Source organism: Marinobacter koreensis (assembly GCF_023156285.1).
Classification (GTDB): domain Bacteria; phylum Pseudomonadota; class Gammaproteobacteria; order Pseudomonadales; family Oleiphilaceae; genus Marinobacter; species Marinobacter koreensis.
Genome location: NZ_JAKZAJ010000002.1, coordinates 631,651 through 689,321 on the forward strand (window position 1 = coordinate 631,651; position 57,671 = coordinate 689,321).

General features: G+C 60.6%; 42 protein-coding genes and 1 tRNA gene (2 of these 43 only partly in view). 13 read left to right on the forward strand and 30 right to left on the reverse strand.

The window, feature by feature from the left end; genetic code table 11:
* From MLD04_RS07955 to MLD04_RS07970, 4 genes are all read right to left on the reverse strand, one after another.
* The gene (locus MLD04_RS07955) for an IS3 family transposase (protein WP_248156653.1) occupies positions 1 to 129 on the reverse strand; it reaches 1,085 nt to the left of the window's first position. Within the gene, positions 1 to 129 belong to an annotated coding region that runs on past the window's edge; the region does not span the whole gene.
* A gap of 112 nt (positions 130 to 241) precedes the next feature.
* On the reverse strand, positions 242 to 1,015 hold the full coding sequence (locus MLD04_RS07960; RefSeq protein WP_248156655.1) for a VC0807 family protein: 774 nt from the start codon (positions 1,013 to 1,015) through the stop codon (positions 242 to 244).
* A 157-nt stretch (positions 1,016 to 1,172) separates the two neighbouring features.
* Positions 1,173 to 2,450: a 4-aminobutyrate--2-oxoglutarate transaminase gene (gabT, locus tag MLD04_RS07965; RefSeq protein WP_248156657.1), complete on the reverse strand. Its 1,278-nt coding sequence runs from the start codon at positions 2,448 to 2,450 to the stop codon at positions 1,173 to 1,175.
* Positions 2,451 to 2,534: 84 nt separating this feature from the next.
* On the reverse strand, positions 2,535 to 4,271 hold the full coding sequence (locus MLD04_RS07970) for an ABC transporter transmembrane domain-containing protein (RefSeq protein ID WP_248156870.1): 1,737 nt from the start codon (positions 4,269 to 4,271) through the stop codon (positions 2,535 to 2,537).
* Between the two features lie 151 nt (positions 4,272 to 4,422).
* Between MLD04_RS07970 and MLD04_RS07975 the strand changes: the two genes are divergently transcribed.
* Entirely contained in the window at positions 4,423 to 6,219 is a 1,797-nt protein-coding gene (locus MLD04_RS07975) for an ABCB family ABC transporter ATP-binding protein/permease (RefSeq protein WP_248156659.1), read from the forward strand.
* Here the strand turns inward: MLD04_RS07975 and MLD04_RS07980 are convergent, their stop codons facing one another.
* The 4 genes from MLD04_RS07980 to recC are packed head-to-tail and all read right to left on the reverse strand — an operon-like array spanning position 6,220 to position 17,207.
* The gene (locus MLD04_RS07980; protein ID WP_248156668.1) at positions 6,220 to 7,584 is read right to left on the reverse strand and encodes a sensor domain-containing diguanylate cyclase; all 1,365 of its coding nucleotides are present in this window, start codon (positions 7,582 to 7,584) and stop codon (positions 6,220 to 6,222) included.
* 58 nt (positions 7,585 to 7,642) lie between these two features.
* Complete coding sequence (gene recD / locus MLD04_RS07985) at positions 7,643 to 9,895, reverse strand: exodeoxyribonuclease V subunit alpha (RefSeq protein WP_248156670.1); 2,253 nt, start codon at positions 9,893 to 9,895, stop codon at positions 7,643 to 7,645.
* Entirely contained in the window at positions 9,892 to 13,623 is a 3,732-nt protein-coding gene (gene recB / locus MLD04_RS07990; protein WP_248156672.1) for an exodeoxyribonuclease V subunit beta, read from the reverse strand. Before recB ends, recD begins: the two co-directional genes overlap by 4 nt.
* Positions 13,620 to 17,207: an exodeoxyribonuclease V subunit gamma gene (gene recC, locus MLD04_RS07995; protein ID WP_248156674.1), complete on the reverse strand. Its 3,588-nt coding sequence runs from the start codon at positions 17,205 to 17,207 to the stop codon at positions 13,620 to 13,622. The genes recB and recC overlap by 4 nt, the downstream gene beginning before the upstream one ends.
* A 208-nt stretch (positions 17,208 to 17,415) precedes the next feature.
* Between recC and MLD04_RS08000 the strand changes: the two genes are divergently transcribed.
* Both MLD04_RS08000 and MLD04_RS08005 read left to right on the forward strand, forming a co-directional pair.
* Complete coding sequence (locus tag MLD04_RS08000) at positions 17,416 to 19,131, forward strand: VRR-NUC domain-containing protein (RefSeq protein WP_248156676.1); 1,716 nt, start codon at positions 17,416 to 17,418, stop codon at positions 19,129 to 19,131.
* A complete protein-coding gene (locus MLD04_RS08005; protein WP_248156677.1) occupies positions 19,128 to 21,389 on the forward strand; it encodes an ATP-dependent DNA helicase in 2,262 nt (753 codons plus the stop codon). The genes MLD04_RS08000 and MLD04_RS08005 overlap by 4 nt, the downstream gene beginning before the upstream one ends.
* A gap of 11 nt (positions 21,390 to 21,400) precedes the next feature.
* Here MLD04_RS08005 and MLD04_RS08010 read toward each other — a convergent pair whose 3' ends face one another.
* From MLD04_RS08010 to MLD04_RS08075, 14 genes are all read right to left on the reverse strand, one after another.
* Positions 21,401 to 22,660, reverse strand: coding sequence for an NAD(P)/FAD-dependent oxidoreductase (locus tag MLD04_RS08010; protein WP_248156679.1), 1,260 nt, complete (start codon positions 22,658 to 22,660; stop codon positions 21,401 to 21,403).
* 185 nt (positions 22,661 to 22,845) lie between these two features.
* Complete coding sequence (gene arcC / locus MLD04_RS08015) at positions 22,846 to 23,763, reverse strand: carbamate kinase (protein WP_248156681.1); 918 nt, start codon at positions 23,761 to 23,763, stop codon at positions 22,846 to 22,848.
* A gap of 1 nt (position 23,764) precedes the next feature.
* The gene (gene argF / locus MLD04_RS08020) at positions 23,765 to 24,766 is read right to left on the reverse strand and encodes an ornithine carbamoyltransferase (protein ID WP_248156683.1); all 1,002 of its coding nucleotides are present in this window, start codon (positions 24,764 to 24,766) and stop codon (positions 23,765 to 23,767) included.
* Positions 24,767 to 24,784: 18 nt separating this feature from the next.
* Positions 24,785 to 26,014 (reverse strand): arginine deiminase, encoded by a 1,230-nt coding sequence (locus tag MLD04_RS08025; protein ID WP_248156685.1) that lies wholly within the window; start codon positions 26,012 to 26,014, stop codon positions 24,785 to 24,787.
* 24 nt (positions 26,015 to 26,038) lie between these two features.
* Positions 26,039 to 27,493: a YfcC family protein gene (locus MLD04_RS08030; RefSeq protein WP_248156687.1), complete on the reverse strand. Its 1,455-nt coding sequence runs from the start codon at positions 27,491 to 27,493 to the stop codon at positions 26,039 to 26,041.
* A gap of 300 nt (positions 27,494 to 27,793) precedes the next feature.
* On the reverse strand, positions 27,794 to 28,639 hold the full coding sequence (locus MLD04_RS08035) for a DUF3800 domain-containing protein (protein WP_248156688.1): 846 nt from the start codon (positions 28,637 to 28,639) through the stop codon (positions 27,794 to 27,796).
* Positions 28,632 to 30,026 carry a restriction endonuclease subunit S gene (locus MLD04_RS08040; RefSeq protein ID WP_248156690.1) on the reverse strand — a complete coding sequence of 465 codons (1,395 nt, stop codon included), beginning with the start codon at positions 30,024 to 30,026 and terminating at the stop codon, positions 28,632 to 28,634. Before MLD04_RS08040 ends, MLD04_RS08035 begins: the two co-directional genes overlap by 8 nt.
* A complete protein-coding gene (locus tag MLD04_RS08045; protein ID WP_248156692.1) occupies positions 30,026 to 31,642 on the reverse strand; it encodes a class I SAM-dependent DNA methyltransferase in 1,617 nt (538 codons plus the stop codon). The genes MLD04_RS08040 and MLD04_RS08045 overlap by 1 nt, the downstream gene beginning before the upstream one ends.
* A 104-nt stretch (positions 31,643 to 31,746) precedes the next feature.
* Positions 31,747 to 32,286, reverse strand: a complete 540-nt coding sequence (locus tag MLD04_RS08050) for a hypothetical protein (protein WP_248156694.1) — start codon at positions 32,284 to 32,286, stop codon at positions 31,747 to 31,749.
* Positions 32,287 to 32,293: 7 nt separating this feature from the next.
* Positions 32,294 to 33,478, reverse strand: coding sequence for an AAA family ATPase (locus MLD04_RS08055; RefSeq protein WP_248156696.1), 1,185 nt, complete (start codon positions 33,476 to 33,478; stop codon positions 32,294 to 32,296).
* Positions 33,479 to 33,561: 83 nt separating this feature from the next.
* Complete coding sequence (gene hsdR, locus MLD04_RS08060; RefSeq protein WP_248156698.1) at positions 33,562 to 37,089, reverse strand: type I restriction-modification system endonuclease; 3,528 nt, start codon at positions 37,087 to 37,089, stop codon at positions 33,562 to 33,564.
* Between the two features lie 121 nt (positions 37,090 to 37,210).
* A tRNA-Pro gene (locus tag MLD04_RS08065) sits at positions 37,211 to 37,287 on the reverse strand.
* An 88-nt stretch (positions 37,288 to 37,375) separates the two neighbouring features.
* Positions 37,376 to 38,743, reverse strand: a complete 1,368-nt coding sequence (locus MLD04_RS08070) for a TrkH family potassium uptake protein (protein WP_248156700.1) — start codon at positions 38,741 to 38,743, stop codon at positions 37,376 to 37,378.
* 6 nt (positions 38,744 to 38,749) lie between these two features.
* On the reverse strand, positions 38,750 to 39,409 hold the full coding sequence (locus tag MLD04_RS08075) for a potassium channel family protein (RefSeq protein WP_248156702.1): 660 nt from the start codon (positions 39,407 to 39,409) through the stop codon (positions 38,750 to 38,752).
* A gap of 182 nt (positions 39,410 to 39,591) precedes the next feature.
* On the opposite strand from MLD04_RS08075, the gene MLD04_RS08080 reads away from it, so the two are divergent.
* Positions 39,592 to 41,037, forward strand: coding sequence for a TrkH family potassium uptake protein (locus tag MLD04_RS08080; protein WP_345799613.1), 1,446 nt, complete (start codon positions 39,592 to 39,594; stop codon positions 41,035 to 41,037).
* Between the two features lie 56 nt (positions 41,038 to 41,093).
* On the opposite strand, the gene glyS is transcribed toward MLD04_RS08080, so the two are convergent.
* From glyS to def, 6 genes are all read right to left on the reverse strand, one after another.
* Entirely contained in the window at positions 41,094 to 43,175 is a 2,082-nt protein-coding gene (glyS, locus tag MLD04_RS08085) for a glycine--tRNA ligase subunit beta (protein WP_248156704.1), read from the reverse strand.
* Between the two features lie 2 nt (positions 43,176 to 43,177).
* Positions 43,178 to 44,170: a glycine--tRNA ligase subunit alpha gene (gene glyQ / locus MLD04_RS08090; protein ID WP_248156874.1), complete on the reverse strand. Its 993-nt coding sequence runs from the start codon at positions 44,168 to 44,170 to the stop codon at positions 43,178 to 43,180.
* A gap of 163 nt (positions 44,171 to 44,333) precedes the next feature.
* Positions 44,334 to 45,737, reverse strand: coding sequence for a Trk system potassium transporter TrkA (gene trkA, locus MLD04_RS08095; protein WP_008940090.1), 1,404 nt, complete (start codon positions 45,735 to 45,737; stop codon positions 44,334 to 44,336).
* The gene (rsmB, locus tag MLD04_RS08100) at positions 45,734 to 47,038 is read right to left on the reverse strand and encodes a 16S rRNA (cytosine(967)-C(5))-methyltransferase RsmB (protein WP_248156706.1); all 1,305 of its coding nucleotides are present in this window, start codon (positions 47,036 to 47,038) and stop codon (positions 45,734 to 45,736) included. Before rsmB ends, trkA begins: the two co-directional genes overlap by 4 nt.
* 1 nt (position 47,039) lies before the next feature.
* On the reverse strand, positions 47,040 to 47,975 hold the full coding sequence (fmt, locus tag MLD04_RS08105; RefSeq protein WP_248156714.1) for a methionyl-tRNA formyltransferase: 936 nt from the start codon (positions 47,973 to 47,975) through the stop codon (positions 47,040 to 47,042).
* A gap of 87 nt (positions 47,976 to 48,062) precedes the next feature.
* Positions 48,063 to 48,566 (reverse strand): peptide deformylase, encoded by a 504-nt coding sequence (def, locus tag MLD04_RS08110; protein WP_248156717.1) that lies wholly within the window; start codon positions 48,564 to 48,566, stop codon positions 48,063 to 48,065.
* A 411-nt stretch (positions 48,567 to 48,977) separates the two neighbouring features.
* Between def and MLD04_RS08115 the strand changes: the two genes are divergently transcribed.
* The 8 genes from MLD04_RS08115 to MLD04_RS08150 all read left to right on the forward strand — a co-directional run bounded on the left by MLD04_RS08115 (position 48,978) and on the right by MLD04_RS08150 (position 55,717).
* Entirely contained in the window at positions 48,978 to 49,994 is a 1,017-nt protein-coding gene (locus MLD04_RS08115) for a LysM peptidoglycan-binding domain-containing protein (RefSeq protein WP_248156723.1), read from the forward strand.
* A 77-nt stretch (positions 49,995 to 50,071) separates the two neighbouring features.
* A complete protein-coding gene (gene dprA, locus MLD04_RS08120; protein WP_248156725.1) occupies positions 50,072 to 51,250 on the forward strand; it encodes a DNA-processing protein DprA in 1,179 nt (392 codons plus the stop codon).
* 39 nt (positions 51,251 to 51,289) lie between these two features.
* Positions 51,290 to 51,862, forward strand: coding sequence for an L-threonylcarbamoyladenylate synthase type 1 TsaC (gene tsaC, locus MLD04_RS08125; protein ID WP_248156727.1), 573 nt, complete (start codon positions 51,290 to 51,292; stop codon positions 51,860 to 51,862).
* Between the two features lie 8 nt (positions 51,863 to 51,870).
* Positions 51,871 to 52,800 carry an oxygen-dependent coproporphyrinogen oxidase gene (gene hemF / locus MLD04_RS08130; protein WP_248156729.1) on the forward strand — a complete coding sequence of 310 codons (930 nt, stop codon included), beginning with the start codon at positions 51,871 to 51,873 and terminating at the stop codon, positions 52,798 to 52,800.
* A complete protein-coding gene (aroE, locus tag MLD04_RS08135) occupies positions 52,790 to 53,617 on the forward strand; it encodes a shikimate dehydrogenase (RefSeq protein WP_248156737.1) in 828 nt (275 codons plus the stop codon). The genes hemF and aroE overlap by 11 nt, the downstream gene beginning before the upstream one ends.
* A gap of 46 nt (positions 53,618 to 53,663) precedes the next feature.
* A complete protein-coding gene (locus tag MLD04_RS08140; protein WP_248156745.1) occupies positions 53,664 to 54,437 on the forward strand; it encodes a motility protein A in 774 nt (257 codons plus the stop codon).
* A 3-nt stretch (positions 54,438 to 54,440) separates the two neighbouring features.
* A complete protein-coding gene (gene tssL, locus MLD04_RS08145; RefSeq protein ID WP_248156747.1) occupies positions 54,441 to 55,274 on the forward strand; it encodes a type VI secretion system protein TssL, long form in 834 nt (277 codons plus the stop codon).
* A 128-nt stretch (positions 55,275 to 55,402) separates the two neighbouring features.
* Positions 55,403 to 55,717, forward strand: a complete 315-nt coding sequence (locus tag MLD04_RS08150; protein WP_248156749.1) for a PA4642 family protein — start codon at positions 55,403 to 55,405, stop codon at positions 55,715 to 55,717.
* A gap of 44 nt (positions 55,718 to 55,761) precedes the next feature.
* Here MLD04_RS08150 and MLD04_RS08155 read toward each other — a convergent pair whose 3' ends face one another.
* A complete protein-coding gene (locus MLD04_RS08155) occupies positions 55,762 to 56,214 on the reverse strand; it encodes an Hsp20/alpha crystallin family protein (protein WP_248156751.1) in 453 nt (150 codons plus the stop codon).
* A 176-nt stretch (positions 56,215 to 56,390) separates the two neighbouring features.
* The gene (locus tag MLD04_RS08160; protein WP_248156753.1) at positions 56,391 to 56,933 is read right to left on the reverse strand and encodes a gamma carbonic anhydrase family protein; all 543 of its coding nucleotides are present in this window, start codon (positions 56,931 to 56,933) and stop codon (positions 56,391 to 56,393) included.
* 211 nt (positions 56,934 to 57,144) lie between these two features.
* On the opposite strand from MLD04_RS08160, the gene prlC reads away from it, so the two are divergent.
* Positions 57,145 to 57,671 carry the start of an oligopeptidase A gene (gene prlC, locus MLD04_RS08165; RefSeq protein ID WP_248156755.1) on the forward strand. Its footprint extends 1,519 nt past the window's final position, so 527 of the gene's 2,046 nt are visible here — the first part of the coding sequence; the start codon lies at positions 57,145 to 57,147; the stop codon falls past the right edge of the window.

The following is a 57,671-nucleotide window of genomic DNA, read 5'->3' on the forward strand; positions in this document are numbered from 1 at the left end:
GCTGCCCTGAATACCATATCGTTCCTGGGCTTGACTGTAAGTCATCTCGCCCTTTTCAACCTGGTCCACCACCGCCAATTTAAAGGCCAGGGAATAATCCCTCTGACTCCTCCGCCTCTTCGTATTCATCACACCCTCCGTAATCTCAAGTAGGAAGGTGTAAACCTTATTCAGGACGGGTCAGGGGCACAAAAAAGGGCGGTGGAACTAGGTTCCACCGCCCTTTTTTTCTGCGCCGTTGTTATGACCGGTCGGATTCCTGTTTCCGTTGTTTCGCGGCTTCCTTTTCTCTTTCTTTTTCAAGAAGATGCGGGGCCATCACCTCTTCCAGCGTATAGTCGGTCAGCCGTCGGATCGTCCGCCACAGGTAGTAGAAGATCAGCATCATCATGATCATCGACGGAATGGCGATCATCGGATAGCTGACCAGCGTCATCCGCCCCAGCTCTTCATTGAAGGCCTGGGTCCCGGACGGACTGGTCACGATCCAGCGTGCCAGAACGTAGTTCATGATCGAGGAGAACAGGAAGGTTCCGGAGAACATATAGCTGGCTTTCAGGAGCCGGGCCTCGAATTCGTCCTCACTGCCCCGTTCGCGCAGGGTATGCTGGATCTTGTCCACGTCCAGAACACTGGGGTTATAGAGCAGCGAGCGGACCAGCGGATATTTCGTCCTGGTGGAAAACAGGACGGCCAGGCCGATGACGGCGGGCACGGCCGCTTCCTTGACGGCCAGCCACTGGGCATTGAGTTCGAGCAATCCTATGCCTCCGGTCAGGCCGACACTGATCAGGCCCAGCAAGGCGATGAAGTTCTTCTTGTGATACCGGACCAGTTCAAACAGACCCCAGCCCAGCGGGAAGGCCAGACCAATGATCAGCGCATTGACACTCCCCAGATAGTCATCGCCACTGAGTTTCATCAGGATGACGGACGGAATGACGATACTGACGAGCAGGTCCACCCAGGGGCGGGGTTTGTGGTCGGGGACCGAAGAGGTGGGTTCCGGAGTCATGCAGCTACCTGGTTGGTGAGTAAACGGAAGGGCATTTCCAATACCAAGGTCTGGCAGTATACGACGAATCCGGGATCAATCGAAGACAATGCACCGGGGCGGCAGGTCGCCGGCCCCGGTGTCATTCCCTGTTGAGATCAGGGTCGGGCTGAAACGATCAGGCCCCTGCCTCCTTGAGGCTTTCCTCGACAATGGCCAGCCCCTCTTCGAGGATCTCGTCCTCAATGGTAACCGGCATCAGGAAGCGAAGGGTGTTCCCGTACATGCCGCAACTGAGCAGGATCAAGCCCTTTTCCTTCGCCTTTTTGGTGATCGCTGCCGCAAGTTCGGGTTTGGGTGTGTGGCTGTCTTTGCTTTCCACCAGTTCAAAGGCCGCCATGGGACCCAGGTTCCGAACGTTATCCACATGCTCGAACTGTTCCTGCCACTGGTCAAAGCGCGCCCTCAGTTTCTCTCCCAGACGCTGACTCTTGCCCAGGATATCTTCTTCCTTGAATACATCGAACACGGCCAGGGCTGCTGCACAGGCAGTCGGGCTGCCAGTATAGGTGCCGCCCAGGGAGTTCGGCCCGGACGCATCCATATGCTTGTCAGTGCCGACAATGGCAGAGATGGGCATGCCATCGGCCATGCTCTTGGCCATGGTCATCAGGTCCGGCTCCACACCACTGTGTTCAATGGCGAACATTTTGCCGGTCCGGCCAAACCCGCTCTGGACCTCATCGACGACCATCAGGATGTCGTTTTCGTCGCAGATCTTGCGGATCTCCTTGAGGAAACTGGTGGGAGCTGCGTAGAAACCGCCCTCACCCAGTACCGGTTCGATGACGATGGCGGCGGTGTTCCGGGCAGGAGAGTCCGCCTTCATGGCCATTTTCAGGCCGCGCAGGGCCTCGTCTTCACTGACCCCGTGATAGGGCACCGGATAGGGGGCACGGTAGACTGTGCCGGGCATAGGGCCGAAGTCGGTCTGATACGGTGCGGCCTTACCATTCATGGCCATGGTGTAGAACGTACGGCCGTGGTAACCGCCGTCAAAACAGATAACGTTGGTTTTGCCGGTGGCGGCCCGGGCGATCTTCATGGCGTTTTCCAGGGCCTCGGCACCGGAATTGGCGAGCATGACCTTGGCGTGGCCCCGAACAGGCGCCACGTCGCTCAGCTTTTGCGCCAACTTGACGTAGCCTTCATACGGCATGACGGTCTGGCAGGTATGCATCACCTTGTCCAGCTGCGCCTTTACCGCTTCCACCACTTTCGGATGCCGGTGACCGATGTTCAGAACGCCGATGCCTCCGGCAAAATCGATCATGCGCTTGCCATCCGCGTCCCACAGCTCCGCATTGAGGGCGTGATCGGCAAATTGTTCATTGGGACTTGCCACGCCGGCTGCAACGTAACGTTCTTTCAGTGTCTGCAATTCCTGATTGCTCACTTCGCGATCCTCCTGGTTGGAGTCAGTAGGTTTAGCTACCAGTGTAGGCAGTACGGGCGCAGGCCACAAACCGACCACCCGGAATCAGGTAGCGGAATCCCGAAACTGTAGCCGTGCAAGGCGTTGATACAGGGCGTTGCACGCCATCAGTTCTTCGTGGCTGCCGACCGCAAGCAACCTGCCCTGATCCATCACGGCGATGCGGTCGGCGTCCCGGACTGTGGCCAGGCGATGGGCGATCACCAGGGTAGTCCGATTTTCGGTGAGTGCCGGCATGGCCTCCTGGATCAGGTGTTCGCTTTCGGCATCCAGGGCGCTGGTGGCCTCGTCCAACAGGAGGATTGGCGCGTCAGCGAGCAGCGCGCGTGCAATCGCCAGGCGCTGTTTCTGTCCTCCGGACAGGCCGGTGCCATTGTCGCCCAGAGGGGTCTCATAGCCTTGTGGTAGCCCCCGGATAAACTCGTGGGCATGGGCAATCCGGGCGACCTCTTCGACGGCTTCAGGCGTCGCATCCGGCCTGGCATATCGGATGTTATCGGCAACGGTGCCATGGAACAGGGCCGGATTCTGGGGAACCAGTGCGAAACACCGCCGCAGGGAGGTTAAATCCAGCGTTGCAATATCCACACCGTCAATCCGGATGTGTCCGCCCAGGGGCGAGTGGAAATGCAGGAGCAGATCGAACAGGGTGGATTTCCCCGCACCGGACGGCCCCACCAGTGCCAGGGTTTCGCCCGGCTCCACGGTGAGGGACAGACCATCGATGGCCGCCTTCTCCGGCCGGGTCGGATAGGCGAAATGCAGGTTTTCGAGATCGAGCCGGCCCAGGACGCGAGCCGGAAGGTGCCCTGTTGCTGTACCGGAGGGCCTCTCGAACTCGGAGCGGGTTTCAAGCAGCTCGAACAACCGTGCAGCAGAACCGGCCGCTCTCTGCAGTTCACCGATGACCTCGGTAATGGCGCCGGCGGCAACGCCGACCAGCAGGCTGTAGAACACGAACGCGGCCAGTTCACCGGCGCTGATACGACCGTGGATAACGTCCAGGCCTCCGATCCAGATAACAATCCCGACCGCACCCATCACCAGGGAAATGGCCAACGTTGTCAGCCAGGCCCGCTGTCGAATGCGTTGCCGGGCCACGTCGAAGGCCTGCTCGGAAACCGTCGCAAAGAAGGACCGGTCGTGGGGCTGATGGTTGAACGCCTGCACGGTTTTTATCTGGGTCAGGCTTTCCCCGACATAGCTGCCCACATCGGCCACACGGTCCTGGCTCAGACGCGACAGGGCGCGCACCCGTCGACCGAAGAACAGGATCGGCGCAATCACCAGCGGGAAACCAAGCATGATCACGCTGGCCAGCTTGGCGTTGGTGACAAACAGCAGAACCAGCCCGCCAACCAGCATCAGGGCATTGCGCAGGGCGATGGAGACCGTGGAGCCGATGACCGATTGCAGAACCGTGGTGTCCGCGGTGAACCGGGACTGGATTTCCAGCGCCCGGTTCTGCTCGAAGAAGCCCGGGTGAAGATCGATCAAATGGTTGAACACCTTTTTCCGGATATCCGCGACCACCCGCTCACCGATCCAGGACACCAGGTAGAAGCGCGCAAACGATCCGAACGCCAGGCCCAGAACCAGCACGAAGAACAGGCCGATGGCCTTTGCCAGGTTGGCCGGAGACTCGGTGGCGAGCCCCTGATCCACCAGGATGCGCAGGCCCTGCCCCAGGCTCAGGGTAATGCCGGCGGTGATGACCAGCGCGACCAGCGCACCCACCACGGCCCGTCGATAGGGCCGGATGAATTCGACAACGAGTTTCAGGGCCTTGCGGTGACGGGGTTGGATGGTGTGCCTCCTGGGTACGCGGTACGGTAGACTCTGGCAGCTATACGTCGTGTTTTGCCAGCAAGACCTATCATAACCGCTTGCCGGTATCCGTGCCCCGTCATCTCCGATCGCCAAGGAAACCCCATTGAGAGCCTACGCCGACAACGACTACCCCGCTGACCACAAACCGGACTGGAAGGTGATTGCCGGGCTTTGGCCCTACCTGACCGAATTCCGCGGGCGGGTCATCTTCGCCCTTTCCCTGCTGGTCCTGGCAAAGCTGGCGACTGTGGCGACGCCCATTGCCCTGAAATACATCGTGGACTACCTCGATCAGAACCGCGGCGCGGACATGGTGTTGTGGATCCCGGTCTGGCTGGTGGTGGCCTACGGGACGCTCCGGTTTGGCAGCACGCTGTTCAATGAGTTGCGCGACGCCGTGTTCGCCCGGGTGGCGGAACGGGCCATGCGTCGGGTTTCCCTGCGGGTATTCCGTCACCTGCATCAGCGGGAACTGGCATTCCATCTCGATCGCAAAACCGGTGGCCTGGCCCGGGATATTGAGCGCGGGACCAACGGCATCAGTTTCCTGCTGCGGTTCACCCTGTTCAACATCGTGCCGACGGCCCTGGAAATCCTGATGGTCTCGGGCATTCTTCTGGTGGTTTTCAACATCACCTATGTGCTGGCTATCGCGGTGGCGGTCGTGGTGTACGTGGTGTTTTCGATCCGGGTGACCGAATGGCGGACCCGGTTCGTGCGCGAGGCCAACGCCCGCGACAATCAGTCGAATTCACGGGCTGTGGACAGTCTGCTGAATTACGAGACGGTCAAATACTTCAACAATGAACGCTACGAGGCCGAGTGCTATGACCGGGACCTCGAGGACTGGGAACAGGCGCGGCTGAAGAATCGCCTGTCCCTGGCCACCCTCAATGCCGGTCAGGCCCTGATCATCGGCCTGGCCCTGATTGTGATCATGGCCATGGCGGTGCGGGAGGTGGCGAATGGCGAGATTACCCTGGGTGATTTCACCATGATCAATGCCTATCTGATCCAGCTGTTCATTCCCCTCAATGCCCTGGGCTTCGTGTACCGGGAGATCCGACAATCGCTGGTCAATGTCGAGCGGCTGTTCAAGCTGCTCGGCGACGAACCGGTGATTGTGGACAAGTCGAATGCGCCGGCCCTGTCCGTACAGCAAGGCGAAATCCGGTTCGAGCAGGTGCGCTTCGCCTATCGTCCGGACCGGCCGATCCTGCGGGGCGTCAGCTTTACCATACCGGCCGGGCACACGGTGGCTGTGGTCGGTGCAAGTGGCGCCGGAAAATCCACCCTGGCCCGGTTGCTGTTCCGTTTCTTCGATGTGAACGAAGGGCGGATCTGTATCGACGGGCAGGACATTCGCGAGGTCACCCAGGACAGTCTGCGATCGGCCATCGGCGTTGTGCCCCAGGACACGGTGCTGTTCAACGACACCCTGTACCGGAATCTGGCCTATGGCCGGCCGGGCGCTACCGAGGAGGAGGTGCATCGGGCGGCCCGGATGGCCCATCTCGAGCATTTCATCCGCAGCCTCCCGGACGGCTATGACACCCGGGTCGGTGAACGTGGGCTCAAGCTGTCCGGCGGGGAAAAGCAGCGGGTCGCCATTGCCCGGGTTCTCCTCAAGAACCCGCCACTACTGATCCTCGATGAAGCCACCTCGTCCCTGGATTCGCTGTCGGAACAATCGATCCTGAGTGCGTTGAAGGAGATCAGCCGCCAACGAACCACCCTGGTGATTGCCCACCGACTGTCCACCATTCGGGACGCTGACACCATTCTGGTGATGGATGGCGGCGAGATTGTGGAAAGCGGGAACCACGATGCCCTGCTCGCCCGCGATGGGCACTACGCGCAGCTCTGGCAGCAACAGCACCAGACCCGATCCGCGGATTGATTACCGGGCGTTACCGCTGGAACGGAAGGTTTCGACCCGGTTCCGTCCCGCGGACTTGCCGTGATACAGCGCCTTGTCCGCCCGGAGCATGATGGTGTTGGACTGGTCGTCGTCCGGATCGGCGACGGCCACCCCGCAGGTAATGGTGCCCTGCAGTGTCGCGTCCGTGCCCTCGAACCTGTGCCGGGCGATGGTCTGGCGTAGCCGCTCGGCCAGCTGTCGGGCACTGTCCATATCGCTGTCCGGCAGGAGGATGGCAAATTCCTCGCCCCCGACACGTCCCAGCGTATCGCTGGCCCGCAGTTCGTCCTGGAGAACCCGGGTGGTTTCCTTCAGAACCAGGTCTCCGACATTGTGTCCGAACCGGTCGTTGACCTGCTTGAACCAGTCAAAATCGAACAGGATCACGGCGTAGCCGGGCCCGTTGCGTTTGTAGCGGAAAAATTCCCGTGACAGGAGTTCCATGAACTGTCGCCGGTTGGCACTGCCGGTCAGCTCGTCAGTCACGGCAATCTGTCTCAGCCTTTCCTCCAGCTCCTTCTGCGCGGTGATATCGAGAATACTGCCGTACCAGACGATGCGTCCGTCATCGCGAAAATCCGGCCGGGCCCGGCCGAAAACCCAACGGATCTCGTCATCGACAATCACTCGGTATTCGCAGATCCAGTCCTCGCCGCTGAGGCGGGACGCCTCGGCCGCTTCCCGGACGTGGGCATGATCGTCCGGATGAATGGCGTCGAAGATCCGGGTGGCGTCCTCCCGAACCTGATCCGGCGTCACATTGTAGATTCGCGCGATACCCGCACTGGCATAGGGAAACCGGATGGAGCCATCCGGTCTCATTTCGAATTGATACACCAGGCCGGGAATGCGTGAGGCCATTTTCTCCAGACGCTCGATGGTCCGTTGCTGTTCTGCCTGGAGTGTCTCCAGCTTTTCCTGGTAGGCCCTGCTGGCGGAGATGTCGATGTGGGTGCCGCTCATCCACTCCGGTTCGCCCTCCGGGGTTCGGCTCACCAGGCGACCATAGTCCCGGACCCAGACCCAGTGACCATCCTTGTGGCGCATGCGGGCCTCGCACTCGTAATAGTCGGTGTCGCCCCGGAAGTGGGCCTGGAGTCGCTGATCCGAGACCACCAGATCGTCGGGGTGGGTATGGGTCAGCCAGGTCTTGATCGAGATGAGTTTCAACTCGTCGAGGGTATATCCGATGATCTCCGCCCAGCGTTCATTGAACACGGTTTCACCGGTCTGGACATTCCACTCCCAGGTGCCTGCCCGGGTGCCCTCCAGAATGGTTCTCAGTCGGGCGGCTTCGCCCTGACCGAGATAGGCGCTGTCTGCTGGCCCGGATGCGTCGTTCATTCAGTCGCGTGCTCTGAGTGACGGGGTCTTTTCTGAATATAGTTGAACTGCTGTTCATTTACGATTCGTTGACCGGGACGGATGACCTAAGTGCCTCAGCCAGTCCCGAGGCACGTCGGATCCGCAGTCGACTGCTCGCCGTCAGTACATCCGGATCTCCGGTCACCAGGCTGAACCAGCTACGGGCACGTGTGATCCCGGTATAAATCAGCTCACGGGTGAGCACCGGGCTCATCCGGTCCGGCAGCACCAGACAGGTATGGTTGAATTCGGATCCCTGGGACTTGTGGACGGTCATGGCATACACGGTTTCCAGCTGCTGCAGCCGGCTCGGAGAAATCCAGCGGATGCCGTCGGTACCATCCCCGCTGGGGAAGGCAACCCGCAGCGTGGTGTCAGGCTCGCCGTTCTCGTTTCCTTGTCCGGGCAGGCTGAAGGTGATGCCGATATCGCCATTCATCAGGCCCAGGTTGTAATCGTTACCGGTGATCAGAATCGGTCGACCGGCATACCAGCCCTCGGCACGGGGAATCAGCCGGGCTTCCAGCAGACGTCGGGCAATACGGTCATTCAGGCCCTCCACGCCCCAGGGGCCCTTGCGCAGGGCACACAGGACCTGGAAATCCCCGAAGGCCTCCAGCACCTGTCGAGCCAGATCGTCCCAGGCCTCGGGCGGACTGTCCGCTTCGAGGCCACGATGGTTCATGAGCGTGAGATAGTGTTGATAGCCCACCGGCGGCGCCAGCTCACCGTGGTCCGTGGATCGGCCCACGCCACGGTTCCGGAACGCCTTCGGAGAGCCGGTGATGGCATGGCGGCAGATACCTTCCAGTGTGGCTTCGAGGTCCGGGGCGCGGTCGCTGCCGTTCAGCCAGATGACATCGTCGAACGCTGCGTCACGGCAACGCTTCAGCGTCAGCTGGTCCAGCCGGTTGGTATTGACCGCTTCGGCGAGCTGGCGGATGCCGCTGTCTTCGGTAAAGCGGTAACTCTTGCGAAGCATGGCCACGGCCTGATCCAGCGGTTCGCCGTGTTCGTCCACCAGCGTCTGCGGGACCTGTTCACCGGAGACCGCCTTCAGCCAGGTCGCGGTTGCAGGCTGATAGTGGCTCTCGCTGGCCCGCTGGCAGAGTTCACCGAGCACCGCGCCGGCATCCACAGACGCTAGCTGGTCCTTGTCGCCCAGCAGGATCAGCTGCGCATGGTCCGGGAGGGCATCGAACACCGAGGCCATCAGATCGACGTCCACCATGGAGGCCTCATCAATCACCAGGATATCCACCAGCAGGGGATTGTCCCGGTGATGCCGGAATTTCCGGCTGTCCGGACGGCTACCCAGCAGCCGGTGCAGGGTGGTTACCCGGGTGGGAATATCCGCGAGGTCCACGTTGCCGGGTAACTGATCGAGCGGTAAACGATTGACGGCGTTGCCAATGGATTCGTTCAGGCGGGCCGCCGCTTTGCCGGTGGGCGCGGCCAGACGGATCCGGAACTTGCGTCCACCCCGGCTGGAATCGCAACCGGCCGTTGCCTGGAGCGCGGCAAGGAGGTTGACCACGGTGGTGGTCTTGCCGGTGCCGGGACCGCCGGTGATGATCGCAAAGCGATTACGGGCCGCCAGGGCACAGGCGAGTTTCTGGTAGTCCACGTCGTTCCGGGGAGAGAACAGGGCATCCAGGGCCTGACGGAGTGTCGTTGCCGAGGGTGAAGTGGCGTCCGCCAGAGACGGCGATGGCGACAGACGGCTCCGGATACCTTCGGCAATCCGCTGTTCGTATCGCCAGAGACGGCGCAGGTAAAGCCGGGTATCGACTTGCACAAGGGGTGTCGTATGTAAGCCATCACTTACGGCTGACGTTGCTCCCATGGCAGCTATGCAGTCTGGCAATGTGACCTGTGACAGAATATCGGACGGCGTTGGGAGGGTGTCCACCAGTTCCGGGTATCCGTGCCTCGGTGCTTCCTCCGGAGGCAGTGCCAGGGTCTGGCCGGCATTGTCCAGTAACGATACCAGGTCGATACAGACATGCCCTCGCCCAACCTGGTGAGACGCCATTGCCGCGAGCAGCAGCAACAGTGGCTCCGGGGATTCCCCCTGCTCCCGGCACAGCTCGCGGATCAGCCGGGCAAACGCAATGTCCAGCTCCCGGATCCAGCCGGCGTCCTGCCATTGCTCCAGCAAGTTTTCCATGTGCTCGCCTTCAGTGAGTACCGCGGCCATTTCCGGTGCCGATGGCGGTTCCCCGGGATTGGCGTGGTCGTCCCCGAGATCGAGATCAAACTGATGGTCGGAATTGCGGGTCCGGCTCATGCGGCATCCTCCCCGGTCATCCGGTGGCCGTCGAACAGGGCATCAAGCTGATCAATGAGCTGACAGGGTGGTTTGTCGGTAAAGGCTCCGGCCCCCGGGGCGTGGATGCCGCGCAAAAAGAGATAGACGGCGCCACCGATGTGCCGGTCGTAATCGTACCCGGGGAGCCGGGCTTTCAGCAGCCTGTGCAGCGCCAGCAGGTACAGGATGTATTGAAGGTCGTACCGTTTGTCGAGAATCGCCTGACCCATGGCCTGGTCGGTGTAGGCGCTGTCGTCATCGCCGAGGCTGTTGGATTTGTAGTCGAGAACGTAGTAGCGACCCTCATGTTCGAACACCAGGTCGATAAAGCCCTTGAGCATACCGTTGAATCGTCGGTCCTCCACCTGGCTTCGGTCGGCACCCTCGAGCGTATGCTGCTGAACCAGGGCGTCCAGGCGTCGGGTGGAGACATTGCAGCTTTCGAACCAGAATTCCAGTTCCGGGCGTACCGTGTTCAGCGCCATCAGGGGCGCCCGGACCTCGCCCTTTCGGTCCAGCGCCAGGGGCGTCCCGATCAGCGCCAGCAGCCAGTGTTCCAGGGTATCCACCCACTCTGTCCAGCCCCGGACGGTGCAGCGACGGCTAAGGTGTTCCCGCAAAAGCTCAGGGTGCTCGGCAATGCGGCTGAAGCCCTCGCGCGTACACCATTCAAGCAGCTCGTGCAGGAAGGTCCCGGGGCTGGCGCCCTTCGGAAAGTCGTGCAGGGAATGACCGGGTCCGGGTTTCGCCTGCTCGGCATCGGCCGCCTGGGCGGATTCCTCCAGCAGGTTCTGGATCTCCGCGTCTTCGACTTCCCCTGAAAATACAATGCCGGTTCCCGCCAGCCCGGTGTATTCGATGGAGGAGTAACTGGCAATCCACCAGTCTTCCCGAGCCTCGCGCCGGGCTTCCAGGGCCGGCCCGAGGGCGTCCGGAGTCGGTTCGGTATACAGGGTATCGTCTGGCTCCGGCAGCGCCGACGCCGTGATGGCAGCGGTCCCCTCCACCAGCGGGCGGAGGCTATCCACGGCGGTCATACCGTCAAGCTCTTCGCCACCCAACAGGTAGCCAAGGCCGCTCCGGTACCAGTCAGTGATAGCGGCAACGCCCACCCAGGTGGCATAGCGTGCCCGGGTCAGGGCGACGTACAGTTTGCGGATGTCTTCCCCCAACCGTTCCTGATCGGCCCGGGCCACATCCTCCGGCTCCGGATCGAAGACGGTTCTGAGCGTCCCATTATCATCGTGGTAACGGACATAGGCCTGTTTGTCGCTCTGTGCCCGGAAGGCGGTTCCAAAAGGCAGGAACACCAGCGGATATTCCAGACCCTTGGATTTATGCACGGTAATCACCTTGACCAGGCCGGCATCGCTTTCCAGGCGGAGGGTCCGGTGTTCGTCTTCCTCGTCCGCCGACCGCAGGATCTGAGTGAAGTGATGCACCAGGGCGTGCTCGCCGTCCAGCTGCAGGCTGTCCTGCTGCAGCAGTTCGGCGATGTGCAGGATGTCCGTGAGCCGCCGTTCGCCATCCGCTCTCTGCAGTAGGCGTGCCGGCACTTCAAAGTCCATCAGGAAGGCGCGCAGCATGGGCAGTACACCCCGGGTCCGCCACTGGTTGTGGTAGTCCATGAACCGGTCTATTTCCCGTTCCAGCGCCCTTTCATCGGTGAGCAGACGATCGAGGCTCTGCCAGGACTGGCCCAGGGTGGGCGTGGCCAGGGCGGCCCGGATCAGCGCCAGTTGCCGGGGCTCGGCGAAGGCGCGCAGCCAGGTCAGGATTTCCATGGCCTCGGTGGACGTGAGCACCGAGTCCCGGTCAGACAGATACACACTCTTGATACGCCGGCGGCCGAGGGCCTCACGGATGGCGGCGGCCTCGTTACGGTTGTTGACCAGGACAGCGATGTCCCCGGGGCTGACCGCCTCCAGGTCCTCCGGATCGTCCGGCAGCACAAAGCCGGCTTGGCCGGCCTGTCCCAGCGTCAGCAACCGGGCCACCTCACTGGCACAGGTTTCGGCGACCTGGGTCGTCGCCGCGCCCTTGGCCAGGGTGGCAGCCTGCCCGGCTGCGTCCGGAGGCTGGTTGTCCAGGGTCCAGAAGCAAAGGCTGGGTTGCGGGGTGCCGTTGACTCGCCATTCGCGCCGGGTGCCATTGGCGGCGACGCCCTGGAATGGCAGCGGCGTGGAGTCGCCCTTGCCAAACAGGAAGGCACCTTCCCGGCTGTGGCGGTCGGCATGCTCGAACACCCGGTTCACGGCGTCGACCATGGTGGCCGATGAGCGGAAGTTCCGGCCCAGGGTCCAGGTCCGGTCGCGGACGTCCTGGCGGGCTTCCAGGTAGGTGTGAATGTCTGCCCCGCGAAAGCCGTAGATCGCCTGTTTCGGATCGCCGATCATTAACAGGCAGGTCGCCGGGTCGTTGTCGGCCACCCGGTAGATCCGGTTGAAGATCCGATACTGGACCGGGTCGGTATCCTGGAATTCGTCGATCAGCGCTGCCGGGAACTGGCGCCGGATGGTCGACGCCAGCTGGTCACCCCGGGGCCCGTCGAGGGCGTCATCCAGACGGGTGAGCAGATCATCAAAGCCCATTTCCGAGCGTTGCTGTTTTTCGGATTCCAGGCGTTCTGCGACCCACTGGCTGGCGTGTCGCAGAATGTCGGCGCGGGCGCTGGGCTGATTCTGGCTGAAGAGCATCAGCGCCTCGATGGCGTCGAAGGCGGGATGATCCGGAAGGTCGCCCTCCCCTTTGAGGATGGCGACGAGGCCATCGGGCGTCTGGTTCCGGAAGCCGGCCTTATCGAGGTTGTCCGGCAGCAGCTGGTCGGAGTCTGCCCAGGCGACCAGATCGTCCCAGACCTTGATCATGGCGTTCTTGCTGGCGCCATGCAGACGTTTTCCCTTGTTCAGGCTGTTGAGCAGGTCGGTCACTTCCCCTTGCCAGTCGCGCCAGGGGTGGGCTTTCAGTTCGCGGGAACGGGCCTGGCGCTGACTGACGACATTGTTTATGGCCTGGTACACGTCGCCACCGGCTGCGCCAAGGCGGTTGGCGTCGGGCAGCAGGTTCCGGATGGCCTGGCGTAGGGCATCCGGGGTGTTCCAGTGGCTCAGGGCCTCGTCCATCAGTGCCGGTGGTAGCGGATAGATAAAGGTGCGCCAGTAATCCCGGACCACGTTATCCAGCAAATCGCTCTGGTCGGTTTCCAGCGTAAGCTGGAACAGGCTGCCGCTGTCGAAAGCGTGCTCACTGAGCATCCGGTTGCACCAGCCATGAATGGTCGAGACCGCGGCCTCATCCATCCACTCGGCGGCCAGCAGCAGTTTTTTCCGGCACTCCGGCCAGGTCGCCGGATCCGGATAATGGTCGTCACGGAGTTCATACAGCAGTCGGGTTTCCGCCGGAGGCCGGGGATCGTCCTCGTCCTCCGAGAACACTTCGGCGGCCTGGGTCAGCCGGGTGCGAATCCGGTCCCGGAGTTCCTTGGTGGCGGCATCGGTGAAGGTCACCACCAGCAGATTCGGTGGCAGCAGTCCCCCGGACAGCGGGTTGTCATCGGTCTGGCCGTGGCCCAGAACCAGGCGTACGTAGAGAATGGCGATGGTGAAGGTCTTGCCGGTGCCGGCGCTGGCCTCGATCAGGGTGCTGCCGTTCAGTGGCAGGGTCAACGGATCAAGGTTGGGCGTACGATTGGGATTCCCTGTGTTCATGCCTCTTCCTCAATCTGGTCGGCGGCGCATTTGTTCTGCTCGGCTTCCCAGAGCGGCACATACAGCTTATGCAGTAACGATTCGAACTCATCGCTGGCCAGCAGAGCCCCGGGGCTGTCGAAGGCACCACGCAGATAGCCGGTGTCGCGCTCCAGAGCGGTGGTGTAGGCCTGCTCCGCCTCGCCGAGCGCCCGCGCCTGATCGCCTCGGTATTTCTTGCTCTGGTAGTAACTGGTGAGCCAGGCAAACCCGGCCTCACAATGCAGGGGAAGTGTTCGGGTAGTGGCGTCCATCCAGGCGGCCAGGATGGCGTCCAGGTGGTGTCGGGCCCGATCCGCCGGGATTCCCGGGAAGGTAAAACGGCGCTTCTCCTCCTTGGCAAGAATCAGGGTCTCGAAGGGCTGGGCCGTGAGCTGGCCGGCGAGGTGGATCACCCAGTCGCGCATCAGGTTCGCATAGCGTACTTTCCGGCCGGAACCGCCACCGCTCAGCAGGCCCGAGCTGGCCACCACGAGCCGACAACGCCGGCCCTCGGAATTTACCCGCAGCTGGTCGATGAGATCGGCTACCTCCACGGATCCCCTATCGTTTTCGAACCGGTACTCGAAAGCCACTGGCTCACCGAGGGGCTCCGGCCAGTCCGCGAGCGCGCTCCGGTAGCGTTCGAACAGGTCCGGTAAACGACCGGACAGCTCATCGCGCAGGCGATGCTCGGTGACGCCCATGCCCAGATCGCCCCGACGGGCCATACGGTCGAGGGTGATCGCCATGCGTTCGTGCAGTTCCGCCTCGGAGCCGGCCTTTACCACGGCCTCCCGGATCAGCTCGTTGTCCAGTCGCCAGCGCTCCAGACCGTCCAGATCGAAGTTCTCGTTGTCCGTGTCCTCGTCTTCCACCGCCTCGAAATACACCTGCAGGCGGCGTTGGAAAAACGTGTCGATGGGCCGTTTCAGGAAATTGGCCAGATCGTTGAGGCTGATGGGTTCCGCTGGCGTCTGGTACGGCAGGGATTCCCGGTCCCGGGCTTCGGTGTCCGTGGTGTGGGCACTGCGCCACTCGCGTTCGTAGGTGAACAGGCCGCGAGCCTGCAGAACCTCGGACACCGGTTTTGGCGGGCTGTCCTCGCCGGTGTCCCGGGCATTGCTTCCGGGGAAGTAATCCCGGCTGAACGGTTGCAGGGGGTGGCGGGTGGTCAGGGCATTGGTGACCGGATTGTCCGGGGCACCCGGCAGCGACCAGAAGCTGTTGAGGTGATCCTGAAGCTGCGCCACCAGGACCGAGGCCGGCCGTTCCGAGTCGTCACGTATGCTCCGGCCCACCCAGCTGATGTAGAGCTGTTCCCGTGCGGACAGCAGTGCCTCGAGGAACAGGTAACGATCGTCCTCCCGGCGGGAGCGGTCCCCCGGCCGGTAGTCGTTGGCCATCAGGTCGAAGTCCACCGGGGGGCGGGATCGGGGGTAGTCGCCATCGTTCATGCCCAGCAGGCAGACCATTCGAAAGGGAATGGCGCGCATGGGCATGAGCGTGGCGAAGTTGACCTTGCCCGCCAGGAAGCGCTGATTCAGTCCGCCTTCGTCCAACCCGGCCAGCAACACATCCCGGACAATGTTCAGGGGCAGCGGTCGGGCTTCCAGGCCGGCGGCCAGGGCATCCTCGAGCCACTGCTCCAGCTGACGTCGGAACCGGTTCAGCAACAACAGGTCGTGGCCTTCGACGTTGTGAAAGAACCGGGACAGCATGTCGGAAAACAGGGCTTCCCAGTCCGCCGGCGTCCGGGGTGTGCGCAGTTCACGCCAGAGTGCTTCCAGACGCTGGACGAAGTCGGCCAGGCGGCCGGCCAGACTCGCTTGCAGGCCTCCGATTTCGCCGTAGGGTTCGACGCCGGCCCAGGGATCGTCTTCCCCCATGCCGTAGCCGAGGAGCATGGCCCGAAGCCCGGCCTGCCAGGTATTGCGTTCAAGGTCGGCCGGCAGGGCCAGGCTTTCCCGGTGCTCGCCGTGCAGACCCCAGCGGATGTTGGCGCCTTCCACCCAGCGCCGGGCCAGGGGAATCTCCGCTTCCTGAATACCGAACCGGTCGCGGATACCCGGCACCTCCAGCAGGCTCAGGATCTCGCTGACACCGAACCGGCTCCTGGGCAGGGACATCAGCGTTTCCAGGGCGATCACCACCGGTTCATGATGGCGCTGGCCCTGATCGGAGATGGTGAACGGGATGTGGCGTTTGCGACCGGGCTGATAGCGTCCGAAGACCGCCTGAATATGGGGTGCATAGACGTTGATGTCGGGCACCATCACCATCACGTCCCGCGGACGCAGGTCCGGATCGGCATTGAAGGCGGCCAGCAACTGGTCGTGCAGGATCTCGACTTCCCGTTGCGGACTGTGGGCATCGTGGAAGACAACGGAACGATCCCGGGCCAGATCCAGCTGCCGGTTTTCCCCACGGATCTCCTGCAGCGGGGTCAGGTTGTAGATGTCGTTCTGCAACTGGTGGAGCAGCGCCGGTGCCCCGGGGTCGCCGTGTGGGGCAAAGATGTCGATCTTCTGGTCGGGTGTGTCGAAGTGGCCCCGGTATTGCTCCGGATTGTCGAACTCATCCAGCAGGCGAATGTAGTCGCGGCCCTGCTTTCCCCAGGCCGCCAGCAGGGGATTGGCGTGCTGGTGCAGCTGATCCGGATCGGCGATCTTCGACAGTGCCGGATGGGCCACACCCCGCTTGCGTTCGGCTCGTAGCAGGTCGCGGTCACTGACGATGTCGGCCCAGTAGTACTGGCAGGGGTTGTGGACGCAGAGTACCACCTGGCTGAACCGGCTGAGCACATGCAGGGCTTCCAGTGCCTGGCGGGGCAGGGATGAGACGCCAAATACGACGATGCGCCGGGGTAGCCGGGTCGGGTTTGCCGGGACGGTCAGGCGCTGGCCCTCGTCCTTGAACCGGGTGTGGATCCGTGAACGGCTGGTGTGGGCCCCGGCGCCGACATCTGCGACCAGTCTGCGCCAGAGCAGCGGCTGCCAGAGGGTTTCCGCGCTGAGTGGCCTTTCCTCGCCTCGGGCGGTGATCAGCACATCGCTGCCCTGCTCCCAGGCGGTCAGCCAGTCGGCCCGGAACACCTGATACTGGTCAAACAGGTCGGCCACTTTCTCGGCCAACTGGAAATTACGCAGATCGGTATCGGGACCCTCGAGAAACCGGGCAAGCGGGGCGAAGGCGTCGTCCTGGCCCACCAGGTCGGGCAACAGCCGGTACAATCGCCAGACCAGCCGGCGTTTGTCGAACGGTGACTGTTCAGGCACCTCGCCGTCCGGCAACACCGCCCGGTAGGCCTGCCAGATAAACCGGGCCGGAAACAGGAAGTCCATGCCAGCGGCAATCCCCAGGCCACCCCCGGTTCCGTCTTCCGAGCGCTTCTCCGCCAGGGCCAGCTTCAGCCACTGGGCGATGCCGTTACTCTGTACCAGGAAGGTTTCGCTCTCCAGCGGTGGCAGCGGGTTTTCCCGGCACAGGAAGACAACCGCGCGCCGAAGATCTTCCAGGTGGTTGGCATGGATGGCGTGAAAACCGGGTTGGATGGCGTTGGCCATGGGGCTCCTTGTTGATGATCGTTCAATCCTGACTCGACCGGGGCCTGCTCGCAAGACCGTCTGTGGCAGTTATCGGTCAACAGTATACCCTCGCGAAGCGTCAGTCAGTGTCGCAGATGCTGGAGATATGGGCATTTGAGTGATGGAGGGCTTCATCGTAAAGTGAGGGTTTCCTCATCCAAACGCCTTCAGGTAGTACCTATCTCAGATGGCCCGAGCGCAGTTTCCTGAGCAACCGTCCAGTGCGGACCTCTCCAACCCCCTGTATTACCTTGAAAACATGGAAACCGTGGTGCGCTGGGTACTCAGCCACCACCGGGATCTGCTGGACAAGGTCGAGACAGGGCGGTTGGAGGCCTTTATGGACCTTGCCATACCCGAGCGGGCCCTGCTGACCCGGCTGATCATGCGCACCGGAGATCTGTTCCGTGCTGACAAGCTGGCCTACCCGGAGCTCGGGTCGCCGTTGCCCGCCGTCCTGGCCCGGCTGAACGCGGACGACTGGCTGGATCCGGCGCCCGAGCTGGCCCTCGACGACCTTTTCCGTCTGTTTACCCTTGCCGAGCTGCGTCCGGTTTTCGCCCCTGCCCTGGAACGGCTCGGCCTTCCCCGCACACTGTCCAAGGCGGCGATGCGGTTGGCGCTCGCGGACGTGCATGACGAACCGAAGCCGTTGTCGGACTGGCTGCCCGATACTGGCGCCGAGGTGGTGCGTTTGCGGTATATGGCGCTGTTTGACCGGGTCAGGCTGATGTTCTTTGGCAATCTCCGGCAAACCTGGTCCGATTTCGTTCTGGTGGAGCTGGGCTATCAACAGTACGAACAGGTGCCGTTCAGCCCCGAATCCCGCGCCTTTTCCCGGCGTGACCAGGTCGATTGCTATCTCCTGATGCAGGCCTGTCGTGACGCGCTCGAGGAAGGATGGCCCGCAGCGGAGGTGTGGCCCAGGGTGCCGGGTCCGGTGGACAATCCCTGGCTGGCCAGCCGGCGGGATCGGTTGCTGCTGGAACTGGGTCGGCACGCCGACCGCCAGGGTGACCGGGAACTGGCACTGGCGGTGTGGGCGCAGAGCAACCATCGGGAGGCACGACTGAAACAGTTGCGGCTGTTGGAGCGCATGAAGCGGTTCCCGGAGGCCTGGGAGATCGCCCGGCGTTGGCAGGAAACGGACCTGGGGGATGCGGAACAACAGGGGCTGGACCGCATTCTCAAGCGATTGGCTCCGAAAGTAGGCGAGCCCCGGCCAACGCCGATACCCGCTCCGGAAATTGTCGAGCGGTCGGTGCTTCTTCCCCGCCCCTTGTCCGGATCTGTGGAGGGGGCTGCCGCCGCGTACCTGGACCGGTCCGACGCACCGGCGGTCTACGTCGAGAATACCCTGATCAACGGCCTGTTCGGTTTGCTGTGCTGGCCGGTGATCTTCAAGCCGGTGCCGGGTGCGTTTTTCCATCCGTTTCATGTCGGCCCGGCCGACCTGACCCGGGAGGATTTCACCGAGCGTCGTCGTTCGGACTTTGAGGCCTGTTTCGCGAGTCTGGATAACGGCAGCTATCGGGAGCAGATCCTGGACACCTGGCAGGCCAAACAGGGGCTGGCCAACCCCTTCGTGATCTGGCCCGCGTTGTCGGTCGAGCTGATCGAACTGGCCCTGGACTGCATTCCGGCGCGGCACCTGAAATCCCTGTTCCGGCGTCTGCTTCACAACATCCGGGAGCATCGCAGCGGTTTTCCGGACCTGATCCGGTTCTTCCCCGGGGAAGCCGACGAGGCGCGCCGTTACGAGATGGTGGAGGTCAAAGGCCCGGGCGACCGGCTCCAGGATCACCAGCGCCGATGGCTGGCGTTCTTTGCCAATGAGGGGGTTCCGGCCAGTGTGCTCTATGTGCGCTGGCAGGACGAGTCCGGGCAGGAGCACGGGCCATGAAGGTCGCGGTTCGGACCCTGTGCGAATTCGCCGCCCGGACCGGCGATCTGGATTTCCGGTATACCCCTGCACCTTCGGCCGCCGAAGGCATTGCCGGCCACCAGTTGATCCAGTCCCGGCGTACGAGCGACTACAAAAGCGAGTATTTACTGACCGGAGAATGCCTGGGAATAAAGATTTCCGGGCGGGTGGATGGTTACCATCCGGGCCGCCGTCGGCTGGAGGAGATCAAGACCCACCGGGGTGATCTGTCGCGCATCCGCGATCATCAGCGCGCCCTGCACAGGGCCCAGCTCCGTGCCTACGGGGCACTGTTGTGCCGGCAGGAAAACCTCCCGGGGATCGAACTGGTGCTGGTGTATTACGACGTTGGCCGGGATCGCGAGACCCTGGTGACCGAGTCCGCAACGGCCGGGGTATTGTGGCAGGAACTGGAAGGCTTGTGTCAGCAATTCCGATGGTGGGCCGAACAGGAAGATCACCACCTGGAGCAACGCAATGAGCGCCTGACCAGCCTGTCCTTCCCGTTTCCCCGATTCCGGCCGCGGCAACGGGAACTGGCCGAAACCGTGTACAAGAATGCCATGACCGCCGGCACCTTGTTGCTGGAGGCGCCGACGGGCCTGGGTAAAACGCTGGGTACCCTGTTTCCGGCGCTGATGGCTGTGGGCCGTTCCGACCAGGACCGGCTGTTCTACCTGACCTGCCGAAACACCGCACGACAGCTGGCGCTGGATGCGGTGGACCGGTTGCGGACCGCTCAGCCGGAGACCGGCCCCTGGCCACTGCGGGTGTTGGAATTGGTGGCTAAAGACGATGCCTGTGAACATCCGGACAAGGCCTGCCATGGCGAATCCTGTCCCCTGGCCCGCGGATTCTTCGATCGCCTGCCGGATGCCCGCGCTGAAGCGGCCCAGGCTGGCACCATGACCCGGGAGGAACTGGCCCGCATAGCTGCCGGCCATGACGTCTGCCCCTATTTCCTGGCCCAGGAAATGGCCCGGTGGAGTGACGTGGTGGTCGGGGATGTGAACCGGTTGTTCGACCAGTCCGCCCTGCTGCACGGCCTTATTCGCCAGAATCAGTGGCGGGCCACTGTGCTGGTGGATGAAGCCCACAATCTGGTGGACCGGGCCCGGGGGATGTATTCGGTTCAGCTGGACCAGCAGCGGTTGTTGCGGGTGAAAAAATCCGCCCCCACACCGCTGAAGAAGGCCGTGGACCGGACCGCCCGTGCCTGGCAGGGACTGATCCGGGAACAGGACCCGGATGGCCCCGTCTTCCTCGATGCCCTGCCCCCGGGACTGATCGGCAGCCTGCAGGGGCTGGTGTCGGCACTCACCGATTATCTGGCGGATCACCCTCCGGATCTGGCGTTGCAGGAGCTGCTGTTCGAGAGCGTGAGTTTCATGAAGCTGGCCGACAGCTTTGGTGATCACTCCCTGTGTGAGTTCCGTCGTGCCGGTCGCGGCCGCGCCAGGCTCACCATCCAGAACCTGATTCCGGCGGATTTCCTGAAAGACCGGTTTGCCGCAGCGGAGTCGGTCCTGTTGTTTTCCGCAACCCTGAGCCCGGGTATCTACTACCGGGACCTGCTCGGTCTGCCGGAGAATGCCGCTTTCACCTCGCTGCCCAGTCCGTTCAACGCCGACCAGCTGCAGGTGCATTTCACCCCCCGGATCAGCACTCGCCAGGTTCATCGGGAGGAATCCCTGGTACCGATTGCCGACGTCATCGCCCGGCAGTTCCGGGAGCGTCCCGGCCACTATCTGGCGTTTTTCAGCAGTTTCCAGTACCTGCAGGCTGTCAGCGAGGCGCTCGCCAGCCGGGCGCCGGACATCCCCCAGCGATGCCAGACGCCCGGCATGAGTCAGAGTGCCCGCGAGGGGTTCCTGGCGGAATTCCGGCAACCGGGGCCTTCCGTGGCGTTTGCGGTGTTGGGGGGTGTGTTCAGTGAGGGCATCGACCTGCCCGGGGATCAGTTGATTGGCGCCTTCGTTGCGACGCTGGGGTTACCGCCGTTTGATGCCTGGCACGACATCCTGAAGCAGCGCCTGCAGCAGCGGTTTGGTGCTGGGTATGAGTACACTTACCTGATCCCGGGGATCCAGAAGGTGGCCCAGGCGGCGGGGCGGGTGATTCGCACCCCGGAGGACCGGGGCGTGATCTGGCTGATCGACGATCGCTTCATGGGGGCGCAGATACAGAACCTGCTGCCCCGCTGGTGGTTCACTCCGGCCGAGTCCGGGTCAGAGTGAACCCGGTGCCATCACTGCCTCGGCGCCGGCTTGGCCAGCCATTCGTGACCTTTGAGCATGCCGTGCCAGTACAGCCCCGGCAATTGCTTGGCTTTCAGCCACCAGGCGGCCCGGGTTGCCTTGGTGCCGTCGTTGAGCCACTTCGGGAAGCTTGGTTGAAGTTGTCCCCCGTAACCGAACTCCGCCAGTACAATCCGGCCGTTTTCCACCGTCAGCGGACAGGAACCGTAGCCAAGGTAGGCGGCCTGTAGCGGTTGTCCGCGAAGCGCGCTGATCAGGTTCTCGGCAACGACGGGCACCTGCTTGCGCACCGCGGCGGCGGTCTTGGCGTTACCGGTTCCGTTCACATCGCCTGCTCCGAATACATTGTCGAAACGCTTGTGCTGCAAGGTGTCATCCGCCACATCCAGCCAGCCGCCCTCATTGGCCAGCGACGATGCCCGGATAAACTCCGGCGCGCGCTGAGGTGGCACGGTGTGGAGCATGTCAAACCCGACTTCACGGTCCTCGGTGTTACCGTCGGCGTCGGTCTGGCGGAAGGTTGCTTTCTGAGCCGGGCCATTGACCGCCACGAGGTTGCTCTGGACGTTGACGTTGATGCCGTATTTCCGGATGTAGTCCTCAAGGGCGGGCACGTAGGCCGGCACGCCAAACAGGACGCCACCGGCATTGTGGAATTCCACATTGATGTCCTTCAGCACGTCATGACGCAGCCAGTAGTCCGATGAGAGGTACATGGCCTTCTGGGGTGCCCCGGCACATTTGATCGGCATCGGCGGCTGGGAGAACAGGGCGCGACCACTCTTGAGTTTCTGGACGTTTTCCCAGGTGTACCTGGCCAGGCCTTCCCGATAATTCGAGGTAACGCCGTTCTGCCCCAGGGCCTCTTTCAGTCCATCAATGCCTTCCCAGTGGAGTTCAAGCCCCGGAGCCAGCACCAGGAACCGGTAGGTGATCCGGGTCCCGTCCGCCATCTCCACCTGGTTCTCTTCGGGGTTCACCGACTGAACGCTCTGTTGGTACCAGGTAACGAACTCTGGCATGACATCGCTCATCGGTTTGTTGGTCTGTTCAGTCCGGAAGATGCCACCGCCCACCATGGTCCAGCCCGGCTGATAATGGTGTGTGGAGGATGGTTCGATGATGGCGATATCGAGCGACCGGTCCCTTTTATGGAGACTGGCGGCAACCGAAATGCCGGCGGCTCCGCCACCCACAATCAGGACGGTGTGGCCTCGGCTGGCGGTTTGGGGAGTAGGCGTTGCGCTCATGACTCTGACCTCTTTTCTTGTAATGCACGATGTATGGGATCGGCTTTGACGCGAATTACCTCCCATACTAGCAAACCATTTAATCTAACGTTATACGAAATAGGAATATAACGACGCGAGCGCATCGCTCCAGGGTGCGTCAGCCACCCGTTTGTCGGTCTGGCATGGAGTGTCGTTGATTGGCGTTACGTTGAGATGATCCTGTGGATACGGGTTCCGGCGTCTCCTTCAATCATCGCCAGGGCATCCTTCAGGTTGCCAATGACGGCAATGCCGTTCTGGCTTGCGTAATCTCTGGCGGCGCTGAGCTTGGGGCCCATGGAGCCGGCGGGGGCCTGGAAGTTCTGCACTTCCGAGATGTCCATGTCGGACACGCGGGAGGCATCCGGCTGGCCGAAGTTCCGGTAGACACCGTCGACATCGGTCAGTAACAACAGGCGGTCTGCGCCAATTTCAGTGGCCAGCCGGGCACTGACCGCATCCTTATCGATCACCGCTTCGATACCGGTCAGGCTGCCGTCCTGCCGTCGGATCACCGGGATACCGCCACCGCCGGCGCAGATGGCGATGGCGCCCTTGTCGATCAGAAAGCGGATGATGTTCAGGTCCGGGATTTCGGCGGGAGCCGGAGAGGCAACCACCCGTCGCCATTTGTCGCCATCCCGGGCGATCTCCCAACCCAGATGCTCCGCCCGTGCTTCGGCTTCGGCCTGGTCGTATACCGGGCCAATGAACTTGGTGGGATGAGAAAAGGCCGGGTCGTTGGCATCGACAATCACCTGGGTCAGCAGGGTTGCCACGGGGACGGAGTGGTTCAGCTCGTTCTCGAGCTCCTGCTCGATCATGTACCCGATCATGCCTTCGGATTCGGCCCCGAGGACATCAAGGGAGAAGAGTTCATCCGGTTTGTAGGCGATGCCCTGCAAGGCGAGCAGGCCGACCTGGGGCCCGTTGCCGTGGGTCACCACCAGTTGGTGGCCGGCCCGGACAAGATCCGCCAGGGGCCTGGCCGCCTTGCGAATGTTTTCCCGCTGGTTGTCCTCGGTCAGGGGCTCGCCCCGCTGGAGCATGGCATTGCCGCCCAGCGCTGCAACAATCAGCATGTCAGCCTCCCAGTGTCGCGACAAGGACCGCCTTGATGGTGTGCATCCGGTTCTCGGCCTGGTCGAAGACGATGGAGGCCTCGCTCTCAAAGACCTCTTCGGTCACTTCCATGGCAGACAGTCCGAACTCCTCTTGGATCTCCCGGCCGACGGTGGTGTCGGTATTGTGGAAGGCCGGCAGGCAGTGCATGAACCGAACCCGCGGATTTGCCGCTTTGGCCATGAGCTCTGCGTTGACCTGATAGGGACTGAGCAGGGCGATCCGTTCCTTCCACTTCTCCTTGGGCTCTCCCATGGAGACCCAGACATCGGTATAGATGAAATCGACACCGGGGACCGCTTCATCCGGGTTGTCGGTGATCATCACCCGGGCGCCGGTCTGCTCCGCGATCTGCCGCGCCTCATCCACAATCTCCGGCTTGGGCCAGCAGGCCTTCGGCGCACACAGTCGCACGTCCATTCCCATCTTGGCACCCCCGAGTAGAAGGCTGTCCCCCATGTTGTTGCCGGCATCGCCGATGAACACAAACGCCACTTCCCTCAGCGGTTTCTCCACGTGTTCCCGCATGGTGAGAAAATCCGCCAGGATCTGGGTGGGATGGAATTCGTCGGTCAGGCCGTTGAACACCGGCACACCGGCGTATTTGGCCAGTTCAGCGACCACAGACTGGCCAAACCCCCGGTACTCGATGGCGTCGTAGACCCGTCCCAGTACCCGGGCCGTGTCCCTGACCGATTCCTTGTGGCCGATATGGGTACCGGTAGGTCCCAGGTAGGTGACCCGGGCGCCCTGGTCGTAGGCGGCCACTTCAAAGCCAACCCGGGTCCGTGTGGAATTCTTCTCGAAAATCAGGGCAATGTCCTTGCCGGTGAGGCGTGGCACCTCGGTACCGGCGTATTTCGCGGTCTTCAGGTCGGAAGACAGTTTCAGCAGGAATTCGATTTCCCGGGGCGAAAAGTCCTGCAGTGTCAGGAAATGACGATTTTTCAGGTTAAACGCCATGGTCGTTCTCCTTGCTGATTATTCCGGATCCCGGATGGTGGGGCAGCTCATGCATCGTCCGCCTCCCCGTCCGCGACCGAGTTCGGCGCCGGGCATGGCGAGTACCTCAATACCGACCGCTTCCAGTGCCGCGTTGGTGTCGTCATTGCGGTCGTAACCCACCACCACCCCGGGGCTCAAGGCCAGCACATTGTTGCCATCGTTCCATTGCTCCCGTTCGCGCTCGGCCGGATCGTTGCCGCCGGTGGGGACGACTTCCAGGCTGGGATAGCCCAGGATCTCGGCCACCACATCGAACAGATGCCGTGAATCCCGGTGGAATCGGAACGGGTGGTTGTCGGTGCTCGGGTACAGGTCGTAGCAGATGATCTCGTCGGCCACTTCCTTGAAGGTAGTGACCACGTTGCCACCGCAGAAGGTGAACACGGTATCCAGGTGCATGGAGGCTCGGGCCCTGGGGATCTGGCAGGCGATCACCCGTTCTGCCTGACCGCTGTCAAACAGGGATTTTGCCAGCTGGCCCACACCCTGGGGCGATGAGCGCTCGCCCATTCCGACCAGCACCGTACCCTTGCCGATCGGCATCACATCACCGCCCTCAATCGTGGCCAGGCCATGGTCCTGCAGGGGATCACCCCAGTGGACGTGGACCTTGCCGGCAAAGGCCGGGTGGAAACGATAGACCGCCGCCATCAGCAGAGTTTCTGGTTTGCGGGCTGGCCAGTACATGGGGTTGAGGGTGACTCCGCCATAGATCCACGCGCTGTTGTCCCGGGTGAACAGGAAGTTGGGCAGCGGAGGCAGCACGAACCCGAGGGCGCCCAGATGATTGCCAAATAATCCGGCGGGATCGAAAGGCAGATCGGACACCCGGAGGCCGCCCATCAGGTACTCGGCCAGGGTTCGGCCCGGAAGCTGGTCCATCCAGGCCCGCAGGTCCGCCAGCATGCCCATGCCCACGTAGTTGTTGGTAATCCGGTGGTCGAGAATCCATTTCCTGGCCTCGGTGATGTCCAGTGTCTCCGCCAACAGATCGTTGACGTCGAGCACGTCCACGCCCCGCGATCGCATCAACTGGACAAAGACATCGTGGTCTTTCTGGGCCTGCTTGACCCAGAACACGTCGTCGAACAGCAGTTCGTCACAGTTGGAGGGGGTCAGCCTTCGATGGGCCAGGCCGGGTCGACAGACGATGACCTGGCGCAGGGTTCCGGTTTCCGAATGCACGCCGAGTGTGTGCTTGTCCATGGCGTTTTCTCCTTTGAAGACGGGTCAGATCAGGGCCGCGACACTGATCACCACAGAAATGAAGATCGTCAGAATCAGCAGCAGCGGCCAGATGAAGGCCAGCCAGCGATCGTAGGAGACCCGGCCGATCGCCAGTCCTCCGACCACGACGGCAAAGGTGGGGTTGATCAGGTTTACCAGTCCATTGGCGGACTGATACGCGGTGACCACCAGCTCCCGGCCGACGCCGGCGAAATCCGCCAGCGGCGCGAGGATCGGCATCGAAAGGACCGCCAGACCAGAGGAGGACGGCACGAAGAAACTCATGCCCACTTCAATCCAGAAAATCAGGTTGATGAACAGCAGGTTGGACAGGCCGCCCACCGATTGCTCGGCAGAATGGAGGATGGTGTCGGCGATCAGCCCCTGCTCCATGATCACCACAATGCCGCGGGCCAGTCCGACCACCAGGGCCACACCCAGAAGATCCCGGGCGCCGTCGACAAAACTGCCAGTCAGGCCTTTTTCCCCAAGGCGGCCGACCAGGCCGATTACGATGGCCGCGCCGAGAAACAACGCGCCCATGCGGGCCATCCACCAGCCCTGTGAGGAAACCCCCCAGATCATGACTACAAAGGTCAGCGCGAAGATCACCAGGACCACTTTCTGGGTGGTGGTGAGTCGTGCCTCCTCGAACCCTTCCTCATGATCCTGCAGAAACAGTTTCCGGTGAGCCTCCAGTTGCCTGGCCACCACTGACCGCGTCGGATCGGCCTTTACCCGCCGGGCGTAGCGCATGACATAGGCCGCGCAAATCAGGAGCCCGCCGATCAGCAGGATGAACCTGGCAATAATGCCATCGGTGAACGGGATACTGGCGGCGTTGGAGGCTATGACCGTGGCAAACGGATTGATGGTGGAACCCAGCACGCCGATACCCGCCCCGATCAGTATAATGGCGACCCCCGTCACCGCGTCGTAGCCAGCCGATATCACCACCGGAATCAATATGGCGTAGAAGGCCAGGGTCTCCTCGGCCATGCCATAGGTGGTCCCCCCGATGGAAAACAGCCCCATGAGGATCGGAATCATCCATATTTCGCGGCCTGACATTCGTCTCATGGCCGTCTTTATACCGGTATCGATGGCTCCGGTGGCGTTGGTGACGCCGAGAAAGCCACCGAGGAACAGCACGAACAGGGCGACGTCGATGGCGTTGGCGACGTAACTGTCCGGATCGTAGAAGCCGGCGACCGGCGCGAGCATGATGTCGACAAAACCCTGCGGGTTGGGATCCACTTCCTTGTAGGTACCCGGCAAGGCCACTTCCCGACCCACTTCGTCATTCTGCACCCTATCGTATTGTCCTGCGGGGATGACCCAGGTCAGTGCGGCCACCAGGACGATAAGGCCGAAAAGAATGGTGTAGGCGGTTGGAAAACGGGATGCCAGGTCTTTCTTGTGCTCTTCGGGGAGGTTGGGTTCGTCGGACGGGATCATCGCTTCTCTCCTTTCCCTGGTGCCAGCAACGTGAATATCCCTATGACTCAAGCACTGGTATCGCGATTAGTCCATTTGGTAGAGAGGGTTTTGGCCCCGGAAGGGAGAAATTCGAGCGGGGGTTTGACTTCGGTCATAAGGTTCGGGTGGCTATCTCCGAGTTTAAGCGGCGGGATCCGCTTTGAAGTCCGATATGGCGCGACGGTATACCGGAATGTATTGCCAAGTATCAAGGGGGTTACTATAATTCTGGTCAAGTGGATTGGGGGTGCCCGGTCGGCGTTACAGCCTCGGTGAGTTTCATCGGGGCTTTTCGCTTTCTGAAAGGGGGTAAACTTTCAATCCCATGCCCTCATACCCAGTGCCCACACACCCTCGCCCGCCGTCGCAATAGAATTTTTTCTTCAATACTTCGAATGCTTTGTTTGGTTGGTCAGGTTTCAAGACGCTTAGTCCAATCGGCCTTGCCACCAAGTCTGCCAGTTGCAACCCTGAAGACATGGTTCGTTTGTCTGAAAACAGGACATCAAAAGGCAACTGCTGGGAAAGCCTGTTGGCTCCATCGCAGATTCGCCTGAATTCGAGCTCCAGCTCGTTATCTTCCTTTCGGCCTCTGCACTCGACCACGACATGCGTTTTCTGTGTATGTTGATGTTTCTCCTGAAGAAATTCGTAAAGAGTTTCCAGGCAGAATCCCAATGCGATGTGGTAGGGGTTTGAGTTTGCGTCTGCATGCCTGGTCAGTCGTCTCTTGTCGATCACGCAGCTGATGAGTATGAAGTTACTGTGCTCAATGATCCCTGTGAGTTCATCCATAAAGGCTTTGCGCTGCTCCGGACTCCGGAAAATATTAAAGGCCCCTTTTTCCTTTCGGATTTCGTTCTCATGCAACACAACCTGATCGTGGCCAAAGTGATTGAACTTGAACTTCTCCAGTGCAGAAACCACTTGCTCGCTGTAATGCCGTTTGTGGAACACACAGAAGGCCAGGACAAACAGAGGATAATGTTTGTCGATTTTCTCCATGCTGTGGTCGCCGCTTTCATCAACGTAGACGATATACTTGCTAAACTGGGTTTCCGGAGAGCTACCGGGTATCGGATCATCCGAAAACAGGGGTAGTTGTTGATCGTCCTTCTCAGGCATTCGCCTTTCTCCTTGACCCTTTCGCCGGCTTAACCGCCGCCCGCTGCGCCTTGATCCGCTCCAGCAACGCCTCCGCATTGTTCTCCCCGCTGATCAGCTCCGGGTTGTCCTTGCGCCATTGCTCGGTGAGTTCGCCCCGGAAGGCTTTGGCCAGGATCGACTGGGTGAGATTGTTGACGCGGGCCAGGGCGTTGTTGACCTGCTGTTCGATGCGGTCGGCATGGGCGAAGAGTTGGTCTACTCGGCGGACGATTTCGGTTTGTTCTTCTACAGCGAAAAGTGGGATGGCGAGTTCCAGAAATTGACCGTTTCTGAGGTGTACCTGAGTAGCGCCAACCTTTTCCTTTTTGACCTGGCTGCGGTATTGGGGGGCATTGGAAAAAGCAATTAAGTAATCCTCAATGGCAACATTGGGATCTAACTTCAGTCCATACATGCCTTGTGTGATCAGAGCAGGATCTTGACCCTGATATCTCCCGATTAGTCCCAAAAAATCAGCTTTTTGGGATAAGTCGCGAAGAGTCACTACTATCGTCCCGTTAGGAATGACTTTTTTCGAGTTGCTCTCTACGAATGCTAAAGGAACATATTTGGGGTTCCGTTTGTCCTCAATGCGCCCATATTCTTTGATGTCGCCTTTATTTAGCGCGAGCACTCCATTTTCGGAGTAATCTGAAGTCTTCGGGCTCGCTCCACCGACCATGCTCTCAATACAATCTGATAACTTACCGTTAGTGGGATTTGGAAGGCCTGAATAACGACGCCACTCCTCCGTCAACCGCCCACTCATCGCTGCAGCCAGCACGGACTGGCGGAAGCGTTTGAGGATTTGCGGGATGCGTTCGAGGCGGGCTTTGGTGTTTTCCACTTGGGCCAGCAGGGTGTCGAGTTTGTCGGCGATGACTTTTTGTTCGGCGAGGGGTGGTACCGGTACCGAAAGGTTTTTCAGCTTTGTACCGTTAACGTTGGGCTGTCCGATTCCTGCACTGAAGTCCGTGATTTGGCGCCAATAATATGGAGATTGAAAATAGTTGGCCAAAAACTCTATTGAGACACCTTCCAAGCAGCGGACGCGGATTAGATATGATGCATAAACAGAATCCGGAATCTCGCCTTTTAGAAGATAGCTTTTGCCAACGGTAGCACCGGTCCTAGCAAAAACAAGATCGCTCGGTTTCAGTCGGTATTTCCCAACTTTCTCGGGTTCTATTTTGCAGTTCGGAACGTTTGGCCAGTTCACAGTATTGTTTTGAATATCTGTGATGCGTAGAAGCTTTACCCCTGTTGGCTCAGAGGTCGCCGACGCAGTGTAACCATAGGAAATATCGGAAGATATATCTCCAAGGTCGGTCAGTTGCCAATTTGCTGGAAGAAGTTGGCTTTGCATTACTTAACCTCACCCATCACTTCCCGAAAAAGCACCTCCGCCCCATCAGCCTCCTCCGCCCCCAACTCCCGCATCAGTGAATCCAGTTCTCCAAGAGCCTGCACCAGCTCCCCCATCGCCTCACCCGCCAACACACTCGGTTCCGGCAAATTGGCGGCATCCACGCTGTCGCTGTCTTTCAGCCAGGAAATATCCAGCGAGTCGCCCTTGTGTTCGGCTATCCATTGGCGGCTGAAGCAGCGCCAGCGGCTGTGGGCCAGGCGAGGGTCGATGCCTTCGTTTTCGTCGCTGTGTTCCGGCAGTTCGATGGCGTCGGAATGGAAGCTGTATTCGCCCTCTTTGCGCTCGCTGTCGCCGTTGGGGCTATCGCCATAAACGGCTTCAAATGGCTTCAGGTGCTGGTCGCCAAAGGGGGTGCGTTTGCCGAAGCTGGGCATGTTGGTGCGCAGGTCGTAGACCCAGACGTTTTCGGTGCAGTGTTCTTCCTGGTATTTGTCCGTCGCGCTGCCCTTGGTAAAGAACAGCACGTTGGTTTTCACGCCCTGGGCGTAGAAGATGCCGGTGGGCAGGCGCAGGAGGGTGTGCAGGTTGCACTTGTGCATTAAATCCCGGCGTACGTCGGTGCCCACCCCGGCTTCGAACAGCACGTTGTCCGGCAGTACCACGGCGGCGCGGCCACCGGGTTTGAGGTTGCGGTAGATGTGCTGCAAAAAGGCGAGCTGTTTGTTGCTGGTTTTGTAGGTCAGGTCGTCCCGGGTGATGCTGGCATCACCACCCTTGCTGGTGCCGAAAGGCGGGTTGGCCAGGATCACGTCAGCCTTCTCCAGCCCGGCGCCGGTCTGGCCCAGGGCGTTGCCCAGGTGCACGACGCCCTCGGCATCCCCTTCCATGCCGTGCAGCAGGCAGTTCATCAGGGCCAGCCGGCGGGTGCCGGGCACCAGTTCGATGCCGATGTAAGCCTGTGTCGTTTGGAATGTCTTGGCTTCGTCCTTCAGTTCGTACAATTCGTCGGTCTGGCTTTTGATGTACTCGTGGGCGGCAATCAGAAAGCCCGCGGTGCCCGCGGCCGGATCCTGGATGCGTTCGCCGGGTTGGGGTTTGAGGCAGCGCACCATGGTGTTGATCAGGGCGCGGGGGGTGAAGTACTGGCCGGCGCCGGACTTGGTCTCGTTGGCGTTCTTCTCCAGCAGGCCTTCGTACAGGTCGCCCAGGCCGTCTTTCTGGGCGCTGAACCAGTCGATCTGGTCCAGGGTCTTGATCATCTGCTCCAGGTGGCGCGGCTCCCGCAGGCGGGTCTGGGCATCGGCGTAGATGGCGCTGATCAGCGGGTCGTCGTGCACCCGGTTGCCCTCGCCATCCTTGCCGGTGGACAGGCTGAGCAGGATGCGTTTGTAATCGTTCAGCAGGTTGATCCCGGATTTGCCGTTCAGGTCGGTCCAGCGGCAGCCTTCCGGCAGCGGGTGCTCTTTCAGGGTGCCGGCTTCGGTGTTCTCATGCACCATCTTGATAAACAGCAGCAGCACCAGTTCGGTGACGTAATCCGAGTAGTTGATGCCGTCGTCCCGAAGAACGTCGCAGAGGTTCCAGAGCTTCTGGACGATGTCGTTGTTGGTCATAGGGGATCCTTTGAGAGGCGCGCCGTTTTCGTTAGCGCCTCATGTATAAAAAATGCCAAAATCTTTGCATGTTGCGGGGGACATGTTAAGAAAAGCGGGTTTTCTTAACATGTCGTGCAGTTTGGTTCTTGCCGTAGCGTTTGTCGTAGGGACACAACAGATTTGTTTGTGGTTGCTGTGAGTACTGGTTCAGGAAAAAGTCTCTGATAGGCATCACTGCTTGTGTGCGCGCCGTCCAGTGCAGGATGGAGCCGTTTTTTCAGAGAGCTTGCCGATTCATGTTCTCTGACCGGCTCACCCAATACATCCAAAAGGGCTCCCTCTAGGCAGGTTGGTGACCATAGAATAATGGTATAGCCGTTGGACTTTGCTTTCCTCCGGTCTTGTTCCGTTGGCGGAACATCAGAATCTAATACCAGAATCCTGTGATCATAGTCTTCACCACGAAAACTTCGAACGGCATTGGTAATAATATTGCCGGGGGAGCCACCATCGCCTGCTTCAACTTTTGCCCTTGTGCCACTGCCCCTCGGGCAGAAAATTTTTTTCATGTGAGTAATAAAGGCTTTGTCGTCTGCGCCTTCCCCCACGACTAACAAGGTGGTTTGAACAAGAGCCTTTCGTTTACTGCGTCCTTTCGCCATGTTCTCCTCAAATTTCCGGTACCGCTCCCAATGCGCCTGCCATGTATTTGGCATAGAGATTGTCATCGGCCCGGAGGCCTTCCATTTCATCCAGTCGCCATGCCTCGGAGTGTTGATTGTGCTTTTCACAGAGATAAACCTGATGCTTCTGCAGGCGGTTGAGTATCTCCGGCGTGTGGCAACTGAAGATCAGTTGTGCGTTGTTGGGATTGGTGTGTTCAAAGCGAAACCAATCCAGAATTCTAGGGATCAGGTGTGGGTGCAGGTCATTGTCGATCTCATCGATAACAGCGCAACCACCCCGGCATAGTGCTTTAAGAACATGCTCTAGTACGACAAATGCCGATTGGGTACCGTTGGATTCGTCGAAGAATGACAGCCGAAACTCCTTTCCATTAGCATCCCGATGCAAACCCACAGGAACATACACTGTTTCGGTTTTCCCGTCAGGTGTGGTGGCCTGTTGCTCCTCGATATCAACCCCTCGAAGGCCAAGATCGAATTCTTGAATCGCCCGAACCATACGTTCTTTCAGTTCGAGGTCTTCGTGATAGTTTTTGGCTACTCGGATAAGGTCTGATGCGTTAAAGGGTGCACGACCTCGGTAGACCACATTGCTGTTTATTCCTCGAAAAAAGTCGATGACGGGTTTTGCTTCCTGAATATCGTAGCTGTGTGCTGCTGCTAATAAGGAAGCGTTGTCGCGTAGTGAGCGAGCCTTGGTGGCGGGGAATGGGAAGCCCTTTTCCCGAAATAGAAAACCGTCTTCAGTCTTTTCCCTTTTGAAAAGATAGCTGAATTGGCTACTGGTCCTGACAGAGAGAACTTCCTTCTTGACCCGGCGATTGTTCAGTATCAGAAGATATCGGTATTCAGAATTCCCAATTAGGAAATTGAGTTCGAACTCGGTATCTGTGCCGCTGTGCAGCATGTGGGGTTGGTAGACTACGTCGCTTTCTGGTTCAAGCTTCAGAAAAGAATCACAGGCAAACCAGCTCAGGAATGCCAGTGGCTTAATAAAGTTAGTCTTGCCAGAGCCATTCGGTCCTACGACACCGATGACCTTGTTCAGCCGACGATCAGGGAGGTTGATATCGTAGCCCGTTGGTGCCGGCTTTTTTCCCATAGCAAAGCTAAGCTCAGTTTCGTCCGAGAAGCTGTAGAAGTTTTTAAAACGTAGGGAAATGATCATATTATTTCAAAATAATCGAAATTTTGTTGATTATGGGAATTAGCGGTTAATTTATCAACTTAATTTGTTGTTGTGTTGGCTGCTCATGCACTCCGCTCCGGCCACATCGCCTCATTCAGCTCCTCCAGTACCGTATCAAGCTGCGCCCCCAGCACCTTGTCCATCTGCTTTGCCCCGCCATCATTGGCAAAGCGATGGTTCACAAATTCCCGGTCGATGATGACTTCGTGCACCAGTTGCTTGGCCAGGCGTTCCAGCCATTTGCGTTGGTTCGGCGTCCAGTTGTGCTGGGTGTAGATGCGGTCCATGGCTTCGGCCACGCGCTGTTCGAAGGGAATCAGCGGCTCGCCCAGGGCCGCACGGCGGATATAGCCGATGATGCTGGCGGCAATGTCCTTGCTGGTCTGGTTGCGCACGGCGCTTTGCAGGCGGGCTTCGGAGTAGCCGTGGTTGTCCAGCAGCAGTTTCACTTCCCGGAGTTGTTCCCGGGTGAGATCCCGGGGTTTGTTGACTACCACGGCCAGAGCGGCGGACTGGTTGAGCTGTTCTTTGATGAAGGCGTTGAAGCTGTCCAGGTAGTCTTCCGGCTTGTCGTGCACGCCATAGCTCTGGATGCGCTCGCGGATTTCGTCTTCATGGTCGGATAGAACCGGCATGTATTCGCTGCCCACCAGGGACTTCACCTCTGCCAGTTGGTTAAGCAGGCCGCTGTGCTGTTTGATGAACGCGGAGGCCTGGCGGGGGCCGAGTTTGTGCAGGTGCTGGTGCAGGGATTTGGGTTCCACGCCCCAGCTCTGTTGCAGTTCATCCAGTTTCTGCTTCAGTTCCGGTCGGCTTTCGGCTTTGTTGTCAGCCTTGCGAAGCACCCGCATGAGTTTCTGGCTAAGCTGGCTGAGCACCACGTCAGCCTGGCTTTCATCGGGTTGTTCGCCAGGACTATTGAGTGCCTTTTCCAATTGTTCGTCGTCGGTGAGCTCGTCCACCAGTTGCTCCAGGGTGATGTTGGGGTCTTTCACCAGGGGCTTCATGGTGTTCACATCCTGCAGGGCGGCGTAGATATCCACCGGATCATAGATGCGGAATACGGTCTTGCCGATCTCGTCGCAGCGCCGGGTGGCGCGGCCGATCATCTGCTCGTAGAGGATGCGTGAACGAACCCGACGCATGAATACCAGGTTGCAGATACGCGGCACGTCGATGCCGGTAGTGAGCAGGTCAACCGTGATGGCGATATTCGGGTAGCGTTCGTTCTTGTAGCGGCGGATAACCTGGTCCACCTTGTCGCTCTGGCCGGTGATCTTGGCCACGGCGGCTTCGTTGTACTGACCGTTGTAGAGATCCTTGAAGGCATCATCCAGCAGGCGTTTCACCATATCCGCGTGCAGGTCGGTGGCGCAGAAGATCATGGTTTTCTCGTCGCCGAACGGGTCCAGTTCCTGCACCAGCTGTTCGCAGATGACGCGATTGAAGTTCTCGTTGATGACCCGGCGGTTGAAGGTGTCGACTTCGAAGGTCAGTTCATCTTCCAGCTCGGTGGTGTCCACTTCCCCCGTCTGTGTGTTGATCACTTCGACAGGCTTGCCCTTCTCAAAGGTAATACCGTTCTGACTGAGCAGGGTTTCGTAGCGAATGGGCGGTTCGTGGTCGATCAACCAGTCGTCCGCGACAGCCTCGCGGTACGAATAGGTGTAAACCGGTTTGCCAAAAATTTCGCTGGTGTGTTTGGCCGGGGTCGCCGTTAGCCCGATTTTCACCGCATCAAAGTAGTCCAGTACCCGGCGGTAGCTGGACAGGTACTGGCTGGTGTCCCGCAGGGCCAGTTCGCCTTCGGTCATTTCCTGATCCAGGGTATAGCCCCGGTGAGCTTCGTCGATGATGATGCAGTCGAACTGGTCGATGGGTGGCGGCTCGTCGCTCATGAAGATGCGCTTGACCATGGCCTGCACCGTGGCCACCTGAATGCGGGTTTCCGCTTCGGCGGCCATGTCCCCCAGTTCGGCGACGTTGTAGATCTTGCTGAGGGTGTGGTTCTGCTCCAGCGGTGCCTCGTTGAAGGCATCAATAGCCTGCTGACCCAGCGCGGTGCGGTCCACCAGAAACAGGATACGGTGGAAACGCTCCGCTTTCAGGAACCGGTACATCAGTCCGATGATGGTTCGGGTTTTACCGGTGCCGGTGGCCATGGCCAAAAGCGCCTTGCGCACACCCTGCGAAAGGGCGTGTTCGGTGGCGACAATAGCGTTCTGTTGATAATCCCGCAGTTTCAGGTAGCCGAAGGGCTCGTCTTTTAGCAGTTTCTCGGCGTTCTCTTTATCGCGTTCCAGTAGATCCAACAGGCCGCCCGGCGTGTGGAATTGCGGCAGCGCCCGGCGCAGATTGCTGGGTTGGCGCACATCCCGAAACCAGGTGCCAGACTGCTCCGCCAGTTGCGGAATATAGGGCCGACCATTGCAGGAATACACGAAGGGTACGTGGTAGTGGCCGGTTTCGTCGGCAGGCCAGGCGATGGTGCGGCCGGTCAACTCCCAGGCGCCGACCAAGGGCGTTGCCACGTTCAGGCCCTTGCTGTAACGCTCAGCCTGGCGGATCTTTCCGGCCACGTTGGTGTTTTCTTTCTTGGCTTCAACCACGGCGATGGGCGTAAGCCCCACGAACAGCACGTAGTCGGCCCGGCCCTTCTCGCCGCTGTGGCTGGTGGGCCACTCGGCAATGGCGCGATAAGTGCCTTTCCCCGGACGGGCGCCTTTCTGGAAGGTGAGTTCCTGGCTGTCGGCTTCCCAGCCGGCGTCCTGCAGTTGCTGGTCGATCAGGATGCGGGTGAGTTCTTCGTTCAGTACCAGGGTGTCTGTGGCGGCTTTGGTCTGATTGGCCACCTGCTGGCGCTGTTGGTTAACAGTCTGCTCGCCCTGCTCTGAGAGTTGCTGTTGCAGGGCTTTGATTTTTTGCTCGTAAGCCTGTTGCTGTTGGCTCAGGGCTTGTTCGTGCTGGCGAGCTTGCTCCGCCAGAGCGCGGGACTCTTCATCCATGGCCACGGCCAGGGCTTCGTATTCGGCCTTCTCTTTCTCAATGAGCTGGCTCAGTTGGTGGCTGCTGTTCAGCGCCATGTTGGCGTGTTGCAGATCGTGGCGCAGCTTTTCGATATCGCTCTGGAGTTGGCGCAATTGGGCGCTGGGGTCGGCTGGCGGCACAAAGGGGCCGGGTTTGAAGCTGGCGCCGGATTTACCAAAGGAGCGGTGAAACCAGATGGCGAGGGCCCGCGCCACTTTCAGGCCATCCATCGCCTCCTTATGCCGGGTACGAAACTGGTGTGTGGCTTTGTTGCCTTCAATCCGCAGAATATGGAACAGCTCTCTGATCTGCGGTTCCAGCCGTAATTCCCGGTTCAGGCGATAGAGCAGCTCGGCCTGGCTGGTCTGTTCATCAAATTCGATACCGGAGAGCGCGGCCAGATGTTGCGCCAGGGCTTCGCCCAGCTGGCGGAGTTTGATCAGGGTGGTGTTGGGATCGCTGGCGAAGACACGCTCAGCGGATTCGGCCAGCTCCACGAGTAAGGAATCGTGCTCTGACAGAAACGAGAAGTTGCCGTCGTTGAATTCCGTGGCCTTGTTCAATGTATCCCTCCGCGACAGTCTTACGCGAGAACATTAGCAGACTTATCAAGGAGACAGAAACGTTGTGCCGGAGCGGCCAATAAAGATCGACGGAGGTGTATATGAAAACGGGAAGGGAAAATGGTCGGCGTGGCAGGATTCGAACCTGCGACCCCTTCGTCCCGAACGAAGTGCGCTACCAAGCTGCGCCACACGCCGAACAACGGCCGGTATTATACGGATTCGATCTGCTTTTACCAGCCCCCGTAACGCCTGACGATGAAATTCATCCTGCGATTTGTACGGACTAACCCACCGGGAATTCCGTGGTGGCGTAGCGGACCAGGGATTTCCGGCGCATGGTCAGCATGTAGCCCAGGGTAAGGGGGCCTACACGCCCCGCCAGCATGATCGCCATGATGATGAGCTGCCCGGCGGCGCCGAGGTCACCGGTAATGCCCCGGGACAGTCCGACGGTGCCAAACGCCGAGACCACCTCGAAGGCGATGTCCAGGAAGTCGGCACGGACAAAGATACTCAGGCCCAGCACACCCAGAAAGATCACTACCATGGCCAGCGTGGTGACGGCCAGGGCTTTCAGTACGGTCTCGCCGGACAGGGAATGCCGGCCAATCGTGGCGGTGAGATTGCCCTTCAGAAAAGCCCGGGTGGCTGACATCAGAACCAGGAAGGTGGATAGTTTGATGCCGCTGGCGGTGGAGTTGGGAGCGCCGCCGATGAACATCAGGAGCAGGAAAAGCACGGAGGTACCGGCCGTGAGGGCGCCAATGTCCACCGAATTGAAACCGGCGGTCCGGGTTGTCGTGGCCTGAAACCAGGCGGCCAGCAGCTTGTCACCAACGCTGTCGAGTGCCCCGAGGGTACCCGGGTTGCCGTATTCGAGGAGCAGGAACAACGCCATGGCGGCGAGGTTGATGACCAGGGTGCTGACGAGGATCAGGCGGGAGTAGATGGACAGCCCGGAAAAGCTGCGGTTCTCGAACAGTTCCCGGGCGACCAGGTACCCGAGCCCGCCGACGATGAACAGGCCCGAGATGGTCAGGGTAACCCCGGCATGACCGACATAGGCGCTGACGCTGTCCGGAGACAGGGCAAAGCCGGCGTTGTTGAACGCCGACACGCTGTAGAACAGGGCCTGGTACAGTCCTTCACTCCAGCCTTTCTCGGGCACGAAAAAACAGGCCAGAATGACCAGCCCGATGGCTTCCATGGACAGGGCAAAAACGGCGATGGAGGCCCCGGCCCGTCTGGTGGTGCTCAGGGAGATTTCGTTGAAGGCTTCCTGGGCTGCGAGGTGGTGGCGAAGGCCCAGCTTGAACCCCAGGGCCAGTGCCGTGAGCACGGCAAAGGTCATCAGGCCCAGTCCGCCGAGCTGGATCAGCAGCAGAATCACCAGTTGGCCGAACAGGGTGTACTCGCTGGCGGTGTCGACCACGCTGAGGCCGGTGACGGTCACGGCCGAGGTTGCGGTAAACGCGGCCTCCAGCCAGGTGACCGGTACTTCGGTTGCCCAGGGCAGCTTGAGCAGGCAGGTGCCCAGAACAATGAGGATGCAGAAGCCCTCGATCAGCAGGCCGGGTGGGCTGATGCGTTTCGGCCCGGAGCGGCCCGGCCGGGGTGAAATGGGGAGCAGGTCCCGGGTCTGGAGTCTCATGAGCGGTTACAGGTAGCTTTCGATCTTGCGGAATTCATCGAGCTGTCCGCCGAGGACCAGATGGTCGCCGGCCTTGATCTGAAAGGCGCGACCGGGCGCATAATGGGCACTGGTACTGCGTTTGATCACCAGTGCGGTGATACTGGCACCGGTCTTTTCCAGAAGGTCTTCCATGGTGAGACCGTCCAGCGCATCGCCACTCTCGATTTCCACCACGTAGTCGCCGTCGCCGAGACCGATGTAGTTCTGCACATTCGGGTAATTGAGTTCCTGGGCGATCCGTACCCCCATCTCGTACTCCGGGGCGATGACCCGGTGGACGCCGAGCCGCTGGAGGATTTTCTGGTGCTGGGTGGTGAGGGCCTTGGCCCAGATTTTCCGGATACCAATGTTCTGCAGATGCATGGTGGCGAGGATGGTCGCCTCAAAATTACGACCGATCGCCAGCACAGCGACGTCGTAATCGGCAATACTGAGCTCCTCGATCGCCTGCTCATCGGTAACGTCGGCGATTACGGCATGGGTGATGCACTCGGACAGGCGATCGACCACCTGCTCGTCGTTGTCGATACCCAGCACGTCGTGGCCAAGGCGGGTCAGTTCCCGGGCGATGGTTTCTCCGAAGACGCCCAGGCCGATCACCACGATCTGTTGCTTCTTTTGCATGGTCGGGACCTCCCGGTCTCACAGGAATCGGCGTTTTCGGAACAGTAACAGATTCAGTCGGGGATGACCTGTGTCGCCGCCGGCACACGGGCGGTGCGAGCAACTGGGTAGGAATTGACCGGCAAAAAGTGTATAACTTGCCCGTTTTCCCTGCCCTGGCGCCATGTGGAGTCCGATTTGCGGTGAGTATTCTCCCGATCGTTCAGATCCTCGGGTTTCTGCTGATACTGCTCAGCTTCCTGATGACCCTTCCGGTTAACCTCCTGATGTTCGGTGAAACGTCGGACTGGCTGGCGTTCGTCAAGTCCGCGTCCGTCTGTTTTGTGATCGGTGTTCTGGCGCTGTCGGTCTCGGGCAGGCGCAAGCATGCTCTCAAACAGCGCCAGATGTTCATGCTGACGGTGTCGGCCTGGGTGATCATTCCCCTGTTTTCGAGCCTCCCTCTGCTCTTGAGCGGCATGAACCTCACCATTACCGATGCCTTTTTCGAGAGTATCTCCGGTGTCACCACAACCGGCTCCACGGTGCTGACCGGGCTCGATTCCATGCCGGACGACATCCTCCTGTGGCGATCGCTGATGCAGTGGATGGGCGGCATCGGGATCATCGGCATGGCCGTGGCCATCCTGCCGTTTCTGCGCATCGGTGGTATGCGGCTGTTCGCGACGGAGTCGTCCGAATGGAGTGAGAAGGTGGTGCCCCGCACCAACAGTCTGGCCCGCAGCCTGGTCGGCGTTTACCTGGGCATCACCCTGGCCTGTCTTCTGAGCTACTGGGTTCTTGGCATGACGTTGTTCGAGGCCCTCAACCACGCGCTAACCACGGTTTCCACCGGAGGCTACTCCACGTCAGACAGCTCCATGGGCCAATTCGAATCGGTGGGTATCCTGCTGGTGGCAACGGTGTTCATGGCGATCGGTGGCATGCCCTTTTTCCTGTTTGTCCGGTTTATCCATGGCCAGCGACAGCCCCTGTTCCGGGATCAGCAGGTGCGGTTTTTCCTGGTGTTGCTGGTGGCCGTGGCCGCCATGCTTACCGTTTACCGGGTGGTCAACGATGATGCCGATCCCTTCTATACCTTTATCCACGCCCTGTTCAACGTTACCTCGGTGGTAACCACAACGGGCTTTGCTTCGACCGATTATTCGATGTGGGGGCCCTTTGCGGTGGTGATCTTTCTGTTCATCACCTTCGTTGGCGGCTGTTCCGGTTCCACCGCCGGTGGTATGAAAATCTTCCGGTTCCAGTTGTCCATGCTGCTGCTCCGGGAGCAGGTACGTCGACTGCTTCATCCCCATGCGGTGTTTGCCCGCAATTACAACGGTCGGGTCATCGGTGACGATATTGTGGCCTCCAGCGTTGCTTTCTCGTTCATCTTCCTGGCGACACTGGCGGTGGTGACTGCCATGCTGGGCGCGTTGGGGCTGGATCTGGTGACCAGTTTCTCGGGAGCAGTGACGGCCCTGACCAACGTCGGGCCCGGTCTGGGTGACATCATCGGGCCGGCGGGCAATTTCCAGAGCCTGCCGGACGCGGCCAAATGGGTCCTGATGGCCACCATGATTCTGGGGCGTCTGGAGCTGTTGAGCGTTTTTGTGATGCTGTCGCCGGATTTCTGGCGCAGCTAACGGGGATAGGCGATGTCGGCGGGCGCCAGCGTTGGCTGGCACCCGCGAACAGAGGATCAGCCAGCGGTCGGCAGCAGGGAGATGTCGGCAACCCGCAGGAACAGGTTGCGCAGGCGATTGAGCAGCGCCAGCCGGTTGTTCCGGACTGCGTCGTCCTCGGCCATCACCATGACCGCATCGAAGAACGTGTCCACCGGTTCTCTCAGGCTGGCCAGCGAGCTCAGCGCGCTGGCGTAGTCGCCCTTCTCGAACATCGGCAGCACTGTCTGCGCCTGTTCCTCCACCTGAGCGGCCAGGGTTTTCTCCTCGGCATCCTGCAGCAGGGACGGATCCACGGTTTCGCCGATGCTGTCGCCGCCCTGTTTGGTCAGGATGTTGGATACCCGCTTGTTGGCACCGGCCAGCGCCTGCGCTTCCGGCAGCTGGCGGAAGGCCTCCACCGCCTTCACGCGGCGGTCGAAGTCCAGCGGCCGGGTCGGACGACGGGCATGCACCGCCAGGTACACCTCGGCGCCGATGCCCTGCTCTTCGTAGTGGGCGCGGAAACGCTCCAGCATATAGTCCACCACGGTGCTGGCGGTGTCCTGCTCGGTCAGTACCGTGAAGTTCTGTTCGGCCCATTCGCACAGGGTTTGCAGATCCAGCGGCAGCTCCCGTTCGATGATGATGCGAAGCACACCCAGGGAAGCCCGGCGCAGTGCAAACGGATCCCGTGTGCCCGATGGCGGCTGATTGATTCCGAACAGGCCGACCAGTGAGTCGATCCGGTCAGCGATGGCAACGGCACAGCCGGTCAGCGTGGTCGGCAGGCTGTCGCCGGCAAAGCGCGGCATGTACTGCTCGTTCAGCGCCCGGGCGACATCTTCGGGCTCGCCGTCGTTGGCGGCGTAGTACTGGCCCATGATGCCCTGAAGGTCGGTGAATTCGAGTACCATCTCGGTGACCAGGTCGGTTTTGGCCAGCATGGCGGCGCGCTCGGCGAGGGCCGGATCGCTGCCGATGGCCTCGGCGATCTTCTTCGCCAGTGCCGCTACGCGAACGGATTTGTCATAAAGACTGCCGAGCTTCTCCTGGAACACGATCGGCTTGAGCGATTCGATACGAGCTTCCAGGCGGGTCTTGCGATCCGTCTCATAGAAGAACGCAGCGTCCGACAGCCGGGGACGGATCACCTTCTCGTTGCCGGCGATCACCTGTGCCGGATCCTTGCTCTCCAGGTTGGCCACGGTGATGAACAGCGGCAGTATCTTTCCGTCCTTGCCCACCACGTGGAAATACTTCTGATGCTCCTCCATGGAAGAGATCAGCGCTTCTGCGGGCACTTCCAGGAAGCGTTCCTCAAAACGCCCCATCAGCGGGACCGGCCATTCGTTCAGCGCGGTGACTTCGTCCAGCAGGTCTTCATCAATCACAGCCTTGCCACCGGCTTCCTTCTCGGCGAGGGCGGCAACGCCTTTGCGGATTTGCTCGCGGCGCTCGGCAAAGTCAGCGAGTACGTAGCCTTCCTGCTTGAGAACGACCTCGTAATCGTTCGGGGTCGGCACGATCAGCGGCTTCGGACAATGGAAACGATGGCCGCGGGTGGTATTGCCCGGTTTCAGGCCCATGATCGGTGCGTCGATCACCTTATTGCCATACAGCAGAATCGCCCAGTGGACCGGCCGAACGAATTCGGTACGGTGGGCGCCCCAGCGCATGCGCTTGGGAATCGGCAGGGCGGCGAGGGACTGTTCGACCAGTTCGGGCATCAATTCGACCGTCGGTCTGCCCTGCTCCACGGTACGGTAGACCACCCAGGCACCTTTTTCGGTTTCCAGGGTGTCCAGCTGGTCCGGCGTAATGCCCAGGGATGTGGCGAAGCCGGTCAATGCCCGGGTCGGGTTACCGGCGTCGTCGAAGGCGGCCTTGACCGCCGGGCCCCGTTTTTCCACCGGTTTGTCCGGCTGAGCATCGGCCAGGTCCCTTACCCGGACGGCAAGACGGCGTGGCGCGGCGAAGGACTCGACCTTGCCAAACTCGATGCCAGCCTCTTCCAGGCCCTTGGCAATGCCCTGGGTAAAGGCGTTGGACAGAGTCTTGAGCGCTTTGGGAGGCAGCTCTTCAGTGCCCAGTTCGACCAGAAAATCCTGTGTAGCCATGATTATGCGTTCCCCTGTTCCTGCTGTGCCTGCTTCGCTTTCTTGCCCTTCTTCTTGCCGTTGGCCTTTTCATCGGCCGCTGCGGCGGCGGCCAGCACTTCCTCGCGCAGGGCCTCAGGGGCCAGCGGGAAGCCGAGCTTACGGCGGCTGTCGAAGTAGGCCTGGGCCACGGCGCGGGCCAGGGTACGGACACGGAGAATGAAACGCTGCCGCTCGGTGACCGAGATGGCGTGGCGGGCGTCCAGCAGGTTGAAGGTATGAGACGCCTTCAGCACCTGCTCGTAGGCCGGAAGCGGCAGCCCGGCCTCGATCAGCCGGGCGCTCTCGCGCTCATGCACATCGAAGCTGTGGAACAGGAATTCGGTGTCGGCCTGTTCGAAGTTGTAGGTGGACATTTCCACTTCCTGCTGGTGGAACACGTCGCCGTAGGTGACGACGCCATCCGGGCCTTCGGTCCAGACCAGGTCGTAAACGCTGTCGACGCCCTGCAGGTACATGGCGATCCGCTCCAGCCCGTAGGTCAGTTCGCCGGTGACGGGGTAGCACTCCAGGCCGCCCACCTGCTGGAAGTAGGTGAACTGGGTGACTTCCATGCCATTGAGCCAGATTTCCCAGCCCAGGCCCCAGGCGCCCAGCGTGGGGGATTCCCAGTTGTCCTCGACAAACCGGATGTCGTGTACCAGGGGATCGAGGCCCAGGGCGCGGAGGGAATCCAGATACAGTTCCTGGATGTTGTCCGGGGAGGGCTTGAGGACCACCTGGAACTGATAGTAATGCTGCAGACGGTTCGGGTTTTCACCGTAACGACCGTCGGTGGGGCGACGGCTGGGCTGAACATAGGCGGCATTCCAGGTCTCCGGGCCGATGGCGCGAAGGAAGGTGGCCGGGTGAAAGGTACCGGCGCCCACTTCCATATCCAGGGGCTGGAGAACCACGCAGCCATGCTGCGCCCAGAAATTCTGCAGAGCCAGGATCAGACCCTGGAAGGTCTTGATATCCGGCGCGGAGTTGTTCGTTGCCTTGTCTGTCACGACGATTGCCTGCTGATTCAGTCTGTGTGTGGCGCCCCGCTGTTCCCTCGGGACACTCCGAAAAAAGGCGCATTATACGCTTGCCAAAGCGGTATTTCTAAGTGCGATTCACGCCTTTGATTTTGCGCTAGAAGAAGGTCAGACCCACCTGGAACAGCTTCTCCACATCCCGGACCCGGGACTTGTCCACCAGGAACAGGATGACGTGGTCGTCCGGCTGCACCCGCAGGTGGTCGTGGGCGATGAGCACCTCGTTATGGCGGACGATGGCGCCGATGGTGGTGCCTTCGGGCAGATTGATTTCGTCCAGCCGCTTACCCACCACCTTGGAGGATCGATGGTCGCCATGGGCAATCGCCTCAATGGCCTCAGCGGCGCCCCGGCGCAGTGAGTGAACGTTCACCACATCGCCCCGCCGTACATGGGTGAGCAGGCTTCCTATGGTGGTCTGCTGGGGCGAGATGGCGACATCGATGTCGCCGCCCTGGATCAGGTCGACGTAGTCCGGGTTGTTAATCAGGGTGAAGACCTTGCGAGCCCCCAGCCGTTTGGCCAGCAGCGATGCCATGATATTGGCTTCGTCATCGTTGGTGACGGCGCAGAAAACATCGGTGTTTTCGATGTTCTCTTCGAGCAGGATGTCCTTGTTGGCGGCATTGCCCTCCAGGACAACCGTCTTGCGGAGGTTTTCCGAGAGCATCACGCACCGGTCGTGATCCTGCTCCAGCAGCTTGACCTGGTAGCGGCTTTCCAGGGTTTTGGCCAGGCGCTGGCCGATATTGCCGCCCCCGCAGATGAAGATACGCTTGTACGGTTTGACCAGCGGTTGCAGTTCGCTCATGACCGATCGGATGTGGTCGGCACCGGCGATAAAAAACACTTCGTCGCCATCTTCGATCACCGTATCGCCCTGGGGCATGATCGCCCGGTCCTTCCGGAAAATCGCGGCCACACGGGTCTCGATCCGGGGCATGTGGGTGCGCAGGTAAGACAGCTCATGGCCAACCAGGGGGCCACCCTGGGTTGCCCGGATGGCCACCAGCCGCACCAGACCCTTGGAGAATTCCAGTACCTGCAATGCGCCCGGGTATTCGATCAGGCGGGTAATGTGCTTGGTAACCAGGTGTTCCGGGCTGATCAGGACGTCGATCGGAAACCCGCGCAGGCTGTCCAGATCCTTTTCCTTGTCGCGCTGATAGAACAGCTCGGACCGGGCCAGATAGGCATTGGCGCGTACCCGGCAGATGGTGGTCGGAGTCTTGTACAGCAGCTTGGTGACCTGGCAGCCGACCATGTTGGTTTCGTCACTGTTGGTGACGGCAATGAGGATGTCGGCGTCTTCGGCACCAGCCTGTCGCAGCACCGTCGGAAATGAGGCCTTGCCCTGCACGGTCCGGATGTCCAGCCGATCCTGCAGCTCGCGGAGGCGGGCGCCATCGCTGTCGATCACGGTGATGTCGTTGGCTTCGTTGGCCAGGTTCTCGGCCAGGGTACCGCCGACCTGGCCGGCGCCTAGAATCAGGATCTTCATGGTTCGGGTTTCTCCAGTACCGCGTAGAAGAAGCCATCGTGGCTGTCAGGATTTGGTAGCAGCTGCCGGCCTGCGCCGGTGTCGCGGCCCCAGGTCACCTCCGGCTCCACCAGTATGCTGTCCGCGCACTGTTTGCGGAACCGTTGAATTATACGGTGGTTTTCCTGGGGGAACACGGAGCAGGTTGCGTAGACCAGTCTCCCCCCGGGTTTCAGAATCGACCACATGGCATTGAGGAGGCCAAGCTGGATTCCGGCGAGGGGTACGATGTCGGATTCACGGCGCAGCAGTTTGATGTCCGGATGCCGCCGGATAACCCCGGTGGCGCTGCAGGGCACATCGAGCAGGATGCGATCAAAGGCATCGCCGTCCCACCAGTCTTCGATTCGCGCGGCGTCCGCCTGCTTCAGTGTTGCGACCAGGTCCAGGCGTTCCAGATTCTCTTCCACCCGTGGCAATCGATCAGCGGATTCGTCGATGGCGACCACCTCGGCCAGGGCGTCACAGGCTTCAAGGATTGCACAGGTCTTGCCGCCCGGGGCGGCGCAGGCATCCAGGACGCGCTGGCCCGGAGCCAGATCGAGCAGCGTGGTGCAGAGTTGGGCGGCTTCGTCCTGAACGCTCACGGCGCCGTCGGCAAACCAGGGCAGCCGGTCCACCGGTACTGGTCTGGCCAGTTGCAGACCGTGGGGAGCAAACCGGGTGGGAGTTGCCTCAATGCCGGCGTCGTCAAGCAGAGCGAGGTATTGGTCCCGGGTAAAGCGCCGGGCATTCACCCGAAGGGTCATGGGCGCCTGGGTGTTGTTGGCTTCCAGGATGCCTTGCCAGTCGTCCGGCCAATTATGGCGCAGCTTATCAACCATCCATCGGGGGTGGCTGAAGCGGGCCGGGTCGTCCCGTGGCTCGGGCGCCTCGTCCCGCTGGGCGCCCCGGAGTACACCGTTCACCAGGCCGGTCAGGTGCGGCTTACCGAGGGCACGACAGGCTTCCACGGCTTCATTGACCACGGCATAGGTGGCGGCCCGATCGCTGAAACGCAGCTGGAACAGGGCCACCAGCATCAGATGGTGAATGATCCGGTCCGGTTTGCGCAGAGGTTTGTTCAGGCGGTCGCCCAGTTCGGCGTCGAGTCGGTGGAACCAGCGGCAGCTACCGTAGCAGAGGGCCTGGAGTTCCGCCCGCTCGTGATCGCCCACCCGGTTCAGCGCCGATGGCAGACACTGGCTGAGTGACTGGCCCTGCTCTACGGAGAGCAGCACGCCGGCCGCAACGGCTCGGATGGGTTGGTGGCCGCCGGTCATGTCAGTGAAGCTCCTGACCGGGCATCAGCAGTTGCTTGCCCCCGTTGATCAGGTCATTCGCGGTCTGGGTGCGTGCCCCTGGCAATTGCAGCCGCGTTACCCGCAGCACAGCCTCACCACAGGCGATATCAATGCCGTCCCGGTTGCGCCGGATGACCGTCCCGGGCGGCTGGTCTGACGACTCGGGCAGGACGCTCGCCTCGTGAATCCGGATGCGCTCGCCGTCGAGTTCTGTGTAGGTCCCGGGCCAGGGATTGAAGGCCCGGATCAGACGCTCCAGAGCGTTCGCATCGGACTGCCAGTCCAGATGGCCTTCCTCTTTGGTCAGCTTGCGGGCGTAGCAGGCCCGCTCGTCGTTCTGGGCCTCTCCGGTCAGCTCCCCTTTCTCGAGCAGATCCATCGCCTTCACGATGGCCGCACCACCCATATCGGCGAGGCGGTCGTGGAGGCTTCCGCCGGTGTCGTCGGCTTCGATGGGGGTGATCGACTTCAGCAGCATGTCGCCGGTGTCCAGGCCTTCGTCCATCTGCATGATGGTGATACCGGTTTCGGAATCGCCAGCGGCAATGGCCCTCTGGATAGGGGCAGCTCCCCGCCAGCGTGGCAGGAGCGAGGCGTGGATGTTCAGGCATCCATGGCGTGGAGTCGCCAGCACATCCGCCGGCAGGATCAGGCCATAGGCCGCGACGATCATGACATCCGGCACGAGGGCGGCCAGCTCTTCCCGCGCCTCGGGCGTTTTGAGCGTTTCAGGTTGGTAGACCGGGAGCGAATGCTCCTGGGCGACCTGTTTCACCGGGCCGGGCGAGGGCTTGCGGCCACGACCGGCCGGGCGGTCCGGCTGAGTGTAGACGCCGACAATCTCGTGGTGAGTCGTCAGAAGGCTTCGAAGGGCAATGGCAGCAAAATCGGGGGTGCCCGCAAATACGATTCGCACGGTGCGTTTGTCTCTGTTCCGTTGAATACGAAAAGACCGGGTCAACGCCCGGTCCGTGAAACTCTGCTGATCTGCTGACCTGTCCGGTCAGGCGCTCTTCCGATGAAGTTTCTCGAGCTTCTTGCGGATCCGGTTGCGCTTCAGGGCGCTGAGGTAATCCACGAAGAGCTTGCCATTGAGATGATCCATCTCGTGCTGGATACACACGGCCAGCAGGCCCTGTGCCTCGATTTCGAAGGGATTGCCGTCACGATCCCGAGCCCGGATGATGCAGTGCTCGACCCGTTCGACATCCTCATAGAAACCGGGTACCGACAGACAACCTTCCTGCATGGGCTCAAGGTCGCCGTCGAGAACTTCCACTTCAGGATTGATAAAGACCCGGGGCTCGCTTTTGTCTTCGGACAGATCCATGACAATGATCTGCTTGTGCACGTTGACCTGCGTGGCCGCCAGACCAATGCCGGGCGCATCGTACATGGTCTCGAACATGTCGTCGATCAGCTTGCGGATGTCGTCCGTCACTGCTTCGACCGGCTTGGCGATGGTGCGCAGACGGGGATCCGGGTATTCGAGAATATCTAGTATCATAACGCTCGTAATTCTGGGCCGTGGATTCGGTAGCGCCTGTTCTTTCCGTACAGACGTTTTACAATTTGTAACCGTGTGAAGGCAGTCTCCGAAATATTGCCGACCACTGGGCAAAGTTTCGCTTATAACATGAACAGTCGGGCTGAAACCGCGACTTTCAATGGCCGGACGGGACTGCCTGTCCAATAATCATTATTATCCCCTAATTCGTCGATTGAGTACAAACTGATCAGTTAATAGTTAAAATCTTTTGACGGCGGGATAGAATTTACTGGAAGAACAAAAGATAACATCACAATTTCCGAGACTTCTTCTATAGTAACAGGAATAACAAAGTAATAATCTGCAGGTAACCGGTTGCAGATCAACCGAATGCAAAGACCTTAAGGCACGCGATCAAGGACTTACACAATGAGGAAACTGCTGTACGCTCTGGCAGCCACCATGCTGCTGTTCACCTCCTGGGCCCAGGCTCAACCGGAGCTGCGGTCCGACCATCCCGAGCGTTACACCGTGGTGAAAGGGGACACCCTCTGGGATATTTCGGCTCGATTTCTGAAGAACCCCTGGTACTGGCCGGAAATCTGGCACGTGAATCCGCAGGTTGCCAATCCTCACCTGATCTATCCGGGTGATCGCCTGGCCCTGGTCTACATCGATGGCAAGCCCCGCATCACCAAGGTGGCCACCAGCGATGTGGTGAAGCTGTCACCGAAGGTGCGTTCCGAGCCCATTGATACGCCCATCCCGGCGATTCCGCTCGACGCCATCAGCAGTTTCCTGACCGATACCCGCGTGGTCACACCGGAGGAGCTCAACGGTGCGCCGTACGTTCTGGAAGGTGAGGATGGCCGGATCATCACGGGTGCCGGCGACCGTATCTACGCCCGGGGCAAGAAGCCGGCAGACAAGGTGGGAATTTTCCGCCGGACGCAGCAGTTCGTTGATCCGGAAACCGGTGAGTTCCTGGGACTGGAGGCCCGGAGTGTGGGGTCCGGCAAGATCACGGCCGAAAACGGCGATGTCCTGACCGTGGCCCTGACCGATTCCAATCAGGAAGTCCGCATCGGTGACCGGCTGCTGACCAACGTCAATCGTCCGCTGGCCACCAGCTTCGTGCCAAGTGCCCCCGATAACAAGGTGACCGGCCTGATGATCGCCGTGGATGGCGGGGTCAGCCAGATCGGCCAGTTCGATGTGGTGGTCATCAACCGTGGCGAACGGGATGGCCTGAAATCCGGTAACGTGCTGGCCGTCCTCAAGAGCGGTAATCTGGTGCGGGATCCGGTCACCGGTGAGACCATCGAGCTGCCGTCCGAGCGTGCCGGCCTGATGATGGTGTTCCAGGTCTATGAAAAAATGAGCTACGGTCTGGTGCTCCAGTCGAGCCGTCCGCTGGCGGTTGGTGACAAGGTGGCCAACCCCTGATCGACTCCCAGGCATTTTGTTGAATGAATGGCCGGGCGGGAATGCCCGGCCATTGTCGTTTTCAAGGATGAAAAGTAATGAAAACCTCTGCGTCCGGGGGTGAGAGCCCCCTGCTGGCTGATGATCCCCTGGCCCATCCCGCTGCGTCCTGGATTCTGCTGACCCGGCTGCCCGGATTCGGTATTCGTGTTCGGCAGTCCGTCCTGCAAGCCGTCGACAACCTGTGTGATGTCCTGTCCCTGAGTTCTGCCACCCTGAAGGCCATCGGTCTCGATGGCGAGACGCTTACCGGCATCCTCGCCTGGCAGCACCAGGACTCGGGTCATCCCCTTATGGTGGAGGTGGCAGGGATCGTCGACGCCTGCAATTCGGCCAATATCACCATCCTGACCTGGCCCGATCGCGATTACCCCGAAGCTCTGCGCCATATCCACAACCCGCCACTGGCACTGTATTGTGTGGGCGATACCGCACTGCTTCGGCGCGATCAGATCGGCATCGTCGGCAGCCGGCATGCAACACCGGCGGGTCTGGATCACGCCCGACGGTTCGCCATGACCCTGAGTGAACGCGGGCTGCTGGTGACCAGTGGGCTGGCACTCGGAATCGACGGTGCGGCCCATGCGGGGGCCATGGATGCGGGTGCGCCAACGGTCGCTGTCATTGGCTCCGGCCCGGACCGTCTCTATCCCCGGCAACACTTGCCGCTGGGCCGGCGAATCGCGGAACGGGGCGTGATCGTATCCGAATACCCGCCCGGAACCCCTGCCCGAGCTGGCCATTTTCCCAAGCGGAACCGGATCATCAGTGGTCTTTCCCGGGGCATTCTGGTGGTCGAGGCGGGTCTGAAAAGCGGGTCGCTGATCTCTGCCAGGCTGGCGCTGGAGCAGGGCCGTGAAGTATTCGCGATTCCGGGTTCCGTGCACAGCCCGGTGGCCCGGGGCTGTCATCACCTGATCAAGCAGGGCGCCCGCCTGGTGGAAACGGTGGACGATGTACTGGAAGAGCTGGGCACCTGGTGGTCGCTGCAGCCGGCAGTGACCGAAAAGCCGGAAGCGGCCGGAGGGCCCGACCTGTCTGCCCTCGCAGAACGGGAAATCGCGGTGTTTCGGGCATTAGGGTATGATCCGTTATCGACCGATGCACTGGCGTCAGCCACCGGTCTGCCCGCTGATCAGCTGATGCAGTCCCTGTTGCTTCTGGAGTTGCAGGGACTGGTGGCTTCTGCTCCTGGCGGGTATCTGAGGCTGGCCTGAGTCGGTGCGTTTTACCAACCCGATCAGATGATACTGTACATGGCCAAACCTCTTCCTCTGAGTGACTGGCACCTGGATTGTGCGCGACGGACCCTTCTCGACGGCGGCGTTATTGCTTACCCGACGGAGGCGGTCTGGGGACTCGGATGCGATCCCTGGGACGCCCTCGCGGTGGAGCGGATCCTCGACCTGAAACAACGCCCCATGGAAAAAGGGATGATCCTGGTGGCCGCCTCTGTGTCCCAGATTCAGTTCCTGCTGGATCCCCTACCTCCCGAACTCCGTCGTGAGGCCCAGCAATACTGGCCCGGCCCGGTCACTTGCCTGGTACCCGATGTTCTCGGCCAGGTGCCGGAATGGGTGCGCGGCAAGCATCGAACCATCGCGGTTCGCGTCAGTGCACACCCGGTGGTGAAAGCCTTGTGCGAGACGGCCGGAATGCCCCTGGTGTCGACCTCCTGCAACCCGGCCGGCCGGCAGCCGGCGCGGCACTCCTGGCAGGTGCGCCGTTATTTCGGTGATCAACTGGACCGGATTGTTCCGGGCAACCTTGGCGGTAATCGCAAACCCAGCCGGATCATTGATATTGTCACCGGTCAGCAGCTTCGATAGGAGATTTCATGGCATACCAACCCGATACCCAGGCCGTCAAAGACTATTTGCTTGGTCTGCAGGAAACCATCTGCGACCGACTGGGCGCTCTTGATGGCCAGGCCACGTTCCTGACCGATGCCTGGGATCGTCCCGAGGGGGGCGGGGGGATAAGCCGGGTCATCACGGATGGCCGGGTTTTCGAGAAAGGCGGTGTCAACTTTTCCCACGTAACCGGTGAGACCATGCCGGCATCGGCGACGGCCCACCGGCCGCATCTGGCGGGTGCCCCCTGGCAGGCGATGGGCGTGTCCCTCGTGATTCATCCGCAAAATCCCTATGTGCCGACCTCTCACGCCAACGTCCGGTTTTTCGTGGCGACCCCGGAAGGCGCCGATCCGGTCTACTGGTTTGGTGGCGGCTATGACCTGACGCCCTACTATGGGTTCGATGAGGACTGTGTCCACTGGCACCAGACCGCCAGGGATGCCTGCGCCCCCTTTGGTGAGGATACCTACCACCGTTTCAAACAATGGTGCGATGACTACTTTTACCTGAAACACCGGGATGAACCCCGGGGCGTTGGCGGCCTGTTTTTCGACGACCACAACACCGGGGATTTCGATCGCGACTTCGCGTTCATGCGGTCGATTGGCGACAGCTACATCGAAGCCTACGAACCCATTGTCCGTCGTCGCATGGATACCCCCTATGGTGACCGGCAACGGGAGTTTCAGCTCTATCGACGGGGTCGTTACGTCGAGTTCAATCTCGTCTACGATCGGGGCACCCTGTTCGGGCTGCAATCCGGAGGCCGTACCGAGTCCATCCTGATGTCCCTGCCACCACTGGTGCGCTGGGACTACAACCGCATACCCGAGCCGGGCACGGAAGAGGCTCGACTGACCGACTATTTCCTGACCGGTCGGGACTGGCTGGGAGAGCATCATGACCAATGACCTTTACGCAGTGATCGGCCACCCGGTCAGTCACAGCAAATCGCCGCGCATTCACAGTCTGTTCGCCGAACAGACCGGAGAGTCCGTTGAGTACACGGCCATCCAGGCGCCGATGGAGGATTTCGAAGGCACGGTGCGGGATTTTTTCGAACGAGGTGGCAAGGGACTCAACGTGACCGTGCCTTTCAAGGAGCAGGCCTGGGCCCTGGCGGACAAGCGCACGGAGCGTGCTGAAAAGGCCGGGGCGGCCAATACCCTGTTTCAGGATAAAGATGGCGCGCTTGTGGCCGATAATACAGATGGGTGCGGACTTGTCCGGGACCTGGTGAACAATCACGGCGTGGATCTGGCCGGCAAACGCATACTGGTACTCGGCGCGGGCGGTGCGGTACGCGGGGTGCTGGGGCCCCTGCTGGCGGAGCATCCGTCCGAGCTGGTGGTTGCCAACCGGACCCTGGCACGGGCGGAAACCCTGGCGTCTTTATTTGCGCCGGAGGCGGTCGACACCCGGCTGGCGGCGTGCGGGTTCGATCAACCGGATTCGCCGTTCGATGTGATCATCAACGGCACCAGCGCAAGCCTGAAGGGCGACCTGCCGCCGCTGTCACCAAGTGTGATCGGTGACGGAACGGTCGTGTACGACATGATGTACTCTTTGCAAACGACCACGTTCAACCAGTGGGCCCTGGAACACGGGGCAGTGCAGGTGTTCGATGGTCTGGGCATGCTGGTGGAGCAGGCGGCCGAGTCTTTCCGCGTCTGGCGTGGCGTGTGTCCCGGGACTGCCGCGGTCATCGAGACGCTGCGGACCGACTGAGGTCCGGCAACCGGCTTCAGCCGATGTATTCTGATAAGGGGTGGCGATGGACATTCTGACGCTTGTAGGCCTGGTGGCGGGTATTCTGATCGTCATTCTGGCGATGTTGGCCAACGCCACGCTGCTTACCTTTGTAAACCTCCCCGGGTTGGCCATCGTGATTGGCGGTACCTTCGCCGTCACCCTCATCAAGTTCCGCATGCCCACGGTCATGAGTGCGTTTCGTTTGGCGTTTCGAGCCGCCTTCACCGATCGGGTCGCCCGCCCGACCGAGCTGATCCGTGAAGTCGGCCGTCTTGCCCATGTGGTCCGCAAGGAAGGCATCCTGGGGCTGGAAAGCCATGAAACCAGGGATGAGTTTCTCAAGAAGGCGATCAATCTCTGTGTGGACGGACATCCACCTGAACTGGTCGAAGAGGCCCTGGCCCAGGAAACCCAGCAAACCATGGAGCGATACGAAGTCGCCGAGCGGGTTTTTCGCGGCATTGGCGAATCCGCGCCCGCCCTGGGGATGCTTGGCACCCTGGTGGGGCTGGTACAGATGCTCAATACCCTGGATGACCCCTCCACCATCGGGCCGGCCATGGCCGTTGCCCTGCTGACCACCCTGTATGGCGCCTTTATCGCCCAGATGGTGGCGCTACCGCTGGCGGACAAGCTCCAGCTCAAGGCGGAGGACGAGACCCGAAACCAGATCCTGATCACCACCTCCATGCGCAACATCATGCGCGGCGAGAATCCCAGAGTCATGACGGAATTGCTGTCGTCGTTCGTGACCCCGGAGCATCGCACCGGCCTGGCGCCGGAGCGGGAGGCCTGAGGTTTGGAAGTGCTCCGGCAGAAGAAAAAGATCCGCCTGAAGAACGAGACCCCGGGCTGGATCGTGACCTTTGCCGATCTGGCTACGCTGCTGCTTACCTTCTTCATCCTGCTCTTGTCGTTTGCCAAGATGGACGTGGACAAGTACCGGGCCATGGCCAATTCCATGGCCGTGGCCTTCGGTTCAAGCAACGTCCTGGCCGATGCCGTGGGCGGCTCGCCCATTACACCGGTGGAGTCGGATACCGTGTCCCTGCCGGAACCCACCGATACGCTGCAGACCGAACCCCAGTTCATCGATGAGCGGGCCGGGGACGGCGCCGATACCAAGATCCCCGGGGGCGTGATCGATCTGGCCAGTCGCCTGATCCGGGAACTCCAGCAGGAAGTGGCCTCGGACACGCTCAGTGTGAACTACGATCAGAGCCAGGTCGTCATCCGCTTTTCTGAAGAAGCAACCTTTCAGTCCGGGGAAGCGGACATCAAACCGGACATGATTCCCATCATCGACCGGGTGGTGGAGGTGCTCTCGGCCTGTAAGGGTGATGTGCTGGTGTCCGGTTACACCGATGACCGGCCCATCACCAGCAACCGCTACCGCTCCAACTGGGATCTCTCTGCCGCCCGGGCCGTCTCGGTGGTGCACGAACTGGTCATGAACCGGAAGATCCCGGCGGACCGGGTCATTGCCGCCGGCCGTGCCGAAACCAATCCGCTGGTTCCCAACGACAGCCCCGAAAACCGGGCAAAAAACCGTCGGGTTGAAATTGCCATCCGCAATCCGTCCTGCGAAGGCTCGGCGCCCAAGGGATCCCTCCCTGTGGAGATTATGCCCTGAGCCTTATGCTCGGGTTGCAGATTCTCATTCGCAATTCATATAACTCCTGTTGTTTCAAATCCTTATACTGTGCGCGTGAAGCGGGTAACCGACGTTGCGAACAAACCTGAGGACAGTCGAGAACGATTATGAGCGGACCGGATAAACCAAAAGTCATTGGTGAAGAGTGGAGCGACGAGCGGGTTAAGAGTTTTCTCGCAATTGAACCCTATGATCGCAGCGTAAACGCGGATTTCGAGGTGCTGCTCAAGGCCTACCGGGCCATGCGTGCCGAGGACTTCGAGCGCTTTATCGGATTCTTCGTTGAGGCAGGGCGTGACCTGAATGCCCCCGACGAGTCCGGGCGAACACTCCTGGATCAGATTTCTGAACACCGACGTGGCGGTGCTTACGCTGAGGTGCTGGAGCGAGCAGGTGCCAAACGGACAGCAGCGGCCGGCTGACGCCGGCGCGCTGCCCCCTTCTCCTCCTGCACCGGCAGGCGGGCTTAATTCACTTCAACTTCGATCGCTTTCGGTTCCCTGGGTTCGGCCTTGTCGATGGTCAGGGTCAGCATGCCATCCTTGAAGTTGGCCTTCACTGAATTCTCGTCGACGTTGTCCGGCAAGGTAAACCGGCGCAGGAAGCTGCCGTAGAAGCGTTCAACCCGATGGACTTTCTTGTCCGTCGTTTCCTCTTCCTGCTTCCGCTCCCCCTGGATGGTCAGTACTCCATCGTGCACCGTGACTTTGACGTCGTCCCGGGACATGCCCGGCAGCTCGGCGTCAATGGTGAAGTTCTTGTCCGTCTCCTTGATGTCCACCGCTGGCGACCAGTCGCTGCGGCTGAACAGATCGCGCCCCTCGCGCTCGCCGGCGCGGGTCAGCCCGAACATCCGGTTGTAGCGGTTCATCAGGTCTTCGAATTCGTTGATCGGATTCCAACGTGTCAGGTTGCTCATGGAAAGGTCCTCCTTTTCGCATAAAACGAATCTGAATCGACAGTTTCAGCTTCGTTCCCGGAACCACTTCCTACCGGTGGCGCCACCCGGCTGGTACTCCGTGAACATCGGCTATTTCGGAATGTAGGACTGGCCGATCCGTTTTCAAGGAGGCGTTGATCAAAAGTTGACCTGTGTCAGCCTTTCTCCCCGGCCCGATATTCGTCCTTCAGCTTGACGTAATTGGCCGCAGTGTAGGTGAAGAAGGATCGCTCATTGTCGGTCAGTGCCCGGGCCTGTTTGCAGGGGGAACCGACGTAAAGGTATCCCGATTTCAGGGTCTTTCCGGGAGGCACCAGGCAGCCAGCGGCGACGATGACGTCGTCTTCGACCACGGCGCCGTCCATGATGATGCAGCCCATGCCCACCAGAACCCGGCTGCCGATGGTACAGCCGTGCAACAGGGCCTTGTGACCGACTGTCACGTCGTCCCCCAGGGTCAGTGGATGGCCGCCGGGATTGAAATCGCTGGCGTGGGTGATGTGCAGAACCGAGCCATCCTGGATGCTGCACCGGTCACCGATCCGGATGCGATGCATGTCCCCGCGCACGACCGTCATCGGCCAGATGGAGCAATCGTCACCGGTTTGCACGTCTCCGATGACCACTGCGCTGGGGTCCACCCAGCTCCGTTCACCAAAATGTGGCGTAATACCCTTGTGAGCGCGTACATTCGTCATTACATATACCTTTGTTGGTTTACCCCTTGGATCGGGGGGTGACTTTGGCGGACACACTTTCCAAAACTGTGCGGAGCCATGGATGGCGGAGCTCAAGCGCCACATGGACGTGCTTGAGCGTGTTTTGGAAAGTGTGTCCGCCAAAGGCGCCCTCACCCCAAGGTTGAGTTACTGAAGCTACCTGACAAACCTGAAGCTGAGAAGAGGACCTATGAACAACCCTTTGCTGACCGACGATCTGCTGCCGAAGTTCGACCATATCCGGACCGAGCACATGGAAACGGCCATTGACCAGATTCTCAGCGAGAACCGCATGAAGATCAGCCAGCTGGCGGACCAGGACGATCCCACCTGGGAGACCCTGGCGCAGCCGATGCAGGCACTGGAAGACAAGCTGAGTAACGCCTGGTCGGTGATCTGCCATCTCAATGGCGTGATGAACAACGACGAGCTGCGGAAAGTGTACAAGAACTGCCTCGAGAAGCTCACCGAGTACAGTACCGAGATCAGTCAGAATGAAACCCTGTGCAACGCCTACAAGAAACTGGCGGCCCGGGACGATTTCAAGGATCTGAGTGAGGCCCAGCGGAAGTCTATCGACAATATCCTGAGGGATTTCCATCTTGGTGGTGTCGACCTGCCCGCCGACCAGAAAAAGCAGTATGCCGAGTTGTCGCGGGAGCTGGCGGAGCTGTCCAACAAGTTCAGCGACAACGTCCTCGATGCCACCCAGCACTG

Excerpts from the sequence above, each read along its gene's own strand:
- MLD04_RS07960 (WP_248156655.1), bottom strand. The coding sequence starts at position 1,015 with ATGACTCCGGAACCCACCTCTTCGGTCCCCGACCACAAACCCCGCCCC.
- MLD04_RS07980 (WP_248156668.1), bottom strand. The coding sequence starts at position 7,584 with ATGAACGACGCATCCGGGCCAGCAGACAGCGCCTATCTCGGTCAGGGC.
- recD (WP_248156670.1), bottom strand. The coding sequence starts at position 9,895 with ATGAGCCGGACCCGCAATTCCGACCATCAGTTTGATCTCGATCTCGGG.
- recB (WP_248156672.1), bottom strand. The coding sequence starts at position 13,623 with ATGAACACAGGGAATCCCAATCGTACGCCCAACCTTGATCCGTTGACC.
- recC (WP_248156674.1), bottom strand. The coding sequence starts at position 17,207 with ATGGCCAACGCCATCCAACCCGGTTTTCACGCCATCCATGCCAACCAC.
- MLD04_RS08000 (WP_248156676.1), top strand. The coding sequence starts at position 17,416 with ATGGCCCGAGCGCAGTTTCCTGAGCAACCGTCCAGTGCGGACCTCTCC.
- MLD04_RS08005 (WP_248156677.1), top strand. The coding sequence starts at position 19,128 with ATGAAGGTCGCGGTTCGGACCCTGTGCGAATTCGCCGCCCGGACCGGC.
- MLD04_RS08010 (WP_248156679.1), bottom strand. The coding sequence starts at position 22,660 with ATGAGCGCAACGCCTACTCCCCAAACCGCCAGCCGAGGCCACACCGTC.
- arcC (WP_248156681.1), bottom strand. The coding sequence starts at position 23,763 with ATGCTGATTGTTGCAGCGCTGGGCGGCAATGCCATGCTCCAGCGGGGC.
- argF (WP_248156683.1), bottom strand. The coding sequence starts at position 24,766 with ATGGCGTTTAACCTGAAAAATCGTCATTTCCTGACACTGCAGGACTTT.
- MLD04_RS08025 (WP_248156685.1), bottom strand. The coding sequence starts at position 26,014 with ATGGACAAGCACACACTCGGCGTGCATTCGGAAACCGGAACCCTGCGC.
- MLD04_RS08030 (WP_248156687.1), bottom strand. The coding sequence starts at position 27,493 with ATGATCCCGTCCGACGAACCCAACCTCCCCGAAGAGCACAAGAAAGAC.
- MLD04_RS08035 (WP_248156688.1), bottom strand. The coding sequence starts at position 28,639 with ATGCCTGAGAAGGACGATCAACAACTACCCCTGTTTTCGGATGATCCG.
- MLD04_RS08040 (WP_248156690.1), bottom strand. The coding sequence starts at position 30,026 with ATGCAAAGCCAACTTCTTCCAGCAAATTGGCAACTGACCGACCTTGGA.
- MLD04_RS08045 (WP_248156692.1), bottom strand. The coding sequence starts at position 31,642 with ATGACCAACAACGACATCGTCCAGAAGCTCTGGAACCTCTGCGACGTT.
- MLD04_RS08050 (WP_248156694.1), bottom strand. The coding sequence starts at position 32,286 with ATGGCGAAAGGACGCAGTAAACGAAAGGCTCTTGTTCAAACCACCTTG.
- MLD04_RS08055 (WP_248156696.1), bottom strand. The coding sequence starts at position 33,478 with ATGATCATTTCCCTACGTTTTAAAAACTTCTACAGCTTCTCGGACGAA.
- MLD04_RS08070 (WP_248156700.1), bottom strand. The coding sequence starts at position 38,743 with ATGAGACTCCAGACCCGGGACCTGCTCCCCATTTCACCCCGGCCGGGC.
- MLD04_RS08075 (WP_248156702.1), bottom strand. The coding sequence starts at position 39,409 with ATGCAAAAGAAGCAACAGATCGTGGTGATCGGCCTGGGCGTCTTCGGA.
- glyS (WP_248156704.1), bottom strand. The coding sequence starts at position 43,175 with ATGGCTACACAGGATTTTCTGGTCGAACTGGGCACTGAAGAGCTGCCT.
- trkA (WP_008940090.1), bottom strand. The coding sequence starts at position 45,737 with ATGAAGATCCTGATTCTAGGCGCCGGCCAGGTCGGCGGTACCCTGGCC.
- rsmB (WP_248156706.1), bottom strand. The coding sequence starts at position 47,038 with ATGACCGGCGGCCACCAACCCATCCGAGCCGTTGCGGCCGGCGTGCTG.
- def (WP_248156717.1), bottom strand. The coding sequence starts at position 48,566 with ATGATACTAGATATTCTCGAATACCCGGATCCCCGTCTGCGCACCATC.
- MLD04_RS08115 (WP_248156723.1), top strand. The coding sequence starts at position 48,978 with ATGAGGAAACTGCTGTACGCTCTGGCAGCCACCATGCTGCTGTTCACC.
- dprA (WP_248156725.1), top strand. The coding sequence starts at position 50,072 with ATGAAAACCTCTGCGTCCGGGGGTGAGAGCCCCCTGCTGGCTGATGAT.
- tsaC (WP_248156727.1), top strand. The coding sequence starts at position 51,290 with ATGGCCAAACCTCTTCCTCTGAGTGACTGGCACCTGGATTGTGCGCGA.
- hemF (WP_248156729.1), top strand. The coding sequence starts at position 51,871 with ATGGCATACCAACCCGATACCCAGGCCGTCAAAGACTATTTGCTTGGT.
- aroE (WP_248156737.1), top strand. The coding sequence starts at position 52,790 with ATGACCAATGACCTTTACGCAGTGATCGGCCACCCGGTCAGTCACAGC.
- MLD04_RS08140 (WP_248156745.1), top strand. The coding sequence starts at position 53,664 with ATGGACATTCTGACGCTTGTAGGCCTGGTGGCGGGTATTCTGATCGTC.
- MLD04_RS08150 (WP_248156749.1), top strand. The coding sequence starts at position 55,403 with ATGAGCGGACCGGATAAACCAAAAGTCATTGGTGAAGAGTGGAGCGAC.
- MLD04_RS08155 (WP_248156751.1), bottom strand. The coding sequence starts at position 56,214 with ATGAGCAACCTGACACGTTGGAATCCGATCAACGAATTCGAAGACCTG.
- MLD04_RS08160 (WP_248156753.1), bottom strand. The coding sequence starts at position 56,933 with ATGACGAATGTACGCGCTCACAAGGGTATTACGCCACATTTTGGTGAA.